General features: G+C 42.1%; 38 protein-coding genes (2 of these 38 cut by a window edge). 33 read left to right on the top strand and 5 right to left on the bottom strand.

The genetic code is table 11. The features are described 5' to 3' along the window. The 18 genes from CEF13_RS23945 to CEF13_RS23860 all read left to right on the top strand — a co-directional run. Positions 1-862 carry the 3' portion of an extracellular solute-binding protein gene (locus tag CEF13_RS23945; RefSeq protein WP_166742898.1) on the top strand. 770 nt of this gene lie to the left of the window's left edge, so 862 of the gene's 1,632 nt are visible here — the last part of the coding sequence; its start codon lies off the left edge, out of view; its stop codon occupies positions 860-862. 86 nt (positions 863-948) lie between these two features. Continuing rightward, entirely contained in the window at positions 949-1,893 is a 945-nt protein-coding gene (locus tag CEF13_RS23940) for an ABC transporter permease (RefSeq protein WP_102714661.1), read from the top strand. Between the two features lie 23 nt (positions 1,894-1,916). Then, on the top strand, positions 1,917-2,801 hold the full coding sequence (locus tag CEF13_RS23935; RefSeq protein ID WP_102714659.1) for a carbohydrate ABC transporter permease: 885 nt from the start codon (positions 1,917-1,919) through the stop codon (positions 2,799-2,801). A 40-nt stretch (positions 2,802-2,841) separates the two neighbouring features. Then, entirely contained in the window at positions 2,842-4,152 is a 1,311-nt protein-coding gene (melA, locus tag CEF13_RS23930; RefSeq protein WP_102714657.1) for an alpha-galactosidase, read from the top strand. A 46-nt stretch (positions 4,153-4,198) separates the two neighbouring features. Continuing rightward, positions 4,199-5,203 (top strand): galactitol-1-phosphate 5-dehydrogenase, encoded by a 1,005-nt coding sequence (locus tag CEF13_RS23925; protein WP_243864742.1) that lies wholly within the window; start codon positions 4,199-4,201, stop codon positions 5,201-5,203. Positions 5,204-5,232: 29 nt separating this feature from the next. Next, positions 5,233-6,099, top strand: coding sequence for a fumarylacetoacetate hydrolase family protein (locus CEF13_RS23920; RefSeq protein ID WP_102714655.1), 867 nt, complete (start codon positions 5,233-5,235; stop codon positions 6,097-6,099). 11 nt (positions 6,100-6,110) lie between these two features. Continuing rightward, positions 6,111-6,995, top strand: coding sequence for an SMP-30/gluconolactonase/LRE family protein (locus CEF13_RS23915; protein WP_102714653.1), 885 nt, complete (start codon positions 6,111-6,113; stop codon positions 6,993-6,995). Between the two features lie 125 nt (positions 6,996-7,120). Further along, positions 7,121-8,422, top strand: a complete 1,302-nt coding sequence (locus CEF13_RS23910) for a M20/M25/M40 family metallo-hydrolase (RefSeq protein ID WP_102714651.1) — start codon at positions 7,121-7,123, stop codon at positions 8,420-8,422. After that, the gene (locus CEF13_RS23905; RefSeq protein ID WP_102714649.1) at positions 8,422-8,820 is read left to right on the top strand and encodes a Rid family detoxifying hydrolase; all 399 of its coding nucleotides are present in this window, start codon (positions 8,422-8,424) and stop codon (positions 8,818-8,820) included. Before CEF13_RS23910 ends, CEF13_RS23905 begins: the two co-directional genes overlap by 1 nt. Continuing rightward, the gene (locus CEF13_RS23900) at positions 8,817-9,920 is read left to right on the top strand and encodes an alanine racemase (RefSeq protein ID WP_102714647.1); all 1,104 of its coding nucleotides are present in this window, start codon (positions 8,817-8,819) and stop codon (positions 9,918-9,920) included. Before CEF13_RS23905 ends, CEF13_RS23900 begins: the two co-directional genes overlap by 4 nt. 23 nt (positions 9,921-9,943) lie before the next feature. Further along, positions 9,944-10,837, top strand: a complete 894-nt coding sequence (locus CEF13_RS23895; protein WP_166742899.1) for a dihydrodipicolinate synthase family protein — start codon at positions 9,944-9,946, stop codon at positions 10,835-10,837. Positions 10,838-10,934: 97 nt separating this feature from the next. Then, entirely contained in the window at positions 10,935-11,687 is a 753-nt protein-coding gene (locus CEF13_RS23890; RefSeq protein WP_102714643.1) for an SDR family NAD(P)-dependent oxidoreductase, read from the top strand. 18 nt (positions 11,688-11,705) lie between these two features. Beyond that, a complete protein-coding gene (locus CEF13_RS23885; RefSeq protein ID WP_102714641.1) occupies positions 11,706-12,359 on the top strand; it encodes a cyclase family protein in 654 nt (217 codons plus the stop codon). 37 nt (positions 12,360-12,396) lie between these two features. After that, positions 12,397-12,897 carry a histidine phosphatase family protein gene (locus CEF13_RS23880; RefSeq protein WP_102714639.1) on the top strand — a complete coding sequence of 167 codons (501 nt, stop codon included), beginning with the start codon at positions 12,397-12,399 and terminating at the stop codon, positions 12,895-12,897. A gap of 136 nt (positions 12,898-13,033) precedes the next feature. After that, the gene (locus tag CEF13_RS23875; protein WP_102714637.1) at positions 13,034-14,335 is read left to right on the top strand and encodes a Gfo/Idh/MocA family oxidoreductase; all 1,302 of its coding nucleotides are present in this window, start codon (positions 13,034-13,036) and stop codon (positions 14,333-14,335) included. A 25-nt stretch (positions 14,336-14,360) separates the two neighbouring features. Next, positions 14,361-16,286 (top strand): alpha/beta hydrolase family protein, encoded by a 1,926-nt coding sequence (locus CEF13_RS23870; RefSeq protein ID WP_102714635.1) that lies wholly within the window; start codon positions 14,361-14,363, stop codon positions 16,284-16,286. Position 16,287: 1 nt separating this feature from the next. Then, positions 16,288-17,361 carry an acyltransferase domain-containing protein gene (locus CEF13_RS23865; protein ID WP_102714633.1) on the top strand — a complete coding sequence of 358 codons (1,074 nt, stop codon included), beginning with the start codon at positions 16,288-16,290 and terminating at the stop codon, positions 17,359-17,361. A gap of 239 nt (positions 17,362-17,600) precedes the next feature. Continuing rightward, entirely contained in the window at positions 17,601-18,752 is a 1,152-nt protein-coding gene (locus tag CEF13_RS23860; protein ID WP_102714631.1) for a hypothetical protein, read from the top strand. 544 nt (positions 18,753-19,296) lie between these two features. On the opposite strand, the gene CEF13_RS23855 is transcribed toward CEF13_RS23860, so the two are convergent. Beyond that, positions 19,297-20,274: a tRNA dihydrouridine synthase gene (locus CEF13_RS23855; protein WP_102714629.1), complete on the bottom strand. Its 978-nt coding sequence runs from the start codon at positions 20,272-20,274 to the stop codon at positions 19,297-19,299. A gap of 332 nt (positions 20,275-20,606) precedes the next feature. Here CEF13_RS23855 and rlmD point away from each other — a divergent pair, with 332 nt between their 5' ends. The 8 genes from rlmD to CEF13_RS23815 all read left to right on the top strand — a co-directional run bounded on the left by rlmD (position 20,607) and on the right by CEF13_RS23815 (position 35,679). Continuing rightward, on the top strand, positions 20,607-21,986 hold the full coding sequence (rlmD, locus tag CEF13_RS23850) for a 23S rRNA (uracil(1939)-C(5))-methyltransferase RlmD (protein WP_424991983.1): 1,380 nt from the start codon (positions 20,607-20,609) through the stop codon (positions 21,984-21,986). Between the two features lie 845 nt (positions 21,987-22,831). After that, entirely contained in the window at positions 22,832-23,005 is a 174-nt protein-coding gene (locus CEF13_RS28960) for a hypothetical protein (protein ID WP_166742900.1), read from the top strand. Between the two features lie 324 nt (positions 23,006-23,329). Next, positions 23,330-28,408 (top strand): endo-alpha-N-acetylgalactosaminidase family protein, encoded by a 5,079-nt coding sequence (locus CEF13_RS23840; protein WP_102714625.1) that lies wholly within the window; start codon positions 23,330-23,332, stop codon positions 28,406-28,408. 408 nt (positions 28,409-28,816) lie between these two features. Continuing rightward, entirely contained in the window at positions 28,817-29,773 is a 957-nt protein-coding gene (locus tag CEF13_RS23835) for an ABC transporter permease (protein ID WP_243864743.1), read from the top strand. After that, the gene (locus tag CEF13_RS23830; RefSeq protein ID WP_102714623.1) at positions 29,773-30,651 is read left to right on the top strand and encodes a carbohydrate ABC transporter permease; all 879 of its coding nucleotides are present in this window, start codon (positions 29,773-29,775) and stop codon (positions 30,649-30,651) included. Before CEF13_RS23835 ends, CEF13_RS23830 begins: the two co-directional genes overlap by 1 nt. Positions 30,652-30,702: 51 nt before the next feature. After that, positions 30,703-32,340, top strand: a complete 1,638-nt coding sequence (locus CEF13_RS23825) for an extracellular solute-binding protein (protein WP_166742901.1) — start codon at positions 30,703-30,705, stop codon at positions 32,338-32,340. An 83-nt stretch (positions 32,341-32,423) separates the two neighbouring features. Further along, complete coding sequence (locus CEF13_RS23820) at positions 32,424-34,301, top strand: cache domain-containing sensor histidine kinase (protein ID WP_102714619.1); 1,878 nt, start codon at positions 32,424-32,426, stop codon at positions 34,299-34,301. Continuing rightward, the gene (locus tag CEF13_RS23815; protein WP_166742902.1) at positions 34,228-35,679 is read left to right on the top strand and encodes a response regulator; all 1,452 of its coding nucleotides are present in this window, start codon (positions 34,228-34,230) and stop codon (positions 35,677-35,679) included. The genes CEF13_RS23820 and CEF13_RS23815 overlap by 74 nt, the downstream gene beginning before the upstream one ends. A gap of 951 nt (positions 35,680-36,630) precedes the next feature. On the opposite strand, the gene CEF13_RS23805 is transcribed toward CEF13_RS23815, so the two are convergent. Continuing rightward, positions 36,631-37,524 carry a helix-turn-helix transcriptional regulator gene (locus CEF13_RS23805; RefSeq protein ID WP_166742903.1) on the bottom strand — a complete coding sequence of 298 codons (894 nt, stop codon included), beginning with the start codon at positions 37,522-37,524 and terminating at the stop codon, positions 36,631-36,633. A 217-nt stretch (positions 37,525-37,741) separates the two neighbouring features. On the opposite strand from CEF13_RS23805, the gene CEF13_RS23800 reads away from it, so the two are divergent. The 3 genes from CEF13_RS23800 (at position 37,742) to CEF13_RS23790 (ending at position 42,607) form a co-directional block, all read left to right on the top strand. Beyond that, positions 37,742-38,680 carry an ROK family protein gene (locus CEF13_RS23800; RefSeq protein WP_102714612.1) on the top strand — a complete coding sequence of 313 codons (939 nt, stop codon included), beginning with the start codon at positions 37,742-37,744 and terminating at the stop codon, positions 38,678-38,680. 3 nt (positions 38,681-38,683) lie between these two features. Next, a complete protein-coding gene (locus tag CEF13_RS23795; RefSeq protein WP_208414681.1) occupies positions 38,684-40,432 on the top strand; it encodes a class I mannose-6-phosphate isomerase in 1,749 nt (582 codons plus the stop codon). A gap of 75 nt (positions 40,433-40,507) precedes the next feature. Continuing rightward, positions 40,508-42,607 carry a DUF5054 domain-containing protein gene (locus CEF13_RS23790; protein ID WP_102714610.1) on the top strand — a complete coding sequence of 700 codons (2,100 nt, stop codon included), beginning with the start codon at positions 40,508-40,510 and terminating at the stop codon, positions 42,605-42,607. Between the two features lie 190 nt (positions 42,608-42,797). Here the strand turns inward: CEF13_RS23790 and CEF13_RS23785 are convergent, their stop codons facing one another. Genes CEF13_RS23785 through CEF13_RS23775 form a run of 3 tightly spaced genes read right to left on the bottom strand, consistent with a single transcriptional unit; the run spans position 42,798 to position 46,318 of the window. Beyond that, the gene (locus tag CEF13_RS23785; protein WP_102714608.1) at positions 42,798-44,387 is read right to left on the bottom strand and encodes a DUF3502 domain-containing protein; all 1,590 of its coding nucleotides are present in this window, start codon (positions 44,385-44,387) and stop codon (positions 42,798-42,800) included. A gap of 50 nt (positions 44,388-44,437) precedes the next feature. Continuing rightward, a complete protein-coding gene (locus CEF13_RS23780; RefSeq protein ID WP_102714606.1) occupies positions 44,438-45,325 on the bottom strand; it encodes a carbohydrate ABC transporter permease in 888 nt (295 codons plus the stop codon). Positions 45,326-45,364: 39 nt separating this feature from the next. After that, a complete protein-coding gene (locus tag CEF13_RS23775) occupies positions 45,365-46,318 on the bottom strand; it encodes an ABC transporter permease (RefSeq protein WP_102714604.1) in 954 nt (317 codons plus the stop codon). 238 nt (positions 46,319-46,556) lie between these two features. Here CEF13_RS23775 and CEF13_RS23770 point away from each other — a divergent pair, with 238 nt between their 5' ends. The 4 genes from CEF13_RS23770 to CEF13_RS23750 all read left to right on the top strand — a co-directional run. Beyond that, the gene (locus CEF13_RS23770) at positions 46,557-48,941 is read left to right on the top strand and encodes an AraC family transcriptional regulator (protein WP_102714602.1); all 2,385 of its coding nucleotides are present in this window, start codon (positions 46,557-46,559) and stop codon (positions 48,939-48,941) included. 347 nt (positions 48,942-49,288) lie between these two features. After that, a complete protein-coding gene (locus CEF13_RS23765) occupies positions 49,289-54,469 on the top strand; it encodes an S-layer homology domain-containing protein (protein WP_102714600.1) in 5,181 nt (1,726 codons plus the stop codon). 296 nt (positions 54,470-54,765) lie between these two features. Beyond that, positions 54,766-56,994: a glycoside hydrolase family 2 protein gene (locus CEF13_RS23755; protein WP_102714596.1), complete on the top strand. Its 2,229-nt coding sequence runs from the start codon at positions 54,766-54,768 to the stop codon at positions 56,992-56,994. A 481-nt stretch (positions 56,995-57,475) separates the two neighbouring features. Next, a protein-coding gene (locus tag CEF13_RS23750) for a DUF5054 domain-containing protein (protein WP_244917116.1) crosses the window boundary here: on the top strand, positions 57,476-57,671 show its start. Its footprint extends 869 nt past the window's final position; 196 of the gene's 1,065 nt are visible here — the first part of the coding sequence; its start codon is at positions 57,476-57,478; its stop codon lies beyond the right edge, outside the window.

Here is a 57,671-nt window from a genome sequence, read left to right as displayed (position 1 = left end):
GCTTAAAGACGCGAATGGAAATCTAGTTAATGGCAACATACAACCAGAAGTGAAGGCGGCTTTGCAAAGTTTGCAAAATTTGAAGAAAGAAGGCCTTATCAGTAATGAGTGGACCCTCGGCGATGATGGGGAAAAGGCACGTCAGGATCTTATCAATGGCAGAGTCGGAATTCACTTTGGGCAATGGTGGGCGCCGGAATGGCCATTGCAGCTCGTTAAAGATAATGATCCGGAAGCGGAATGGAAGGCATTCAAATTCATGTCCGTTGATGGCCAACCGGCCTTGCATTTGCAAAATACAGTTTCTTTGACAGGACTATATGTTCTAAAGAAGGGGCACTCCAATCCTGAGGCATTGATCAAAATGTTGAATTTGGTTGCAGACTTTTATTGGGGAGAAAATCCACAGGCTGATCCGGATAACAGCAATCTGTGGAAACTGGCTCCTGGCGATGCTCAACCTTGGGGAAAAAATATTGTATTTATGCAATCAATTGAAAAAGCATTAAAATCAGGGGATGCTTCGAAGCTTCATCCTGGAGAGCAAGTGCTATACAATATGATCGAAGATTATAACAACGGCAATGACGAGTTTTGGGGAGTGAGTCTTGAATACGGTATTGATGGGTCACTCGGTTTATATGATAGTTTCCAATGGATCAACAACGAGTTCTTCGGTACTCCGACTGTTACGATGAATACGAAACAGGCGAATCTGAATAAGTTGTTCGAGGATGCTTTCATTAGTATCGTTAACGGGGCAGATATTAACAAATTCGATACTTTTGTTGAGCAGTGGAAGAAACAGGGCGGAGACGATATTACAAAAGAGGTCAACGATTGGTATAAATCTAGAAAATAGGAAATAACCGGGGTTTAAATATTTCAGTCTTCTACCTGCCTATGACAAAGCGGGTAGGTAGAAAACTTGGATCTCAGGGGTGGGATATGGCTGTTACTAAACTAAATCAACAAAATAATACTCGTCTGAAAGGTATTGGTTCTACACAATTTAGACGAGAGATACCTCTCTATTTTATGTTAGTTCCCGGGATCATATTGGTGCTCATTTTTTCATATGGTTCCATGTTTGGAATTATTATGGCTTTTCAGAACTTCGTTCCTTCGTCTGGTTTTTTTGATTCGAAATGGGTAGGGTTGGAACATTTCAAGTTCATGGTACAGCTTCCAGATTTCAGAAATGTTTTATGGAATACGTTTTTCATTGCAATGATGAAGATCGCGGCGGGGTTGTTACTTCCAGTTACGATAGCGATTCTCCTCAATGAAGTAATGAAGCAATGGTACAAAAGATTTATCCAAGTCGTTATTTACGCTCCCTACTTCTTATCTTGGGTTATACTGGGAGGTATTTTATTTCAATTATTGTCTATCGATGGAATTGTAAATCAGTTTTTAGGTTTGTTCGGTGTTGAACCGATCCTTTTTTTAGGCAAGCCTTCGATATTCCCGTATGTATTGGTCGCTTCTGACACTTGGAAAAACATGGGGTTCAATACGATTGTTTTTCTAGCTGCTATTACCAATGTGGATCCTACATTGCATGAGGCGGGAGCAATCGATGGGGCTAACCGATGGAAACAAATATGGAATATAACGCTCCCTGGGATGTTTCCGATCATTATCCTCGTTGCAACGTTGAGCTTGGGAGATATTTTAAATGCGGGGTTTGAGCAAGTGTTAATGCTCTACGGCCCGGCTCTTTATAAGACCGGTGATATCATCGATACGTATGTTTACAGAATCGGATTAATTAATGGTCAATACTCTTTTGCTGCAGCAGTGGGGTTATTCAAATCTATGGTGTCGTTAGTCATGGTTTCACTTTCTTATTACCTTGCCTACCGATTGGCCAATTACCGGATTTTTTAAAACTTAGGCAGGAGGATGGTACCATGGTTGCGGATAAAACGATCGGTTCGCGGATTTTTGTAATTGCAAACTACATTTTCTTGACCTTGATCACTTTGACTTGTTTGCTTCCTATATGTCATGTTCTGGCCATTTCGTTAAGCTCCAAGGCAGCTGTTGCTACTGGAAATATCAAGTTTTGGCCAGTCGATTTTACGTTCGCCTCATACCAGTTAGTCTTATCCAAGTCGCAATTTTTAACATCGATGGGTATAACGGTAAAGCGTGTTGTGCTTGGAGTTCTCATTAATATGTTGATCGTTGTGCTAACGGCATACCCGTTATCCAAAGAAGTTCGATCATTCCGTCCTCGATCAATATTTGCCTGGTTTTTCGTATTTACAATTTTTTTTAGCGGCGGATTGATTCCTGGTTACATCATTATTTACTATGTTGGAATTATAGATACGATCTGGGCGCTGGTATTGCCGGGAGCGGTACAAGTCTTCAGTGTTGTGCTATTGCTGAATTTTTTCCGTGGCATTCCGAGAGAGCTTGAAGAATCGGCTTTTATGGATGGAGCAGGTCATTTTAGTATTTTGTTCAAAATATTTCTTCCAGCGTCTCTGCCGGCCATCGCTACATTAACGCTATTTTCAATCGTCACTCATTGGAACAGTTGGTTTGATGGATTGATCTATATGAATACGCCAGAAAATTATCCTCTGCAAAGCTATATGCAAACCATTATTGTAAAGATGGATCAGCAGTTTATGAGAGGCGCAAGTAAGGACTTAATTAAATCGTTGAATGAACAAACGCTTAAATCGGCGCAGGTTTTCCTTGGAGCGCTGCCAATATTGGTAGTTTATCCGTTCTTGCAAAAGTATTTTGTCAAAGGGATTGTATTAGGAAGCGTCAAGGGTTAAAAGCTCGCAATATTAAAAACTATTTGGAGGGAAATACGTCATGTCAAAATTCACATTTATCGGGGCAGGCAGCATCGGGTTTACAAGAAAGCTAGTAACGGATATTTTATCATTTCCTTCGTTGGCAGAAAGTACGATCACGTTAATGGATATTGACGGGGATCGATTGGAAGTCGTCAAAAAAGTAGTAGAGCGGATCATCAAAGTTGGTAATTTTCCGGCTAAGGTGGAAGCAACTATGAATCGGGCTGAAGCTTTGCAGGGAGCTGATGCAGTTATTTGTACGATTTTAGTAGGTGGTGTGCAAACGTTCAGACATGATATAGAAATTCCAAAAAAATATGGTGTTGATATTAATGTAGGTGATACTAGAGGACCCGCAGGTATATTCCGAGCATTGAGAACGATTCCTGTCATGGTCGATATCGCAAAAGATATTGAGAAGCATTGTCCTAATGCGATCTTTCTCAATTACACCAACCCGATGACGATGCTCTGCAAGGCAGTGGAGGATTCTACAAATGTGAACATTGTAGGATTGTGCCATAGCGTACAGCATACAGCAGAAATGCTTGCACGCTGGCTTGAAGCTCCAATTGACGAAATTTCGTATACATGCTTTGGAATTAATCACTTGGCATTTTATACGGAATTCAAATGGAACGGCAATGATGCTTATCCGCAGCTTAGAAAGCTAATGGAAAATCCGGTGGTTTATAATGAAGAGCTGGTCCGTAACGAAATGTTTCTTCATTTAGATTATTATGTTACCGAGTCTAGCGGACATAATTCCGAATATAACGCCTGGTTTAGAAAAAGACCTGATTTAATAGAGAAATATTGTACTCATGGAACAGGCTGGAATCCGGGGGAGCATGCTTATATTTTACATGAATATTTAGCCCAAGAGGAAACATGGAAAGATGAACTGAAAGCCAATTTAGAGGATCCTATCGATTTGACAAGAAGCACGGAATACGCCTCGTATATTTTGAATGCCATACTGGGAGATGGAACGCTCTTCACATTTAACGGAAATATAGAAAACCGCGGATATATTGATAATTTACCGAATGGAAGTAATGTAGAAGTACCTATTCTGGCTTCAAAACACGGATTCGATCCAATAAAGGTCGGAAATATGCCGGAGCATTTGGCCATTCTTGCCAACACCCATGCTCGCAGTGAATCGTTAGCTGTGGAAGCATCGCTTACCGGTGATAAGCGTAAAGTGTTCCAAGCCATTTGCATGGACCCATTAACCTCAGCGGTTTTAAGTTTAGCGGAAATTCACGCGATGGTCGATGAACTATTCGAGGCTAATAAAGCATGGCTTCCGAACTTCCAATAAAGATCGATATGTAAGCAATTTGACTCTTCATGAGAGGGGGAGCAGTATGAGCGGGAAACGGATGAAAGCGCTGGTCTATGAAGGGCCAAAGCTGATGAACATAAGGGAATTGTCTATACCGGATGTAAGATCGGATGAGGTGCTTATCCGAGTAGAACGTGTTGGAATTTGCGGATCAGAGTTAAGCGGTTATCTCGGTCATAATTCCTTACGCAAACCGCCTCTTGTTATGGGCCATGAGTTTTCTGGCATTATTGCCTCGACAGGAAGCGATGTTAGAAGATTCAAGTCGGATGATCGGGTAACGGTGAATCCGTTGCTTTCTTGCGGACAATGTCGTTATTGTACGACGGGATCAGCGCAGCTATGTGCTGAGCGAAGTTTGTTGGGAGCGCATCGGTCTGGGGCATTCGCGGAATATATTGCCGTTCCAGAGAGCAATGTTTACTTACTTGAAGACCATGTTAGCTTTGATAATGGCGCTCTAGCTGAGCCATTTGCCGTAGCCGTTCACGTATGCCGTTTACTCAAGCTTGATCCGACAGATCAGCTACTGATTATTGGCGCCGGGCCCATCGGACTGTTTATTCTGCAGGCTGCCCAAGTTTATGGCTTGAGAAATATTACTATTGTAGATATTAGTCCGGAACGCTTAGAAATCGTGAAGGAATTGGGAGGCACGGCAATTACGAGCTTAGAGAATGTGAAGGCAGGATCCTTTGATGCGGCAGTGGATGCGGTCGGCATGGAAGTTACACGTGTTCAGTGCATGGATTACGTTAGACCAGGTGGAAGTGTAGTATTCTCCGGTCTCCACCAGAATGAGTCGAAGCTTCCAGTGAATGTGGCCATTCGCAACGAGATTAAGATGTATGGTGCTTTTTCCAATACTCCTATCGATTTTGAAACGGCGTTGCAATGGATTACCGAAAACAGAATTAATCTACTGCCATGGACAATACATGCACCCATCGAAGAAGGAGCAGCATGTTTCGATAAACTTATATCCGGACCCGGCAAGGTCGCCAAAATTATGCTCACATTACGTTAGATTAATAATATGGGGAGGCGCTATCAGATATGAAACTAATACAATTTATAGATAAGCAGGATACGTCAAACAAATTAAGGGTTGGTGCAGTAGTTGGGGAAGCCTATTGCGTAGAACTGCAGACGGCAGGGTCGATGCGCGATTTTATTCGCAGAATTGGAAGTTCTGAAGATGAGCGGAGAAATGTTGAGAAACTGCTCTACGCTGCCGAAAAAACATATGATATGGATCAAATCAAGTTGCTTTCTCCTTTGAGCGATCCAGAAAAATTCATTTGCATCGGATTAAACTACCATGATCATGCGCGAGAGTCTAATATGGCCGTCCCGAAGGTTCCAATTTTATTTCCTAAATTTAATAACTGCATTATTGCCAATGAAGAGGAAGTTGTTATTCCTCAAGAAGTAAAGCAATGTGATTATGAAGTCGAACTGGCATTTATTGTTGGGAAGACCGCAAAAAACATAAGCGAGCATGAAGCCGCTGACTATATATTCGGATATACCATCGTCAATGATGTAAGCGCACGTGATATACAGCTAGGCGAAGGCCAATGGACGCGCGGCAAAACAATCGATACATTCGCACCTGTCGGCCCTTGGATCGTGACGGCTGATGAGATAGCAGATCCGCAAAATTTGAACGTCTCCCTTACGCTTAACGGTGAAGTGATGCAAAGCTCAAACACAAAGGAATTGATTTTTAAAATTCCGTTTCTTCTTTCTTTCCTGTCCAAAACAATCACTTTGCAGCCGGGCGACATTATTAGTACCGGAACTCCACACGGTGTTGGAATGGGAAGAAATCCTCAGGTTTGGTTGAAAGAGGGAGATGTCACGGAGGCGTCTGTTGATGGAATCGGAACGCTGAGAAATGTATTCGTTGCTGGCAACTAGGAGGTATATCGATGTACGATTGCAAACTGGTTATTGATGCCAGAGCTGAGCTGGGAGAAGGTCCAATTTGGGATGCAGAGCAGCAGGTTCTATATTGGGTCGATATTCTTGGAGAAAACCTTCATATCTACGATCCTGCTCGTAAGCAAGATCAGGTAATTCCAATAGGCCAGCAAATTTCCACGGTCGTACCTTATTTCATGGGCCGCGTGGCATTAACTACGGAGAATGGCTTTTTCTCTTTGGAACTGGATAACGGAAAACTTACACCTATTGCCGATCCCGAGCGGGATCGGCCAAATAATCGTTTTAACGATGGTAAATGTGATGCTGCGGGCCGGTTTTGGGCAGGTACGATGAGTATGGATGGTTCTGGACGGAGCGGTTCCTTGTATTGCCTGGATTTGAACGGAAACGTCAAAACAGTTTTAGGTGATATCGCTTGTTCCAATGGAATCGCCTGGAGTTTGGATAACAAAAAGATGTATTATATCGATTCCGGGTCAAAGCAAGTGGTCGCTTTCGATTATGATATTGAATTGGCGGATATTTCGAATCGCAGCATAATCGTCGACTTATCGAATGAAAATGTTTATCCCGACGGTATGACCATAGATGCGGAGGGGATGATTTGGGTAGCACTTTGGGATGGATATCGGGTTAACCGCTGGAATCCCGCTACAGGAGAGCTGCTGGATACCATATCGGTTCCGACAGGGAAAGTGTCGGCCTGCGCTTTCGGTGGTCCTAATTTGGATGAGCTGTACATTACGACCGCACGTGAGAACATGAGTGCTGAGCAGTTGGAGAATGAACCAATTGCCGGCGGATTGTTTTGTGTGAAAACTGCGGTAAAGGGAGTTCCATCACACGCGTTACGTCAAAAACGAATATGAGTCATTGACGTTTCGGAATTACGATGGTATATTCAGATTAGTTCTATATACAGAATAATAATTCTTTATTTAGAACTTGAATATGAATGAGACTCTGCCAATAAAATGGATAGGAGGTTTTCAAGTTGAACGAACTTAAGCTGTCCATTCAATCATGGGTTGAAAATAACGAAAGCCGCATTCTAAAGCTGGTTCAAGATCTTGTTTCCTTTAATACTGTAAACCATATTATGACGGGTACAGAGAAAGAAGCACAATTGTTTCTATCACAAGTACTAAAGGATATGGAGCTGGACGTTGATGTATTCACGCCGGAGGAAGTGCTTGGGTTGAAGGAACATCCGGGCTACTTCCCAGGAAAGGATTATTCGGATCGGCCGAATGTTGTGGCAACTTTGAAAGGATCTGGCGGGGGGAAATCGCTTATTTTCTCCAGTCACATGGATACAACGGTTGCGGCCTCCGGTTGGGAAAAAAATCCGTGGGAATCGGTCATCGAGGAAGGAAAGCTTTATGGATTAGGCACTTTCGATATGAAGGGCGGACTAGTTGCTTCCATTATGGCGATTCGCTGCATTCAAGAACTGAGCTTTGAGCTAAAGGGGGACGTACTGGTCGAGTCAGTCGTCGATGAGGAATTCGGTGGGGCGAACGGAACGTTAGCAAGCCGAATAAGAGGTTATAATCCTGATGCAGCTATCGTACCTGAGCCTACCAATATGGCGATATGTCCAGGGACTCACGGCGGAGCACTATGGCGGGTAACGTTTACAGGTGATACCGGAATGTCCTTCAGCGGTGAGAAGATAATAAATCCAACAACTATTTTGGCAAAGTTTATCGTATATTTGGAAGAATTCGAAGCAGAGCGTCAGCAGATGAGCGGACCTGCACCTTATTTTGAGAATGATCGTATTCTTCCGGTTATTGTTACCCGATTGGAAGCAGGGGATATGACCGCGCCTCTATGTGATACTGGACCATCCGAATGTCATGTAGATATATGGGTGGAATGCCATCCGGGCGTAACTGAGGACGATCTGCAGAAGGAAATTATAGATGGTTTCCGCGCCAAGTACAAAGAAGAGTATCCGAAATGGAATGAACCGAAGTTTAATAAAGTAATCCGATTTCTGCCAGGTGCCCAGATCGATCCAAGCTTCCCGTTAATCGGGATGCTGTCCGATATTACTAGGGAAGTGACTACTCACACATATGGTGAGATTTCAGGCGCTCCGTTTGCATGCGACTCCTTTATGTTTAATTTGTATACGGACACACCCGCCATTATTTTGGGACCGGTTGGTGCCAATGCGCATGCACCGGATGAATACATTGCAATCCCTGAGTTTTTAAAACTTGTTCAGGTATATTCACTAACGATTTTGCATTGGTGCGGTTATCTGGAGAACGGAGGAAATTCTTAATGAGAATTGCAATTCGAACATCTAATGCATCATCCGGTAACGGACCCTATTCACAGGGGATTATCGCTGGGGATTTCGTCTACGTCTCCGGTCAAGGGCCGCTTGATCCGGAAACGGGTCAAATCATCGGAGAAACCATTGAGGAACAGACGGAACTGACGATGTCAAATATTAAAAATATTATAGAAGCAGCCGGATGTACGATGGACAATGTCGTGAAAGTGACTGTATTCCTTGCTGACCTGGATCATTTTGATCGTTTCAATAGCGTGTATACTTCATTTTTCAACCAGCCGATGCCGGCAAGAACATGCGTAGAAGTGGGACTTGGCAACATTTTGGTAGAAATCGATGCCATTGCTTTACTGCCTAGCAAAGTGCAAGAAGGCCGATTATGAAGAAGGAAGAATTAGACACACCATATGTCGTCATTGATATGAACAAAGTCGAACGAAATATAGAGATGATGCAAAAAACGGCCAATGAGGCGGGAATTGGATTAAGGCCTCATGCGAAAACGCATAAGCTTCCTATTTTGGCTTATAAACAAATCGCTGCTGGAGCGATTGGAATTACGGTAGCAAAGCTGGGCGAAGCGGAAGTGATGGCAGCATCCGGAATTTCCGATATACTGATCGCTTATCCAATCGTAGGTCGGCAAAAGATCGATAGACTTTTCAGAATTGCCAAACAAGTGAAGGTGACTGTAGCTGTCGACTGTTATGAGACGGCCTTGGCGATATCGAATCGATTCAGCGAGGATCAGGAAGTGTCGATAGGAATGATTGTAGAAATGGACTCCGGATTTAAGCGGGTCGGCGTTCCGCCCAGAGAAGCGGTATTGGAGTTAGCAGAGAAAATTGCCGTCTTGCCGGGCATTCAATTTCGCGGTCTTATGACATTCGCCGGACACTCCTATGACGCTGTTGATATCGATGGTATTCGGCAAGTGGCAAGCGAGGAAGGAACTGCAGCTGTTCAAACAGCGGAATTGCTGCGAGCGCGCGGTTTGAATGTAGATATGGTGAGCGTAGGATCTACGCCAACATCTCGATTCGTATCCAACGTCCCTGGAATAACAGAAATAAGACCTGGCACTTATATTTTTGGAGATTTAATGCAAGTTAGCATGGGTGTTCATGAGCTTCAAGACTGTGCCTTAACCGTGAAAGTAACGATTGTAAGTCGACCATCTCGGGATCGCGCGGTGATCGATGCAGGAACAAAGGTTTTTACGATGGACGGCTCCGATTCTCCTCTAGGCACAGGAAGAGGATATGTCGTGAATCATCCCGGCATTCAGGTCTCCTGGTTTACGGAAGAACACGGAATGTTGTGTCTCCCAGTGGAGGAACAGCATCTGACTGTTGGCGATACGCTTGAAATTATCCCGATACATTGCTGTGCGGTTGTCAATATGTTTGATGAGGTTGCAGCGGTAAGGAATGATGAGGTTATAGCGATCTGGCCAGTGTTAGGAAGAGGAAAAGTAAGATAACAAGCGACATGGAGGGATTGACAATGGCTTTAATCGGTAACATTCCAGTTATTCCAACGCCATTTTTAAATGGCAAATTGCATCTTAGTGATTTTGATAAACTGATTGAAAGGACAATCGATAGCCTGGAAGGATACGTTGTTTGTGGAAGCACAGGGGAAGCGCCTGCGATGTCAAAAGAGGAACGAATTGAAACGGTTGACTATCTTTCCAAGAAAATGCCAAAGGGAAAAGAATTAGTAGTCGGCCTTGGACATACGAATGCTGAGGAATCAATCGAGATCGGACTGCGTGCAGCGGCTGTTGGTGTCACATCGGCATTAATTCCGAGTCCATACTATTTCCCTAACTCTCTGAATATGGTAGTCGAATATGTTGGTGAAATTGCTGAGAAAACCGGTTTGGATATCGTTTTTTATGACAACCCTGTGACGACCAATACACGATTTACTGCGAAAGAATTAATTCAATTGGCTGACTCGGTACCAGGAATCAAAGCGATTAAAATGACCGACCATTCTGTTTCAAAAATTCGCGCATTAAAGCAAGAAACGGATTTAATTGTATTTGGCGGGGACGACATTGTTTGTTTCCGTAACTTTGAAGCAGGCATTGACGGCAATATGATTATTGCCCCATGTGTGATGCCTAAGGAATTCAAAGCATCCTGGGATGCCTACAACAGTGGAGATCGCGAAACAAGCTATCAAATTTTTTCTAAGTCTATTCTTCCATTTATTCATATGTTTGGCCCTGGGGATGAAATCCCGACGACGAAACAATTATTCTATCATCTTGGAATATTTACGAGCAGCGAAACAAGACTACCGCTGCTTCCTGCGGATGGACAAAGAATAAAAGAACTTATGTTGGGCTACCAAATAGCAACAAAGGAAAGTGATGCAATTGCAAATTAATATGGATGAGTAACTAATCTAATTCTAATAAGGATAATCGCGTCTGCCGGATTGTCCTTATTTTTTTCTTAATTAGTAAGCAGAAGGGGTGAAGGTAATGAGACGATTTACAAACAAGGTTGCTTTCGTCACAGGGGCGAGCCGTGGAATCGGAAATTCGATTGCTGAACGTTTCGCTTCAGAAGGGGCGAAAGTAGCCCTGGTCTCCAACAATGAAGAAGAGCTGGATCAAGCGGAGCAACGTTGCAATGAGCTGGGTTACGAGGTTCTGCCCCTTGTAGTCGATGTTTCCAATGCGGATCAGGTTGAACATGCTGTTGAACGCACCGTCGCGGAGTGGGGCCGGGTGGATATTTTGGCTAACAATGCGGGTATTGCTTGGGAAGAGGACTTTCTTGAATTAAAGGATGATAATTGGCGCAAAATGCTAGACGTTAATTTAAATGGTATGTTTTATACCGCCCAACGGATATCACGCCAAATGGTCAAGCAGGGCGGAGGAGTCATCATCAATATGGCATCAACCAACGGAATTGTTGGAGAGGCCAAATACGCACATTACAATGCATCTAAGGGCGGCATTGTTTTATTGACGAAAACGATGGCATTAGAACTTGGGAAATACAATATAAGGGTAAACTCGGTTTGTCCGGGTTATATTCAGACTCCAATGTCCGAAGCAATCGATGATCCCGAATTTGTTGAACAATATATTCGCATGAAGATTCCTCTTGGAAAAGTAGGAAAGCCCAGTGATGTAGCCGGAGTATTTGCTTTTCTAGCATCAGGAGATGCGGCATTTATTACGGGTACAGAGATTATAGTTGACGGCGGTCAACTTGCATTTTAAATAGGGAGGGCGATTGCAATGAAAGTTTATGATTTAACAGGACCGATTGAATGTGGCATGTGGGGCTATGGAGAACCGTTTCCTAAGGTTGCCATTGATCCTATTGCAACTGTGGACAAGGATGGCTTCAGCTCCCATCGTTTTCTGTTTCATTCGCTGGCTGGCACTTATATTGAAAATCGCAATCATTTGTTTGCCGGGACTGAAACAATCGATCAATTGCCGGTGGATCGCTTTATTAAAAAAGCTTGGGTAGCCCAATTGGAAGAGAAGGAGCCTTTGGAATCCGTTAGCGCTGCTGAGCTTGAAGCGGCAATCGGAAGTGTGCTTGAATCAGGAGATGCATTGCTAGTCAGCACAGGTTGGGATAAAAATTGGAACAAGCCTGGCTATGTTGAACAGAATCCGTACTTCCTTCCCGATGCGATGGATTGGATAGTTCAGCGCAAAGTGAGCATATTGGGCACCGATCTTACTCATATTCAGGATCCTCGAAATGACGATGGCTCGCTACTGCGGCATTTCTACGAGCACGATGGGCTATTGATAGCCCCGGTGGTCAATTTACGCAAAGTGGCAGGGAAGGGTCCGTTTACGTTAATTTCACTGCCTTTGCTAATACCCGGGGTAAACAGTACTCCTAGCAGAGCCGTTCTGATTGAGAATATGTAAGGATGAGGTCATTCGCAGAAAATGGGGGACATCATTCATGGTAGATAAAATATTTATTTTGCGGCATGGAATCCGTCTAGATATTGACGACAAAACGTATTGGAGACATTATCTCAAACGGAGGGATGATGTTCCTTTGTCCCATCGAGGGATCACTCAGGCGCAGGAGACAGGTGAATTTTTGAAAAATGAAAATGTCTCGCATATTTTTTGTTCTCCGTTTTTTCGAACCCTGCAGACAGCTCATATTGTAGCAGAAAAGCTAGATTTACCTATTCATATCGAATACGGATTTATAGAGATGCTAAATCCGGACTGGTTTGCTACTTCACCTGAACTAGTTTCGTTAGAGGAAGCGAGTGAGATCTTTCCACGCGTCAATTCGGAATACCGCTCATACGTTCAACCGCAATACCCTGAAACGGATTATGAAGGCGCAGTTTTGCATCGTGTGAAAGAAGCATTGGATCAAATTATCGAACGCTATGACGGTACAATTCTAATTGTAGGACATGGGGCATCTACCGAATCCGCTTGAAGGCTTTGACGGAAAAATGTGTGCATTGAACAAGTATGAGCTGGAGAGCGGGCAATGGAAATTTGTTTACGGCTCAACAAAGCATTTAAGTTCTGAATCGATCTTAAATTAATGATTAAATAGGGGTTGAATGTGTATGTCAAAGAAAAGATACGCTTTAGTAGGAGCGGGCGGGAGAGCGAACCTATTTTATTCAGCCATAGCGGAAAGTTTTAATGAAACTGCAGAGTTGGTCGCTTTTTGTGATATCAATCAAACTCGCATGGATTATGCCAACCGGATGCTGGCACAAAATTATGACTACTCCGAAGTGCCGACGTACAAATCGAATGAATTTGAACAAATGATTCGCGAACGGAAACCCGATTGTGTGATCGTAACAACCATTGATCGCACGCATCACGATTATATTATTCGGGCCATGGAACTGGGATGCGATATCATTACAGAGAAACCGATGACGGTTGACGCAGAGAAATGCCAAGAAATTTTAGATGCTGTCAATCGAACCGGTCGCAGTATTAGAGTAACTTTCAATTACCGTTATGCTCCCCATAATATGAAAATTAAAGAGCTGCTTATGGACGGTGTCATTGGCGAAGTATTCTCTGTAAATTTTGAATGGCTGTTGAATACAAGCCACGGTGCGGACTATTTCCGCAGATGGCATAGAGATAAACGAAATAGCGGAGGACTACTCGTTCATAAGTCTACACATCACTTTGATCTTGTTAACTTTTGGCTGGGAACGTCGCCGCAAACCGTATATGCATTAGGTGATCTAAGATTTTATGGTCGGGAAAATGCGGAGAAAAGAGGAGTTACTCAGTTTTATCAACGGAGTTATGGCAGTGAGGCAGCTAAGCAGGATCCGTTTGCCCTACATATGTCGGAGAATGTGTATTTGAAAGAGATGTATTTGGAAGCGGAGCATGAGGATGGGTATCAGCGGGATCAAAGTGTTTTTGGCGATGGAATCAGCATCGAGGATACGATGGGTGTAATGGTGAAATACAACAACAAAGCTATATTAAATTATTCATTAAATGCTTATATGCCTTGGGAAGGCTATATTGTAGTATTTAATGGCAGCAAAGGGCGATTGGAAGTCAAAATTACGGAACAATCCTATATTAACTCTGGCGGGGACAAGGAAGATGAAGGCGCTTTAATCGGAAAAAGGATTATGGTTCATCCGATGTTCGATGCCCCATATGAAGTGGAAGTGGCTGAAGGTCATGGAGGACATGGCGGCGGAGATGAGCTGTTATTGTATGATATTTTCAATGAACAAACTGAGGATCGTTTCGGTCGTGCTGCCTCCCATATTGATGGGGCAATGTCGATTCTAACCGGAATCGCAGCCAATAAATCAATAAACACTGGATTGCCTGTCCATGTTGCAGATTTAGTAAAGTTCTGGGATGAAAAAAAATGATATTTTTCACGGAGGGGTCGAAATCTTGAGAACCGAGCTTAGATATATGGAAACTGTTAACAGGCTAAAGTCCTATGACCAGTTGGAGCATTGGGAAGCAAGACGCAGCGAATTGCAAGAGCGAATTTTAGTAAGTGCCGGTCTTTGGCCGCTTCCGCATAAATGCAATTTGAACGCAAAAATATTCGATAAAATTACCTATGATGATTTTACGATCGAAAAGGTCGTGTTTGAAAGCTATCCAGGATATTATGTTACCGGCAACCTGTACCGTCCGTTGAACAAATCCGGTCTACTGCCAGGCATATTGAATCCGCATGGGCATTGGAGTCACGGTCGTCTCGAAATGGTTGAAGACGGCACAAGTGAACAGCCTGTAGAAATTCCAACAAGATGCGCAAACTTTGCCAAAATGGGAATGGCTGCGTTCTCCTATGATATGGTCGGCTATTTGGACAGCAAGCAGGTCGGGCATGCCTATGATGGCGAGGAGCAGCAAATATGGGGTATCGGCTTATTAGGACTTCAACTATGGAACAGTATTCGGTCCCTCGACTTTTTGTTGAATTTGCCTGAAATTGATGCGCAAAACATCGGTTGTACGGGTGCTTCTGGCGGGGCGACGCAAGCCTTTTTGCTTGGAGCTGTCGACGAACGTCTGAAAGCAAGCGTCCCGGTTAATATGGTCTCGGCACATTTTCAAGGCGGCTGCCGCTGTGAGAATGCACCCCATTTGCGGATTGACGCCAATAACGTAGAGTTCACTGCGATGTTCGCACCGCGGCCTTTGCTCGTTGTCGGTTGTACAGGAGATTGGTCGAGAAATGTGCCTACCGTAGAATATCCCGCCTTAAGAGAAATATATAAGTTGTATGGCGCCGAAGATAAAGTTGACTATTTCTATGATGACGCAAATCACAATTACAATAAGAATACAAGGGAAGCGGTCTATCGCTGGTTTGGAAAACAATTGGCGGGGAGAGACGAGCCATGGAAGGAACAGAAGGTAAACTTCGGAGATTTAGAGAGATTCCGTATTTTCTCTGACGGTTTTCCCTCTAGGGGCGTCTCGTCCAAAGCCGAATTGTTTGCGTTGCAGAAACGTGAAAAGCAGGAAACCTTACAACAACTTTGGAATAGTAAAGAACCGGAGGATAAACAGATTTTGCTTACGGCTATGCAGCACTCGCTTTGTGTTCCGCAGCTAAGTGACGCCTTTGACGTGCAAGAAATTCAAACTAATGCTTTGAATGATGATGAAAGAGATTTTGCCGAGCCCATCGATGTTCGCCGGATGAGCATCAGCAATGAAAGTGAAGGTACACCTATTTCATTGCTGCTTGCAAGAAATAAATCAATCGAACACAATGGGAAAACAGTATTTATGGTTCATCCCGGAGGAAAAAAAGGGTTGTTAAGGGATGAAAAATGGAAGCCGATGCTCGAAAGCTATTTGGATGAAGGATATGCGATTGCAACTGCAACTATTCATTTAACCGAAGGTTTTGGAACAGCAAGAGATTGCATATGTATGGAAAATATAACAACCTATAATTTAACCGATACAACGCTGCGTGTACATGATATTATATCGGTCTTTAAGTTCCTCCAATCTGAGAGCAATGGTGAGCTGAACGTGGTCGGAATAGGGGAAGCAGGAGGCTGGACGCTTGCCGCATTGCCGTATCTTCATGGCGTGAATACTGCTGCAATTGAAATGAATGAATATATGATGGACGTTGAAGATGATGCGCATTTTGCAACACGTTTTTTTGTGCCGCATTTCCGCTCGGCAGGGAGCTTTGTCACTTCCGTAATCCATGCAGCAGCAAAGAAATTGGTGTTGTTTAACATGGGTGAAAATAACTTTGCGCAAGTGCTGCGATCTGCCTTACCTAAAGGTGAGAAGGAATTGGTATTATTGAAACATTTTCCGGAAGAGATTCAGTAGTATGAGCATTGAGCGGCAGTTGTATTTTTTAACTGATGAATACATCGCAGGCGCCAATCAATATTTTAAGCTAAGTGAAGAGAAATTAAGTGCATTGAATAATGCACTGGAGATGATCAGGGAAAGTGAGGAACTGACATCTCTTGCGATATTCTGGAAAAGTCTGATTTATGAACATAATAACCTGGATGAATATAATGTGGGGAATTGCCCAGCACCGGAGAGGGAGATGGGACCTGCAGCGGGAATGTTTCCGCTCATTGTTGCGATTTCGAACCTGCCATGGTTAATAGAATACTATACTATGCATCAACTTTCAGAAGTAGTTCTTTATGATACTTTAAGCGACATCGGTATCGTTATGGAAGAGTCGAGGAACCGAACAGGCAACTGGGGCATCGAAGCATTCCTTCTTGACTGGCTGATCAATCACTTCCAAGGCAGGCTATTCAGGATAGGCCGACTACAGTATATTCCTATAAAGAATAATGTTCCAGTACGTGTTTATCGTCACTGCAATAGCGGCAAAGTTGTTGCAATAAATGGTGACGGATATCCGATAACACCTTATGGCACTGCTCTGTCGCGGCCTGTAAGGCTATGTGTTGACGAATGGGAATTGATGCTAGACGAGGGGGATTGGCTGCTGGATGTCCATATTCCTCGCGGAGAGAAACTAGACTATGAGCTGCTGGAAGAGTCATACCAGAGAGCGATAGAACAATTTTCAAGGCTGCTTCCAGAGCATAGCTTTAAAGGCTTCATTTGCGATACTTGGATGTTCGATCCGCAGCTACAGGAGATTTTGCCTAAAACCTCGAATTTGGTGAAGTTTCAGGCGGACTATTATTTATATCAAGTTGTTGACAGTGATTCCATTTATGAAACTGTGTTTGTAAAGAAGCCAAAGGACTTGCATACATTGCCGGAAGCAACTACATTGCAGAGAGCCGTCAAAAGACATATTTTGTCAGGTAAGTCCATGCGCTCAGCTGCAGGATTTCTATTAATTGACGATCTCAGAAGGGGCCCGGCTTATTACCAGAAGAAGCAAGGAGCAATCCAGTTGACATAGGAGGCTTTCGAATGGAAGTTCGGTGGGAATGGATGTTCATTGATCAATTGGAACAGAGGTTTCAGGAATGTCCATTAGCCTATTTACCTTACGAAGGACCTATAAATTTGAATATGTAACGAGTGCAGGATTTGTTTAAAGGATGGGACCAAGATCCGGTACCTGAGCATTCACGCTGGTACGGAAATTGGAGAATACCAAAAAAGTGTGAATAGCTGATCAAGGAAGGAGTGACAGAAATGAATAGAATAAGTATCCCTCTTGCTGTCCAGATCGTCATTGATGATGTAGGCTGGTGGACGGGGAAGAGCAGTATCAACGAGAACGGACCGTGGAGATCAGACATTGATCGAGACCATCATCCGATGGACTATGAAGCGATTGCGGAATTGGGCAAGCAGCTTGGCATGCGTCCACAGGCTTCATTCATTTTGAGCGAGTGGGATCAAACCGACAGATTGAAAATGCTCCCAGATTCAACACACATGGGTGAACGATGGAGCAACCCATGGAAATCATCTCCTTTGTTAAAAGAAGCTGCAGCCATCATAAGAAACGAGAACCGTTTTATTGAAGTGGGATTGCATGGAATTGGCCATGAATATTGGGGTAATGGCGGCGTCCTGGAGAGAGCGGAATGGCATGATAAAGTCGGAAACATGAGACCAAGGGAAAGCGTGCTTGGACATTTACGAGCATTTGCAGCGATACTTGAGGAAAATGATCTCGGACCTTTTCCCGAATCGTTCGTAGCTACTGCGCATCAACATCATTATGGGGCTGGGGAAGCAGGACTTGCCTTTATTCTTGAACAATTCGGCGTAAAGTATCATTCCCTTCCGTTCGAGGGGATGCCGATGACAAAGCAGCCGGAATCGGAGCTTTTTGGATTTGATGGACCTTTGATTGCCGTTAACCGCGGTAAGGACCTCTATCAATGGAACGTGCTGGATCCGGATGTAAGCGGGAAGATCAATGGTCCGATCTGTGGCATGCACTGGCCCAATTTACTTCATCCTAACCCAGAACTCAATGGAGAAGTGGTTAGTCGTTGGGTGAAATTTCTTGAACCATACCAGTGGCGGTTTGATACGATGTTGGCTGCAAACACCGCAGAAGGCTTTAGTCAATTGGTTTACCGCTGGGGAGTAACGTTGCAGTCTAAGCCAACAGGCTGCTTGTTGGATTTCTCCAGGCTTTCTGGTTATAAGCTGCCTGGACTGCTTAATTATTTTACAATCAAGGTCAAAAAGAATGTGCGTATCCTTTCTTCTTCTGCTGAAATTACCCTCTTTGAAAATACGCTACAATCCACATCGGACTACGTTACAGTAGTTGTGAGAAGACAGAGTAATGCAAAGTCGGCATTTATCCATTGGACCGAAGATTGAACTTCGAAACCATGCCGAACAAACTAAAGATGAAATCGTGCTATTCCGGAGGATATGGGATCATGATAAACACAGAATTGCTCATCGGAAACTCTCCATGAGAAAATAATTTACTAGTGACGCTTTGTAGTATGGGCGGCATGATGTAATAAGGGGCTTGAGTCCTTACGTAGCAAGGGTTTGTCCTTGGAATTACGTCGTTTGACCACATAGTGCAAAAATGAGAGACCTTTCATGAGTTCATTGAACTCTTGGGAGGTCTCTCATTATTTTTGATGTAGTCGTATTGATATCGCAAACATTTCTGCGTAAGATCTAAATACTTATAAAATATGGCAGTTATAAAATCGATTTATATGGAAACAGCATTAGAGCGAATTAAATTTGAGTAAGGTACATACGAAGGGTACTTTTTTAAAGAGTACAATCTAACAACAGCAGACATTATAGCTATTCGAGAGTTCTATTTAGAATAAAACTATAATTCCTTAAAAAGACTTGTTTCAACAGCAAGTCTTTTTAATCATTCACAAGTGGGTATGCTTCAATCTAATTCTTGATCTAAAACAGGTTTTACTAAACGACGTACTTCATCTGTTGACGTGGTATCCATTAATTGGTTTCTTAGTTCGCCTGCGCCTCTAAATCCACGAACATAGATTTTGAAAAAGCGAAGAAGTGGTTTAAATGGACGTGGTTCGTTTTCTTTTGAATATTTATCGTGAAGATCCAACTGTAAAAGAAGTAAATTGAGAAAATCCTTCGCGCTATGTTCTTTAGGTTCTTTTTCAAAAGCATAAGGATTGGTGAAAATGCCGCGGCCAATCATGACACCATCAACGCCGTATTGTTCCACTAATTTTAATCCTGTTGCGCGGTCAGGAATATCTCCATTAATTGTTAACAACGTATTTGGTGCAATTTCATCGCGTAATTTTTTTATTTCAGGAATTAGCTCCCAGTGCGCCTCTACTTTACTCATCTCTTTCTTTGTACGAAGGTGAATGGAAAGATTCGCAATATCTTGTTTCAATATATGCCCTAACCAATCGCGCCACTCGTCAACTTCAAAGTACCCCAATCTTGTTTTAACACTAACCGGCAATCCACCTGCTTTTGCTGCTTGAATAATTTCGGCAGCAACTTCAGGATGTTGTATTAATCCAGAACCCTTTCCATTGGATGCGACGTTTTGGACTGGGCATCCCATGTTTAAATCGATACCACGAAAGCCTAGTTTTTTCATATCAATACTCATCTGTTCAAAAAATGCAGGTTTATTGCCCCAAATATGAGCGACGATCGGTTGCTCATCTTCTGTAAACGTTAACCGACCACGAGTACTGGCTCTTCCTGCAGGATTACAATAACTATCTGTACTTGTGAATTCTGTGAAAAATACGTCGGGTTTTGCAGCTGTACTAACGACGTGACGAAATACAACATCTGTGACATCTTCCATTGGTGCTAATATAAAAAACGGCTTTGGTAAATCAAGCCAAAAATTTTGTTCGTTACTCATATTACTTCCTCCTGTTGCAACATATAAAAACGAGATAAGCTATAGCGAAGTCCTTTACCCATCATACATAGTATCATTTTTTTTCGTTTGATGCACAGAATTGATTGTGTGAGCGACAGACACATATTTGGTGTCTGTCACCCATCACACATCACAAATCAAACTTGATGTTGTTGAATTTGTAAGATCTGCATGTTCACTCAGACCCATTTTCGTTATAATGACAAGGTATGTCTGTTTTGAAGAGGTACAAAAGCATTGTGAAAATAATACTTCCATAAATGAATTGACGTTGAAAGGGGAATTATTCCTTGACTATTATAAAAGAAGAAATGCTCGTTGCGGAAATTGACCATTTAGATGAAAAAGGCAATGGACAAGCTGTGATTTTGCGTGAGAGTAAAGGTTCCAATCCTAGAAAGCTGAGGCTGACGATTCCGCAGACGCTCATAGGGGAGTCCGTGCAGGTCGTCGTCGATGATCCCGATAAGAAAAGAAAAAAGGTAATGCCTGAAGAGATTTTATTAGCAAGCCCCGAACGGACGGATGCACCTTGTCCTCATTTTGAGCTTTGCGGAGGTTGTGTATGGCAACACTGGACGTATGAAGGCCAATTAAAGCATAAGACTAACCATGTGAAGAACGCATTGAAACGTGTAGGATTAGATTCAGAACTGGTACTGGATACGATCGGCATGGACGACCCTTGGCATTATCGTAATAAGATGGAGTTCACGTTTTCCCCTGAAGGGGATATTGGAATGCATGAACAAGGGAATTTTCGCAAGATCATCCCACTGGAAACCTGTCTGATTGCAGGTCGGAATATGGTCGATGGCATGCTGGAAGTCGGCGAATGGGTAAAAGAGTTCGGCCTTAAAGGTTATGACAAAGATACACATGAGGGGCTTCTTCGTCATTTGATGGTGCGGGAATCGTTTGCGACCGGCGAAATGATGTTGGCATTGTTTGCTACGAAAACGCCTGATGGTGAATTGGCGTCTGCAGCCCGAAATCTTGTCGAGCGGATCACGAAGAAGTTCCCGAATGTGAAAAGCTTGCTTTGGCTTGTGAACACAGACTGGGCGGATCGCACACAATCCGAGGATACGCATCTGTTAGCGGGGCGTGATTTCATTTATGATGAAATGGCAGGCTATCGCTATCGTCTTTGGTTCGATACATTTTTCCAGACGAACCCTTTACAGGCCAAAAAGCTTGTGGACCTTGCGCTTGAGATGGGGAAACCAAAGGAAGATGAGAAAATGATCGACCTGTTTTGTGGTGTCGGCACGTTCTCATTACCGTTCGCTGCACGTGTGAAGGAATTGGCGGGAATCGAGATTGTCGAGACATCGATTGAATCCGCAAAACGGAATGCCATCGATAATGATTTGCATAACACGACATTCCTTGCCCGTGATGCACGCAGGGGACTAGATGAGATGCATGATCATTTCGGATTCGCAGATATTCTGTTGATAGACCCACCACGTAGCGGAGCTGGCGGGAAAGTGATGCGCCGCATTGGACGCTCCAAACCAAAACGGATCGTCTATGTATCATGCAATCCTGACACATTCGCAACGGACGTAACTGAATTGCTGCCATTCGGCTACACGCTTAAAACCGTGCAACCTGTCGACCTGTTCCCGCATACCGTGCATGTGGAATGTGTGGCAAGACTTGAAAGAAAAGACACAGTCGATTAGACAGTATCTTAGTTCTGTGTAAGAGGGTTGGAAAGGTTATAGTGAATTTTAATCTTTTCGCCCTCGAATACTTCAATTTTGTATATTAACCTTTTTAGAACGTGTTTCATGACCTGTACATCGTCAATGTCGAGGGTAGAGAACCGTTCTATTTCATTTTTAAAAACTAGTAATTGCTCGGTGAGTTCTTGCCGCGCTTCAAACAATACGATTAGTTCCGCTTTTCTATTGGCTAATTGTTGCTGTACGATTCGTTCGTTATGTTGCTTGAAATGGCAAGTATGAATCAGGCATGGTCCTCGCACCAGGCGGCGTATCCGAATCCGAATACGACTGTCAATGCTGGTGGAACAAGCGGTAGTACGTCAAGATTCAATTAACATGCACGAATAATTTAAGTTTAGCTGAGGTCCAAGTATTGAAGTATTGATATATATGAATGTATGAAGTCGAAACGAAGGAAGCCTGCTGCTGCAGGACTTATTTCTTTGTATAAGACTTGTAAAGTTCAAAAAAATAGACATACGCCACACAAAGTCCTGCCATATGGGGAACGTTTCAGTGGCCTTATAATTAATGTGTAAGCGATTACAATTAACTGAATGAGGGTCATTAAAGGGGAAAAGGAGAACCGCAATGGCAATGAATTCACTCTCAGGAGGAACGACAGAATCCCCTCAGTCTTACACTCGCACGCGACCAATGAGAAAGCTACTGGAAGCACATTTGGCAAGCTAGATATTTGTAACTACTGGATCTACAGCTACCGATTCGAGATCGAATGTACCTTTCGAGAATTGAAGCAGGTCATAGGCGGGATCAGCTACCGCTTCGGGAGTAAATCCATGCCCAAGCTGAAGCGATATCTTATGAAAGTGGAGATTCATCCGATAGAGGAGGTGGTCTGCGAAAAAGAGAAGGAGAACATCCAGCTCACCGTTAAAGCCATAAAGGGCTTGTTATGTGCAATTGTATCGCCATGGGCTGTTGCAATTGGTCGCAATACGCTTCTCAGGTAGGATTCCCGCCCTCTATTTCCACTACATTGAATTCGAAGCATGCTTTTGCTAATGAAATTATCAACCAATTAACCCCACTTTTATCAGTCCCTTCAAGAAAATATTTTGATCTGAATGTATTGACCTACTCTTGCATTGGTGAGCGTTTCCCATATTTGGGGTAGAGCTAATGAAATTCTGGGAAAGGAGGTAGTGAGTATAAAGTCCAGAAAAGTGATTTCGCAATGATGCAATGACATTTTCCTTGTGAATAATTTAGTCATAATGGCGCTTATATTTCAATGTATTCCATTTGAATAAATTTTAAGAAGAAGGTGAGATCTTATGAAAAAACACCGCATTAGTCTGAAAAGAAGTTCGGTATTATTTTTAACAGGTGCACTTCTATTTTCTCAATTAGTTGGAACTTATGGTTCTAATTCAGTGAATGCAGCTACATTTACATCTACATCTATTCCTTTTGAATATAAAAATGACTTTACTAGTGGTATTACTGATATTAATAAGATTTCAGGTAGCGGAACTGTCTCAGCAGAAAACAATAGCTTACGTATAACAGGGAAGACACAAGTCTTAGTTGGTAATGCACCCATTATTGATAATGGTGAAGTAGAGTTTACCCTAGAACCTATGAATGGTAATGGCGGGTTCGGTCTAGTATTTCGGGGTGACCAGGCAAACAACTGGTCTGCGCTTGAGTGTGTTACCGTGCGAAGTGAATGGAATTTTGCTTTATGGAAAATAAAAAACAGTACCGGACTTGATAAATATGTTGTTGCGGATACGACAACAGAGCTTCCCTCACGCCAATATAAAATTAAAGTTCGTTATGTAGGCAAAGTTATCACACTTTGGATTGACGGACAAGAAGTGACGAATTTTGAAACTACTCAATTGAATACGAATGCAGGTCAAATCGGCTTTATTACAGAAGACTATGCAGACGTAAAGATCGATAACATTGTATATCGCAATGTGGATTCATTGAAGCCGACCGTGTCGACCGTTGAGAATGTAACTCTCGTGTCAGATCAAATGAGTGTAGATTTGGATGGCGCTTTCCCTCGCGTAATTGAATATGATTACAACGGAAAGAAAATGTACGGCCAGCTTACGCCCAATTATTATGCGATGGTAAATAGCACAAACTACAACGCAAGCGCAACTGTAACGAATGCAACAAACACTAGTGTGACTTATCGTGTAGTGGTGCCAGATATAACAGCGTTTGATACGATCTATACACTCAATGGAAATGCTTTAACAATGGAAATTTCAAACATTGACGAATCTCAAACTACAATTTACAGCCTTGGATTCCCTGAAAACAGTATGGTTTCAGTAAAGAGTAGTCAAACGGGAGCAACATTGAATGCAGCAGTTCCGTCTAGACCTCCCGGCGGAGATGGAAGCCAGGATGACATTAAAGATGTGGTTTACAATTTGAGTACGCCTATTCCAGGTAGTACCTATCAATACGCCAATATTCCCATTTTCAACACATCCGAACTTGCAGCGGCGATCAACAACAATGTTCTCTATAATTTACACGAATTTGCCTACCAGAGTTTTCCAGTTGGAAACGAATATTATACGGGTGCGTGGAGTACGGAGTTTGTTTGGCGTCCTTGGGGTTATGACAACAAAACGACCGTCAAACCCGAGACCACCGTTGTAATTACAGATGACGCCAATGCAGATGGTTTAGTAGATTGGCAGGACGGAGCTTTGGCATTAAATGATGTTCGCGGTCTTCTGCCAGGCTCAGAAAAACTTTCAAATAGTTTTACGCACATTGCTATGAACTTTGGTTCTGGTGCCCAGAACCCCTTCCTGCGTATATTGGATAACTTGAAAAAGTTTTATCTGTATTCGGACGGTTTTGAGCAGATGCTCGAGATCAAGGGCTATAATAGCGAAGGCCATGACAGCGGTCATCCAGTATCCGACGATGTCAATACGGGTGCAGGCGGAGCAGAAGATTTCGAGACGCTCAGCAAAGAAGCGCTAAAAATCGGTGCTGATGTAGGCGCTCATGTTAACAATTCAAATATATACCCGGAGGCTGAAACCTTCCGTGAGGAATTTGTATCGCCGAATGGCTGGGATAGCACTCGTGATTACGGATATGATTTAAAGCGCGAAAACTATATTACGGCTGGCGAGATGGATAAACGTTTTAATAACTTGAAAAATCTCGTTCCGAATATGAAATTCGTCTATTTAGATACGTATTTTGACGACCGTTATAACGCTTTTAGAATTGGTTCAAATTTCAAACAAAATAATTGGCATGTGTGGACAGAAAATAAAGCTCAATTAGATAAATATTCCACTTGGGTACACTATCCCGGTATTAACAGCACAATCCATCGTTTTGTCCATCATCAAGATAAAGACGTCTACGGCTACAGCGCTTTGCTGCGCGGAGGCTACAACCGTGGTTCTGACAATTTTATGGGATGGGGCGGCAGCACCATTACAAATAGCATTAAACAGTTGTTTTCGGAACAGCTTCCTTATCGTTATTTAATGCACAATGAGCTTTTGAAAATGACGTCGACCGTAGCAACCTTTGCAAACGGTGTAACTTCAAAATTAGAAAATGGAAAAAGCAATATTTATAAGGATGGTAAATTAGTCGCGTCGGATAAACTTGTATTTATTCCATGGAGTCCGGAAAATGAGGATAAAATTTATCACTGGAATCCAACTACCACCAAAACTTCTACATGGGATCTGCCGAACAGCTGGGCTGGTCAGACTAGTGTGAAACTTTATCGCTTAACTTCCACAGGTAAGCAAAATGAGGTCATTGTGCCTGTGCAAAATGGAAAAATCACAATCAGTACAGAACAGAATACGCCTTATGTTGTGTATAAAGGTAACAACACAGCAGCTCCGGTCCAAGTCGAGGAGTGGAGCACGGGTAGTCCGGTGAAAGACGCTTCTTTTATCAGCCACAACTTTAATAACTGGACGAAAGTTTCTGATAAACCGGAAAATATCAGCATTAAGGATACGTCTATTGAAAAGACCTATTTGGAAATCAATGGAGCTGAGGATGGAGCGGTTACGCAGACGATGACTGGTCTTGTAGGCGGACAAAAATATGTTGCTTCCGTCTGGGCTGAAGTAGCGGAAAACAAAATTGCAACAATTTCAGTCAAAACGACGGATGGTAAAGAAGAAAGCAACTACATGAGCAGTTCGCCGATAAAGATGAATATGGATAATTCTGATAAAACCGGCAGTAAGTTTATGATCATGAGTGTGGAATTTACGGTTCCACAAGATCAGACCACCGCAATATTAACACTTAAAGGAACCGGAGGAACGGCGACTAGTTTAGCTAAATTTACAGACGTCAGAGTCACCAAAACCGACAAACCCGATCGGAGTGGCTATGTTGCTTACGAGGACTTTGAAAACGTTCCCGAGGGGTATGGTATTTTCATCCGGACTACAGTATCTCCAAATAATATTCATTTGTCGGAAACCAACAAGCCCTACACAATGGATACGCTAGACGGTAAATTTTCCTTGAAAACATTGGGCAACGATGTTAGAACTATGCCGTATACGCTGCGTCTTTTACCAAATAAAACATACTTTCTAAGGTTTTTATCCAGCGCTGGTGGAACTGTCAAGGTGCTATCTGATAAGAATACTAGCGAAGTTATTATGAATAACACCATCAAGTCTGGCCAAAATGCTTTTACATTTATAACAGGAAATGCAGATGATTATTATGTGTTGCTTGCCGGAACGCAAGTTATTGACAATTTTACTGTAATCACCAATGACCAACCTATGAACATTTCAGGCATTACAACACTTGCACCGATAGCGGGAGTTGCTATGAAATCGGCCAAGACCGCGGCTGCACTTGGACTGCCTGGACAAATAGCGTTGGAAACCGATTTGGGGAGTATCGGTGCAAATGTGACATGGGATTTAAGCACTGCAGATTACGATCCGAATGCCTCTAAGGCGCAAACCTTCATGGTAAAAGGGACAGTAATTTTGCCAAATAATGTTTTAAACCCAAACAACATTCCTTTGACAACAAGCATAACCGTCAGTGTAAATAAGATTCCACAGTCACAAATGACGGCAACAGCGACGAGCCAGGAAACAAGTGGTGAAAATAATAGTGCGTCTATGGCGATTGACGGGAAACCAAATACGATATGGCATACCAAATGGGATAAATCCGATCCTCTTCCGCAATCCATTACCTTAAAACTTGGAGGAAGCTACAAGATTAATCAAGTTACGTATCTTCCAAGACCAGGAGGCGGAAACGGAACGATTACTGCCTATAATATCTATGTAAGTTCGGATGGGGTGACCTTTACCAAGGTTGCGAGCGGAAATTGGGCAAATGACAGCAAGGAGAAAAACGCAACGTTTACTGCGACAACTGGATCGTACGTTAAGCTCGAAGCGACGGCGGGCCAAAATGGTTGGGCATCAGCCGCGGAGATTAATGTACTTCTAAATCCAACGACGGATACACACCTCCTAAGTATAACAGCACCTGTAGCAATCACAGACTTGGCGAACGGCAGGGAAAAGACGGCAGAAGCGCTTGGATTGCCAGCCACTGTAGAACTGATTACGGATGCAGGAAGCATGAATACAAATGTGGCATGGAATGTCGAGGCTTCAAGCTATGATCCAACTGTTAAGGCAGAACAGACCTTTACGGTCGATGGAAGCGTAACCTTGCCGGAAGGGGTGGACAATCCGAACAACGTACCTTTGACAACAAACATCCAAGTGACTGTGGTTCAAGGCGATCAAGAAGCGCCAATGACAACAGACAATGCGCCGACCAACTGGGTGAATGAAGATGTTACAGTACTTCTGGACGCAACCGATAGCGGAACCGGAGTGGCAAGCACCCATTACATCGTGAACGATGGTGAGGAGCAAACGGGCAATTCGGTTGTCTTCACGGAAGAAGGCGTTCATATATTGCAATACTGGAGCGTAGACAAGGTAGGAAATGTCGAGGAGCGGCATACCGCAACCGTGAAGATCGACAAGACGGGACCAAATCTCAAGATTGAGCTTGATCCTACAACACTCTGGCCAGCCAATCACAAAATGCTGAAAGTAAATGCTACGCTGGATTCGAGTGATGCTTTGTCAGGAATCAAATCCATTTTGTTAACCTCCATTACCAGCAACGAACCGGAAAGTGATGAAGGTGACATCCAAGCGAATTTGGGCTCAGAAGATACGTCGTTCAGCTTGCGTGCAACAAGAGCTGGTAAAGGAACAGGTCGCGTTTATACAATTACTTACACGATTACCGACCATGCAGGTAATCAAACAGTTGCAACTGCAACTGTAACTGTCCCGCACGATCAGTCTGGAAAGCCTGGAAAATAAAATACCATCATGAGTTAAAATAAACTGTGACCCACAAGAAGGACACTTTGAAAAAAAGTGCACCCTTGTGGGCCTTTCTTGTTTTTAATCAGGTAATAGACACTGATCCAATCTACTTATCAAATCAAAATCTTGAAGTCAAAACGACGTATCCACAGGTTCGAATTATCCACATTCCGAATTCATGTTGAAGTATTGATATATATGAATGTATGAAGTAGAAACGAAGGGGCCTTGCTGCTGCAGGGATTTTTTTCTTAGTATAAGACTTGTAAAGTTCAAAAAAATAGACATACGCGACACAAAGTCTTGCCATATGGGGAATGTTTCAGTGGCCGTATAATTAGAAATGTAAACGGTTACGGATAAATCGAATAAGGATTATTAAAGGGGAAAAGGAGGACTGCAATGGCCATGAATTCCCTCTCAGGAGGAACGACAGTATCTACGCGACCAATGAGAAAGCTGCTGGAGCGCATGTGGCAAGCTAGATATTTGTATCTACTGGTCTTACCGCTGCTAGCCTATTATGTAATTTTTCAATATCTCCCCATGTATGGGGTGATCATCGCATTCAAATCCTATAATTTCGCCAAAGGGATCATCGGAAGCCCGTGGAACGATTTTGAGCATTTCAGGTACATGTTTCAATTACCGCAATTCTGGCATGTATTAAAAAATACGTTGGTCATTGCCTTTGGCAGACTAATTATCGAGTTCCCATTCCCTATCGTGTTTGCCTTGCTGCTTCACGAAATTCGCTCCGCACGGTGGAAGCGATTCTATCAAACGGTGTTCACATTTCCGCATTTCCTATCGTGGATCATCGTGTCAGGCATCCTGAGCAATTTTTTGTACGATATGGGGATGCTCAATCAGATTCTGCAATACTTAGGCTTTCAGAAGGTGAGTCTACTCACGGACCCTTCTAGTTTCGTAGGCATGCTTTTCACTACGAATATTTGGAAGGAAATGGGTTGGGGGACGATCATTTACTTAGCTGCCATGGCTGGTATTGATCCAACCTTATATGAGGCAGCTAGTATTGATGGTGCAGGTCGATTGCAGAAAATGAGGATGATTACTTGGCCTGGCATTAAAAGTACCGTCGTCGTACTCTTCATTCTTGCTGTAGGGAATACGATGGGCGGCGCTGGTTTCGACCAAATATTTAATCTATACAATCCGGGAGTGTATAGCGTGGCAGACATTTTAGATACGTTTATTTATCGCTTAACTTTCTACGAAGGCAGTGATTTCGGGTTTACGACGGCTGTAGGTTTGTTTAAATCCATCGTCAATTGCTTGTTATTATTCTCGGCGAATCTTCTGGCGAAGCGAATGGGCGAAAGGGGGATCTTCTAATGAAGCTGTCTCGCGTAAGCGCTGCTGATGTATGCATTCATATCTTCCTGATGATCGTTGTTCTGATCATGTTGTTGCCGTTGTATAACGTGCTGCTCATCTCCTTTGCCACACCTGCCAAGATAGCCAAGCAAATTGTTTATCTGTGGCCAACATCTTTTGATATTACAGCGTATAGCTATATCTTCTCTGACTCACAAATATGGAAATCGCTGAACGTTTCGCTCTTCGTTACAGTCGTTGGGACACTGATTAACATTGTTGCTACAACGTTTGGCGCGTATGCCCTCACCAAGAAACAGATGCCGGGCAGAAATATCTTTCTCGTACTCATTTTAATATCCATGCTCTTCAATGGCGGAATGATCCCTACTTATTTGCTCATCAAAAACATGCATCTCATGAATAATTTGTTCTCCATGATCTTACCGCTTGCTGTGAATACGTTCTATCTAATTATTATGATGAATTTCTTTCGTACCGTTCCTGATGCACTCGAGGAGTCGGCCAAAATCGATGGCGCTAATGATATTCAAATTTTACTCCGAATCATCCTTCCGATTTCCATGCCCACTGTGGCAGCGATCACGCTCTTTTACGCTGTAGATCGATGGAACGAATGGTGGAGCGCGTTCCTTTACCTGCAAGACACCACCAAGTTTCCGATGCAGCTATACTTAAGGGAAATGCTCGTGGATGTGAATAAAATCATGAACAGCAGCTTTGCTTCCTCCTTTGTCTCGAGGAAAAGTGATTTGTATCCGCAAGGCGTCAAGATGGCAACGGTTATCGTCACGATCCTGCCAGTGATGTTAGTGTATCCCTTTCTACAGCGGCATTTCTCTTCAGGAGTCATGATCGGAGCAGTGAAAGAATGAGGATGGTAGTACAGTAATTTTCTTGATATGCTAAAATTTAGGAGGGTTTATATGTTTACACAAAAGAGAAAAAGTTTGGTAATCGCTTCCTTGTTGACAATGTCACTGGTTGCGACAGCATGCGGAAGTTCGGGCCCTGCTACAAGCAGTAATACGCCTACAGCCAGTCCTAGTGCAACGGCAACGGCAGCGACAACGAAAGCAGCCAGTGAGGAGAATCTTGAAGTCTCTGTTGGCTTCTGGGATGTCGACAAGGCTTTGGCCAATCGTGGCTCGGATGATATGCTCACGAAGATGGAGAAAGATTTCAATATTACATTCAAACCATATACGTATAGCTGGTCCGACTACTCTGAGAAGCTAAAGTTATGGGGTGCTTCAGGCGAACTTCCAGACATTTTCAGTACAGATATGGTTGGATCCTCGACATATAACCAATGGATTGAGCAGGAACTGATCCGACCACTTCCAGATGATCTAAGTGCTTACCCGAATGTTCAGAAACTGATGCAGCGTCCCGACGTTAAAGCACTGCAAAAAAATGGTAGTTTCTATATGTTACCTCGCTCTTCCGGGCCTTCCACGGATGCTTGGTTGTTTGATCGCGCTATCTTGGTTCGTAAAGATTGGATGGATAAATTAGGAATTAAGGAGCCTAAGTCATTCCAAGAGTATGAAGCGATGTTTAAAAGTTTTGCAGAAAAAGACCCAGATGGAAATGGTAAAAAAGATACGGTCGGCTTGACCGTCAAGCTGCCTGGCTTTATCGATACGCTTTTCCTTGGTAGTAATCCAGCCTACATGAACGGAGCATGGGTCAATGAAGATGGGAAATGGCTACCTTCCGTAGCTTCGAAAACTATGATTGACGGCGTAAGCCAATTGAAGCAGCTCTATGTGGATGGTGCATTAGATCCTGATTTTTCAATCTTGAAAAATCTCGATGGCTGGGAGAAATTCGCTCAAGGTAAAGCGGGTGCGATCGCTTCACAAGTAACTCCTAACGCGTTGAACGATATCAAAAAACTATGGGAGAAATATGAACATGACAAATCATTTGAAGATTCGATTGCCATATTACCTGTTTGGACCGATAAAGATGGCAATGCATACCGATTTACAGGTGCAGCCTTCTGGTCAGAGAGTTATTTCAGTGCGAAAGTCGATGATGCTAAGATGGATCGCATCTTGAAGCTGTATGACTACTTGCTATCGGATGACGGCAGGAAGTTAGTAGACTACGGATTTGAAGGCAAGGATTTCAAAATGGATGGAACGAACCTGGTTGTCACACTTGGCAAAGATGAGAAGACGGGTGGAAATAAAGCATTAGGGGATATTTATCCATCTACTGGTCTGTTCGGGTCCCTTGCTTCTTGGTATGATTCATTTAATGCGCCACTTAGTGTCCAGATAGAACAATTCGGTGAGAAAATCGTAATGATTTCGAATGAGAAGAAGGATGAGTGGTTGAAGAGCCTTAAACCGATTCCTACTAACTATGATGTTATGTTCCTATCTACACCTGCGAAAGATAAAATTAGTGCGATTCCTTTCAACGATGATATCATTAAAGTGATCCTGTCCAAAGGTGATGTTCAAGTGGACTGGAATAAAGTGATTGAAGATTATAATAGCAAAGGGCTACAAACAGCCATTGATGAAGTAAATGCGCAAATGAATAAGTAACTGGTGTGTTGGAAGTCCCCCGTTCATTTGACGGGGGCATTCCTTGTTTTTTTGCCATTTGAAGAAGAATTGGAGGGGAATTCATGTCAAGTTATTTGCGTAAACGGCCCATTAACTGGCAGTTCATGATTGTTTTTCTTGTCTTTCTTTTCTTGATGGCATTCATTATGGTACTGACATATTTGCAAGCCAAAAGTACGATCTATCAAAAGAACCGTGATTATTCCATCGAGCTGCTGGATAAGATTCAGCAATATATTGAAATGCGTGTTGAACTAACGGATGGTTTTGTGCAAGCTATTGCCTATAGTGTATCCGTGCAGCAGTATTTGAAAGAAACGGATCCCCCTAAGAAATTTGAACTTTTTCAAAATGTCGATTCCTATATTACAAGTTTGAGTTTGCCGAGCAAAGGAATCCTAGATATATCTATCCTTGGCAAGAATGGAAATAATCACAATCTCATGGAGAATCTGAATAAGAAACAAGCCGTTATGGAAACGGTTGCAGATATCTCTGGAGCTAACTATCACGGTTCTAAGCCATATTATGCGGGATTGAAGCAGGTTGGCAGTAATAATTACAAAGAGACATTCTTCACACTCGGAACGACCATTAATAATGTTTTACCAGAGACGGCCTTTGGAGCCAATCTGGGCTATCTTGTTGTCTTGGTCGATGTCAATACGTTTGTGCCGAAGTTTGAACTCGGTGCAGGCAGTGTGTTCGGGGAATTTTATTTGCTGGATCGCAATGGCATTGTCTCGGCAAGTAATGACACTACTGCCATTGGTCAGAAATTGGACGTTTTGGATAAGGTACGACAGGATGAAAAGACATTTCGCGATGATCACGGCGAGATGTACATTGTACACCAGAAAGAATTGCCTGGGCTTCATGGACAAATCGTGAATGTCTATTCCGAGAAAGAGCTTTATCGTGGGTTAGAAAAAACACGCCAAGTGTACCTAATGATTATTGCCATTTTCATTCCTATTTTGCTGCTCCTGCTAAGGTTAATTAGTCGGAATATCATTGGTCCTATTCGTACGTTCATGAGGTATCTTCCGAATTTAAAGGGAGATCGCATGACAAGAAATCGGCAACGTCTTCAGCTAGAGGGCTACCAGGAGATTATGTTGATGGCCGACAGATTTAATGAATTGCTGGATGAAATTCATCAATTGAATGAAGAAGTTGTTGATAGTAAGACCCGTATTTACTCACTCGAATTGATGAAAAAGCAGGCTGAATTTGCCTATTTAAAGCATCAAGTTAACCCGCACTTCCTCTATAACATGTTTGAAACAATGAAAGGCATGGCTGGAGAGATTGGTGCTACGGAGCTACGTGAAATGTTGGCTGCTTTGGGTAAAATTTTACGCTACAGCATTAAAGGACAAGAAGAAGTTCGCTTACAGGATGAGCTCGAAGTGGCAAAATCGTATCTAACCATTCAAAAATTCCGCTTTGAGGGCAGATTTGAGATTTTCTATGATTTCCCGGAGGAGATTCTCTTGTGTAAGGTCATTAAGATGATTCTGCAACCGCTTCTTGAGAATGCCATTAGCCATGGACTGGAATACAAAATGGAGAAAGGTCATTTACACTTACACGGGCAAATGACGTCGAATGGTGATCTACTCATCTCCATCAAAGATGATGGTGAAGGGATTCCGGCGGAGAAGTTGAACATTATTCACAGTGAGCTTGAGGGAATTGATCTGCTCGATAGCATGAGGAATAATGAGCATTTGGGTATCATGAACGTTCATCATCGTATTAGGACGACATATGGCGAGCCCTACGGATTGTGGATCGAAAGTCGATCTGGCGATGGAACCGAGGTAACCATTAAACTACCTGGCAGAAGGGATGATACGGCTTATGTACAAAGTCATACTGATCGACGACGAGAAATGGGTATTGAAAAGCTTGAAAGCGACTGTCGACTGGCATAGTCTTGGTTTCGAGATCGTTGGGGAAGCTTTTAATGGGTATGAAGGATTGGTTAAAATCAAAGAGCTGCAGCCAGATCTCGTTTTCACCGACATTCGGATGCCTGGGTTGGACGGATTAGCGCTCATAGAACATGCTAAAAGCTTGGAGCTGCAAACTCAATTTATTATAGCCACGGGATATTCTGATTTTGAGTATGCCAAAAGAGCCATTCATTACGGCGTTTTGGATTATTGCTTAAAGCCATTTGACGAGAAAGAAATAATTGAAATGTTAATGACATACAAGAAGAAAAAACTTAGCGAAGCTTCTCATTTACATACGGAATTACTCTATAGCTTACAGGAGAAAGACCCGAAGGAACTACACAAGGCCCATGAATTCATGAGACAACTAGGTATTCAATGGGATACGCGAACTGGTGTGACGATGGTTATGGCTGCAGGTAAAGGACAGTTGAGCTTTCCAGCTCATCTACCGTATATTGCGTTGAAAATGGGTGTTAGCAGAACGCTATATTTGGTGCAGGGAGATTGCTCAGAGCACCTCCTAAAGGTGTGGTCGGATGAACCGTTCGCTGAACATGTGCAAGGCATTGGCCTCAGTCATCACATGACGGATCTTACTCAGATATTGAAAACAATAGAGCAGCTTGAGATAGCAGCCTTTCATTCTTTTATTGAAGGGCATCCCAGTGTTTGGCGTGTTCGACAAGATAAGGGGATATTTCCCGACAACCTTGTACGAGCTCTAGAACAATTAAACCAAACCAGAAATCCCGATCATTTAACTGTGGTTTTTCGGGAAATGGAGCAATTGATTCGAGCGGGTACATTCCAAATGGATCATGCTGTGAGCTTTTATAATCGCGCTATCCATATCATTTATTACATCCAAGAGGAAATCTATTCGATTGAGCAACTGACGCGGAAATTCAGTAGTATCTATGACATGATGGACCATTTGAAAAGCTTATTTATGAAGCATTATACAGGCAGCTTAGAGGATTCTAGCAAGTCAAATGGCAATGTTTCTTTCCAAATGATCGTCGCTTATGTGGAGGAACATTTCAAAGAGGATATTTCTTTACAAAGTCTATCAGAGAAGTTCAACCTAAACTTTACGTATATTAGTCATCTTTTTCGCAAAGAACGTCAGGATAATTTCCTGAAATTTTTAACTAAGCGAAGAATGGAGCAAGCAACGGTGCTGCTTCGACATACCCAGTTGTCCATCCAAGAGGTATCAGAAGACTCTGGATTCCGAGACTATTTTCATTTTGCTAAAACGTTTAAAAAGAATTTCGGCCAAACACCAACGCAGTATAGGGAGAGTAACCAACATGCAGGAAAATCAGAAACTGTAGAACGGAACGCATGATTTAAGGTTTGATCAAGTCATTAAAGGCTGGGATGAAGCCCGTAAGGGGACAAGAACATATACCTAATCAAATCCGCGCAGGACGCGGATTTTTTATGTTATGGGTACAACGCATTGATCTCAGAACAATACGGCGGGCGGTCCAATAAAACCATACGTCAGTTCATCATCCAGTATTTGATTACATAGAGACTCAAGATCCTCAGCATGGGCCAGATGTATACAATAGGTTTGTTTATGGAATGTGGCAAGGAATGAGAAAGGGAACCTTCGTCCTGCTGTATATCCTGATGCGTAATGTAGATGATATTACACATCGGCAGGAAGCATACATCCGACAACTCAATAGTACGACCTTACCGATCTAAATAAAATATTTGTCGCTATACATACTCAACTGACGATGCATAGCTTGAAGTGATGATTGGATGGATTAAACAATAAAGCCTGACTATCAACTTTGATTGATGTAGTCAGTCTTTTATTGTAGGGGCATATCGTATAAGATTTGTTCACACTGAACACTCGAAACATGTTGAGTGTGTGGCTTGGTTGGAGCTGGAAATGTAGATCTACAATATAGTCGTTTGAATAACTTGAGTTACTCAAACTCTAGGTTTATTAAAGAAAACACTTTGCACCGCAATAATTTTTATTGATAATTAGTAAAGACTACTTCCTAAAAACAGGAGGTAGTCTTTTTTAGGTTGTTGAAATTTGCTTATCAGGATTTTCTCGATGATAGACGGTTCAAGAAAACAACAGAGAAGAACATTAGGAACTATCAAACCATGCGTGGAAAGCTTATAGCGTATTGTAGCAAGCACGAGGTAGTAAGTATGAAAGATATAACATATAACCATGTACGTCAGCAGCTAATGGAATGTCAGGAGCGGGGGAATAAAGCAGGTCCTATGCGCGCCACGAATGGCGATATCTCTACAACAGGTTTTATATCAGCGTTTGTTGGTGAAACTTTCGCTTGAATTCACCAGGTGGCATGCCCATTTCTGCCGAAAAAACGGTAGTAAAATAGTGCACGGTTTTAAAGCCTAGGAGTTCCGAAATTTCTTTAAGAGTGAGGTCGGTATCTGATAGAAGGATACCGGCTTTTCTCATTCTCTCTTTTTTAATATAATTTGCAAACGATTGGCCTAATTCATTCTGGAAAATGCGAGATAAATGTCTTTTTGAAATATGAATATAATTGGCTACATCGCTCATTTGTAAAGATTGAGATAGATTATCATGAATATATAGCTTAGCTTGATAGACTAAAGACGAATAAAGACGAATGTCTTTATTTTTTTGTTGTTTTGTCTGTTGATCATGAAATAATCCAACAATACTTGAATAAAACGAAGAGCATAGTCCTTGAAAGCTATCATTAAACATGAGATGCGGGTTACAGGCTATAACGAGAATCGAAGTCCACAGATTTACAACTGGAGTTTGGTCAGCATCGTTAATAAAAAAAATTTCTGTTCTTTCTAATGTCTTAAACAGTTCTACTAATTTTTTAGTAGAGTCTTTTTGTATAATTTCAAAGCCAACATAAATAATTTTCAATCCATTTTCGCTTAAAATTTGATGTATAACAAAGGGGCGAGAAAGGAACAGCGAACCGCTTGTTAACTGGAATGAATGTGCATTATCAATATACATGCCTTTACCGTCAATAATATAGCATAGTTCAAAAAAAGAATGTTGATGTGGCTTGTTATTATAATGGTCAGGCTGAGCGCCCCAATAGTGGATTAAAATGGAGGCATCGCTTCCGTTAACTTGAAAGGCTTCTTGATTAAGCGTAACGGCGCCCTCTGTAAACAAATGATTCCATTCCATAACAAATTTCTCCCTCATTAACATAATGAACGACAGTAATGATTTCGCTATCATAGTACCATATATTTTCTTACGCGTATAACGTATGTCTCGATTTTATAAAAAGATGACCACTTTCTAAAAAGATTAAGAGGTTAATATCCCCTATACTGAAATTAACTAAAGATGACTTACACAAAAAAATGGACTTTTTCAGAATGGGATGTGAAGCAATTACATGAATAAATATTCTATCGCTTTTGATGTTGGAGGCTTATTTATAAAATCAGCAGTATTAAACGAGGGAGGGGAAATAGTACCTAACTCATATGCGATCTTTCCCTCGAAATCAAAAGAGACTAAAGAAGGTATTATTGAACATTTGGTGTTTATTATTAAGCAGCAAACCAATGGGATTTTGGATAAGGAATTTGAAATAAATGGAGTTGGTTACGCATTTCCGGGCCCATTTGATTACGACAGAGGGATAAGCTACATCAAAGGGATAGATAAATTTGAAGCAATATATGGTGTAAACCTGTATGAGCTATTACTGGATCGCCTTCAACGAGAAAGCTCTTTTCATGCAAAGACAAGTAATGCGTTTCAAATTGTTTTTGATAATGACGCTAGCTTATTTGCTTTAGGTGAATATGTATCTGGTAAGGCAGGATGCTATAACAAATCTATTTTCTTGACGATGGGTACTGGAGCAGGATCAGCGTTTATGGAAAATGGAAAGCTGGTCAAAGATAGACAAGATGTGCCGGAGCATGGCTGGATCTATAATCAACCGTTCAAGGAATCGATTATCGATGATTATATTTCGAAAAGGGGTATTCTACGACTGGCCAATGAATTAGGTCTTAGCACAGTAGACAACGAAGTAGAAACATTAGCCGTTATGGCTAGAAACGAAGACCCAAGAGCGAAAATGTTATTCCAAAGGCTCGGTAACGACATCGGAAAAGCTTTAAATCCCTTTATTGAAAAATTCAAGCCAGATGCGATCATTTTAGGTGGTCAAATTACCAAGAGTAAAGATTTGTTTATGAATGGGATATATGAAACGCTTGAGGAAAAATCGATAAGTATTGAATGCTCCGAAGAAACTTCACTAAGCACATTCAAAGGTGTAGCAAATCTATTAAAACAATGTACTAGAGAGAAGGAATAACAATTGGCTAATTTTAATATGTACCCAGAGGTACTTGTATCGAAATCCAATGAGCATGCTTGGCAAGATTACGAAAACATTAAGAGTGAGCTTAAAAGTGCAATAAACAGATTAGGTAAGCAAAAAACAATCGTTACAATCGATTGCTATCCTGGCGTGCAGCTGGAAGAACTACGAGCTAATCTAGTATCAGTGATGGAGTCTTCCCACACATTGTTTACAGATGATCTATATTATTCTAGTGAAAAAGTAACGGACATGATTCAATTTAATTTAACAGATGACAGAGTATTTGGGAAAATGTCGCTTCACAATTTCGCGGATTTTTTAGATGTTGAACGGTTAGAAGCAGCTAGAAGTGATGTTAGCAATATCGATAACGGATTAATTATTATTTACGGTACAGGTGCTACTCTTGTATATGAACCTGATATTCTTGTCTATGCTGATCTAGCAAGATGGGAAATTCAAAGAAGATATAGTCATAATGAAATTTCCAATTGGAAAGCAAACAATCGTAATGAGGATGCTGTTAGAAAGATTAAAAGAGGTTATTTCTTTGAATGGCAGGTTGCAGACAGACATAAAAGAAAGCTCTTTGAAAAAATAGATTATTTATTAGATACGAACACTAATAATGAACCAAAGCTAGTGGAGGGGGCAACTTATTTAGCTGGATTAATGCAAACAGTTAATCAGCCCTTTAGTGTCGTTCCTTACTTTGCCCCTGGAGTATGGGGTGGACAATGGATGAAAGAAAAGCTTGGTCTTGATCCGTCAGTGGAAAACTATGCTTGGAGCTTTAATGGCGTCCCAGAGGAAAATAGTCTTTTTCTAAGATTCGGAGACGTGAAGGTTGAAGTTCCAGCTATTAATGCCGTGCTTAGACATCCAGTTGAACTTTTAGGTGAAAAGGTATATGGACGTTTTGGAGCAGATTTCCCAATTCGATTTAACTTTTTGGATACTTTTGAAGGAGGAAATCTTAGCTTACAGGTTCATCCATTGGTTGAGTATGTACAACAAACGTTTGGCGTGCATTATACGCAAGACGAAAGCTATTATATTGTTGATGCAGAAGAAGACGCTATCGTTTATTTGGGGGTCAAAGATGGAATTGATTCCAATGAAATGATTGGTGATTTACAACGATCATATGAAGAAGGTTGTAAATTTGATGATGAGAAGTATATTAATCAATTTCCAGCCCAAAAGCATGATCATTTCTTAATTCCAGCAGGCACTATTCATTCACAGGGGAAAGATAGCTTAGTGCTAGAAATAAGTGCAACACCCAATTACTTCACATTCAAATTATGGGATTGGGAACGATTGGGAATGGATGGCTTGCCGCGACCGGTTCATCTTGAACATGGAATAGCTAATATTCAGTGGGAAAGAGATGAGACATGGGCTCGTGAAAACATTATTAATAGAATAGAAAAAGTCGATGAAGGCGCTGGATGGATCGAAGAAAAAACAGGTCTACACGAAAGAGAGTTTATTGAAACGAGAAGACATTGGTTTACTGAACCAGTCATTCACAACACCAATGGGGGTGTTAATGTTCTCAATCTAATCGAGGGCGAAGAAGCTATAGTTGAAAGCCCGACAGCGGCCTTTGAGCCATTTGTAGTTCACTATGCTGAGACATTTATTATACCTGCAGTAGTTGGCAGCTATTCTATCCGTCCTTATGGCAGCAGTGTAGGAAAAGAAATTGGAACCATTAAAGCGTATGTTAGAACATAAAATGCAAATGGTTGAAAATGAGCAAAATTGAAAACGGTAGGTATAATTTTGAATATTCTAGTGAGGGGTTATTATATGAGCTCTTATAAAAAAATTCATGTTATTTTCAAAACTCATTTGGATATTGGGTTCACCGATTTGGCGAAGAATGTAAAGGAAAAGTATTTTAAACACTATATTCCGCAAGCGATACAATTGGCAAAACAGTTAAGGCAGCAAGGTGGGACAGCGCAATTCGTCTGGACAACGGGATCGTGGTTAATTGATGAGTATCTCAAGCAAGCTTCCGAGGCAGAGCAGCAAGAAATGGAGGAAGCTATTAATAATGGAATCATGACATGGCATGGACTACCTTTTACTACTCATACGGAGCTTATGGATTCAGCTTTATTGGAATATGGATTGTCGATTAGTAAAAAGCTAAATGCTCAATATGGGAAAAACATTATTACTGCCAAAATGACCGATGTCCCAGGGCATACGATCGCCATGATTCCTAATTTAGCAAAGTTTGGTATTCAATACTTACATTTAGGTGTGAATCCATCATCCAAAGTGCCCAATGTGCCCGATATTTTTATTTGGAGAAATAAAGATGGATCAGAAGTTATCGTTAATTATGCGAAAAATTATGGGAATGTTGTGGAAATTGAGGGAATGGAAGAAGCAATGGTGTTTGCTCATACAGGCGATAATTTGGGACCGCCTTCCGCCGCCGAAATTGAAGCAGAGTTTATGCGACTTGCCAAGCAATTTCCCGGAGCGACGATAGTGGCTTCCACAATGGATGAGTTTGCTGAGAAGCTGATCACTTTGAAAGAGAAATTGCCTGTCGTTCACGAAGAGATAGGTGATACTTGGATTCATGGTGCAGCTACAGATCCTGTGAAAATGTCACAATACCGAGAATTGTTAAGACTTCGAGATAAATGGATAGCAGAAGGAAGATTTAATCCGGAAAATGTAGAATATGCTGAATTTTGCAGTCAACTCATTTTAGTTCCGGAGCATACATGGGGGTTGGATGAAAAGACATTTTTGGCCGATTACAAAAATTACTCGATTAAGGATTTCCAAGCAGCAAGACGGGAAGACAGCGTTTCACAAGAGGCTATTTATGACAATTATCGTTACTTGCGACCGTTCGTAATGAATGGTACTTCTTTGGAGTTACTTGAATCGTCTGATGTGAAGAGAACCTACAGTCATTTCGAAAGCTCATGGAAAGAACAACGAGAATATATCCATCAAGCTGTTCGTTGTTTAACCCAAGACAAGCAGCAGGAAGTTGCGGAAGCATTTGCAGTATTAGTTCCGAAACAAGAAACGCTTCAAGAAGGGTTGGAGCTTAGCGCTCATCGCATTAATAAGCTAGGGCTATTTCAGGTTGAGTTTGATAATGAAGGCTCAATTTGCAGGCTAATTGATAGTAAAGGAAAGGTTTGGGCAGATAAAAATCATCGTTTAGGATGTTTTCAATATGAAACGTTTGGTCATCAAAATTACAATGAGTGGTTCCAAGCTTATGTAGTCAATTTGCGAGAAACCTATCACTGGGCGGATGCAGATTGGGGCAAGCCAGGAATGGAATTTGCGGATCCGAGACCTGAACATAGAAGATACTCTCCGAATTTGATCTGCATCAGCAATCAAGCCAAGGAGCTTTACGACCAGGTGCAGGTGCAGCTCGTCATGCCTTCTGAATGCGTTCAAGTAAATGGATCGCCTCAACATATTCAAATTGACTACAAATTTTATAAAAACGAACAGAAAATCGATGTCGATATAAGCTGGTTCAATAAACAAGCAAACCGACTGCCAGAAGCAAGCTGGTTTTCATTTGGCTTAAAAGTCGATAATCCGAACTTATGGAAGATGGATAAGCTAGGGCAGCTGGTGTCTCCGCTTAAGGTTGTAAAGAACGGAAATCGTAATTTACACGCGGTCAATTCAGGTGTTTACTATGATGGAAGTGATGGGAAAGTTCAATTGGAAACATTGGATGCTCTTGTAGTGTCGCCTGGTGAGAAGAGGTTATTACAATTCGATCATAGCTTTGCTTCTTTGGACGGCGGCATGCACTTTAATTTGCACAATAATATTTGGGGTACCAACTTCCCAATGTGGTTTGAAGAAAACGCCAAATTTAGATTTTCGATTAAAATAAATCAATAAAGGGGAAAGGTATCAACAAGAACTTACTAGTGCAGTCGATGCCTGTGGAGAATGTAACAGTCATGCCAGAACACAAGTTTACAAAAGGAAGACTAGAATGAAGAAAGTATAATGAAAAATTGGTTCATTAAAATAAAAACCCAGTGCTCGATATTAATCGATACACCGGGTTTTGCTAAGGATTGTGAGTTTATTTGTTTCTCCAAGCATCATATTGAGCTTGTTTTTCTTTGATGATGTCATCTACGCCAGCATTTTTCAAACGCTCAAGTAATTTAGATACAGCTGTAGTTGGATCAATTGAACCAGAACTGATTGCCGGAATCATCTCAGTAGTAACAGAAGAAACGTTGGCGATTTGCGTTTTTACAGGAGTCGGGTCAAATACAAAGCCTGACAATGGCGAAACATCTGCTGTTTTATCATTTTCATAAACGATGGACATAGCTTCTTTACCCTTTTCACCAGCTGCATTTTTGCTATATTCAGCACGGTTGAATGTTGGGCTATAAGATTGACCGATTTGCCAGTCATTCCAGTTGAAGTTATATTTGCCTTCAATATTAGTGAAGTTACCAGCTTCGTCGAATGTGTAGTCAACGTCTTTTTCACCTAATGTAATTAGTTTGTATAGATCATCGTCAGTGTTTAGTAGCTCAATTAACTGTACAGCTTTTTCAATATGTTTTGAACCTGAATTGACAGCAACTGCTGCATTGGAGCCAGCTCCTGCAGAAATAAGTGTACGAGTAGTTGATACGGATACCGCAGGGGCATTTTTGTGTTCCGTCATGGACATGCCCATCTCTTGACCAGGAAGATCGATGCTGTCAGGCCAGCCATAACCTGCCGCAAAAATAATTTTTCCAGCTTTACGATCAGGAGTCGTATCTTTTACCGTTGCACCATCTTTACGAACATAGCCCTTATTATACCAGTCGCGCATAATTTCTGCGTATTGAACGAATTCAGGAGTTTCAAATTGGTTAATAACTTTGTCTGGAGTATTAAGATTGATCCAGCCAGGAGTTGTCATATCACCTACAGGCTCCATATCCCAGTAAAGTGGCTCATTGGCAAAGAAACTATAATTAGAGCTAGTTTCCCATCCGATCATATCAGGATGCTTAGCTAATGCATCGCCAAGGAATGGTCCAACCATTTGTAGAGCTTCAATTGTTGGCTTGCCTTTTACAGCTTTCCAATCAAATCCTACTTCATTAGCAATATCTTCGCGGAAGTAGAATCCGTTGCGCTTTGCAACGCCCCATTGCTGATAATTGACAGATGCGTAAATTTTACCGTCTACTTTCACACCATCCCATAGACCTTGAGGGACACGAGCATACGTTTCAGGCGCAAGTTTAGGAAGAAGGTCAGTTAAGTCTGCATATGCACCTTTAGCAGCGTTTTCGAAAAAGTTAATTCCACCCCAGAATGCAGTGAAAGCAAGATCCCAGTCGTCGCCAGAATTGATCATCAGATTCATTTTATCTGCATAAGTACCGCCGTCTACATTAATAAAATTCAATTTGGCATTGATTTTTTCACCAATAATTTCGTTAGCTTTTTTCATAATACGGTCAGACTCATTCACTGGTCCGTTCATCATGTAGAAGTTAAGTTCAACTAGTTTTTCTTTTTCTTTTTCTGGAGTCTTTGTTTCAGTTGGTGTAGCCGTAGGATCGCCGTTAGCGTTTGGTGTAGCCTTCGAGCAGCCAGACAGTATCATCGTGAGAAGCAGAGTTAAGTTGATCAACATCATAGAAAATTTTCTCATTGTTATCCCCCTAAAATTTTATTAGTATTCTCAACTGGATGTCTGTAAAACTATTCTTTTACAGCACCTATTGTTAAGCCTTTTTCAAAATACTTTTGTAGGAATGGATACAGTAATATAATCGGACCGATGGCAAGTACACAGGTAGCCATCCGTGCTCCTTCGCTAGGAAGCATGCCGATAGCGGCTTCGATAGATTTAGAGGCTGCTGCATTGGCTTGCAAATAACCAATATTGTTCATTAAAGATTGCAGTAAATATTGCAAGGTGTACAGCTTCGGCGTTTCGATATACAATGCAGTGGTCATCCAGTCATTCCAGTAGGATATCGCTGTGAACAGACCGATAGTCGCCAGTGAAGGTTTAGAAAGCGGAAGTGCAATACTGAAAAAAGTACGAATTTCACCTGAACCGTCTATGCGTGCAGACTCGAACAAGGAATTAGAAATCGATTTGAAAAAATTTTTCATAATCAGCACGTTAATCGCTGACACAAGGTAGACGACAATGAGTACCCAGATCGTATTTTTAAGATGCAAATAACGTGTAATTAAAATGTATGATGGAACAAGTCCGCCATTGAACAGCACTGGAAAGTATACGAATAAAGTGAGTGCATTGCGAAATGTAACTTCAGGGCGCGTCAACGAATACGACAGCATTGAAGTAACAAACAAATGCAACAGTGTACCGACAGCCGTTACAAAGATCGTAACGCCGTATGCATTGGTAATCGAGCCTGCTCCGCTAAATACATAGCGATAAGATGAAAAATCGAACACTTCGGGAATTAAATGATATCCGTCAACCATAAGCGACTTTTCAGATGTAAACGATATCGATACAACTAATAGCAGCGGAACGATACAGGCTAAAGCAGATATAATGAAAATGAGATGAATCATAACTTTTGAAAGATGAAACTTGTTTACTACCATGGAACTCCCTTCCTTCCTTTCTTTCTCTACGCTGATCGATTAAAATAAGGCGCTGTCGGGGTCTGTTTTTTTAATAATATAGTTAGAAATCAGGACAAGAACGAAGCCAACTACTGCCTGATATAAACCAATTGCAGACGACATACCATAGTCGTTCAGCTTTTTCAGAGAGCGGAATACAAGGGTATCGATAACATCCGTTGCACCATATAGTGCTCCTGAATCATTGGAAAGGGTATAGAATCCATTCCAGTCGCCTAATCCGCCATTGAACAACTTACCAACCCATAGCAGACAAAGGACGATAATAATCGGTTTCAGCAGCGGCAGTGTAACATATTTGACTTGCTGCCACTTCGAAGCACCATCCAATTGCGCAGCTTCATAGTAATCAGTACTAATCCCTGCGATCGCTGCTACATACAATACGGAGTAGTAGCCGATATTTTTCCACAGATAGGCAAAGGGAAGGATATAGCGCCAATACGAAGGATCACTGTACCAGTGAATTGCTTCTCCACCATTTGACGTAATGATATTGTTGACAATGCCTCGGTCTACACTAAGCATACCGAACACAATATACTGGACTACAATCCATGATAGGAAGACTGGGAGCAATATCGAACCTTTATAGGTGGCTGAGAGAAATTTATTTTTTACTTCGCTCAATAGAATGGCCAATACTAGAGCACCGAGAGTAACGGTAACCATTTCTACTATATTGTAGAAAAGTGTATTGAACGTAACAATTTTTGCTGTTTCAGATTTAAAGAAAAATTCGAAATTTTTGAACAGCGGATCCATCCATGCGCTTCCCCATATACCATCGCGAGCTTTATAATCTTTGAAGGCGATAAGAACACCGCCCATTGGGATATAACACATGACGGCAATAAATAATAAACCAGGCGACATCATAAGATAGAAAGGAAATTGATTGCGTGCGCTGCGCAATGTTCTGTTATAAATTGGTTTTGCAATTAGTTTCATTTAGTTCACCCCCGTCCTTGCATTGCATTTCTGTCTTCCTTTATCTTATTTGGAGGTTTTTTTTTCCTCAACAAACAAAAATATCATTCTCTTAGTTTTTCTACACAAGACAACTCTAAAAAATAATAAAATCTCCGAAGAATCATTAATGGTTGCGACTTTATATGAAAGCTTGTACTATTGTCGTAATAATTATAAATACATAGAAAATCGAAGTCGTATTAACTAGGGGGTCACAATGAAGCAAACGAGTATAATAAAAAGAAGCAGTACGAGCTTCCTACGTAAATCGTTTTTCTCTTTTCTGATTATTACGATTCTTATCACTGCGTTGCTTACTGTATTTTTGACCATCAATTATTTGCGCACTAGTATTTCAATGATAAACCGTTTTAATCATGAGCTGATTGAACATTACAATTACAGTATTACCTACCTAGATGAGACTGTAAAAAAATTGGGGAATACGCTATACAGCGATAAAGATATTCTCCAATTTATTAATATGAAGAAAAATGATGAGCTCGTGGCGATTGTGGCAAGTAAGGTCATTGATAGGCACTTCCTAACACTAAAAGATATCGAGAGCGTGTATCTTTACAATACGGGGTTGGATGTTATTTATTCATCAAGGACCGGCGAACGCCAATCAGTCTCTACATTTTCAGATCAGGCGATTGTGGCACTGCTAACCGAAAAAAAATTTGTAGCTGAGTATAGTGGCCGGCCTATTGTGACATCTGTAGAAGAAGCAACGCAATCGGCTGATACATGCTCCTATATATTATTTGAACCGGGAGTGACCTCGTCAGGCTTGAAAAATGCTATTGTCGTCAACATCAGAACGAAAGCGCTTACGGATTCAATTCAAGCGATAAATGGCAATGACCCTGAAACGAAATCGTCCTTTTTAGTAGTTGATACGAACGGGTCTATTCTAAGTAAGACGTTCACACCAGAGTTTGAAAAAAATATGAGTGAAGTACGCGCATTAAGCCAGGAAGCACATGAACTTGAAAGAAGCAATAATCAGATAAGAAAAATTGGCGGAATCAGCTACCTTGTATCAAGCAGCAAAAGTAATGCAAATAACTGGTACATCATGGGGCTAACTCCTGTTAAAGAAACGTTTAAAGAGGTAATTAAGTCGTCATTTATGTCTGTAGGTATCGTAGTTGTTATATTCATAATTTGTGCAGTAATTTGTCTCTATTTGGCTCGCAGACTGAACTATCCGATTCAAACGATTACGAAAATTATAAACGGCGAAGCTCCCGAAAAAAATGATGCAGTTGTTTCGGGAATGGAGGAATTTAACTATATTTTGTCTGTGTTCGAATCGATGAAAGAGAAAAATCAACAGCTTGACAAAATAATTCATGAAGCAGGTTATGCTGTCAAAGAAGATTTTCTCAATGCATTATTAAGTGATAGTACCACACACACCAAAGACAAAGTGCTGGAGAAGCTGCATGACATCAATTTGGATTATATCGCCACCAGTCAGCTTTGTATGTGTCTCATTAAAATCGATAATTACAGCCAATTTGTATCTGTGAATAGCCAGAAGGAACGATGGGCACTACGCTATGCTATTGTGAATATTGCAACAGAACTGGCAGGGGACTATGGTGTGTGTGAAATCTTCAGCAGTGAACCCGATAAATTCGTAGTGCTTATGGATTGTTTCACAGTAACCCAATATAAAGTGCTGCAGGAGAAAGTAGAGCGTTATTTGCGTGAGGTGCAGAGTAATACACTTAAGTATCTCCGTATTTCTTTATCAATGGCGTATAGCACGATGTTTCAGGGGCTCGAGCATTTGCCTAGCATGTATAATAATATGAAGGGCTCCATTCTCTTGAAGATGCGCTATGGACATGGCTCTATTATTACTCCTTACATGATGGATGAAATCAACACAGATAATTTCCACATCTCCATCAAGAAAGAGGAGCAGTTGGTTGAGAAGGTGCTCGAGGGCAATTATGAATCTGCTGCTGCAATCTATCAAACGATAAGTCCGATGCTATATCAATACATGTACGACGAAATCGTGTATTGCATTGTCCATTTGATTTACAGCATTTACTCCAATGTGTTAAGTAAGATGCCTGCTGTAAAGGATAGCCAGGATTTAACGCTACAGCAGTTTTTGCGCGGGATCCAAAATGCAGAGGTGAGTACAGATATAGACAGCGTGATGGATGCGTTTTTACAGAAGCTAAGTTATAAGGTAGGAGCTATCAGAAATACATCTAATAGTAATGACCATTTGATACTACGCATTATCGGAATTGTCAATCAAGAATATTCCAACACAGAATTATGCCTTAGCTTTATCGCCGAAAAACTACGGCTATCATCGAACTATATAGGCCAAATTTTCAAAACAGCACATGGACAGTCTATAGCGCAGTATATTTTCGATACGCGAATGCAAAAGCTGGATGAATATATGCGTAATACGCAACTGCCTTTAACGTCTGTTATCGACAAGGTGGGACTAGAGAAGAATAATTATTTTTATACGCGCTTTAAAAAGCATTTTGGCATGTCCCTGAGTGAATACAGACTGCAGCTGGGGCAAGAAATAGATAATGAAAATGATATGACAGTTTAATATTAGATTTGCTGCAGAAGAGCCTAATTCCATTGCGGAATTGGGCTTTTTTTTTGTTAGCTTGAAAGGCATCGGCTATAACGAGCTTTCGGATCTGCTGTTCTTCTGTAATAAATACGGAAATTGTTTGAGACTATTAAAAAATAGTGAAATTCAATCTTTTTGAAGAACTTTAGCCGAGAAATATTGAAGGAAAGCATAATTTTTCGTGTATTCAGACTTTTTAGTATTAGTTACTATCAGATTACAATTCAAATATTGAGCAAAGGAGCAGAGGGGTTATTTTGGGAATTAATAGATAATTCAATATAGCAAAATACACGTAAAAAAGACTGGAGGAACATAAAATGTTAAAAAAGAAATTAAGCTTTTTAATTGTCATGAGTATGCTAATCACGACATTGCTAGGCTCGGGAATGAGTGTACAAGCTTCAAGCATGACGGGTGGCAAAATACAAGCACAATTTTTCGTTGCACCAACAGGTAACGATACCAATGACGGGTCTTACGACCATCCATTCGCTACGATGCAAGCGGCTAGGGATGCCGTTCGCTTAATTAACGAAGAAATGACTGGAGATATTTACGTATTTATTGCTCCGGGTAATTATTATGTAAACGAGCCGATTACTTTTGATAAGAGTGATTCGGGAACAAATGGATTTGATGTGATCTATCGGACATTGGGCGCGCCAGGCAGCGTATCATTTATTGGAGGCATGAATACAACCTCCGCTTGGTCGGAAGTGCAGGCATCAGCCGATCCGGATAACCCTGATTCGGATATGCAGCAAAGCATGGTCGGCAAAGTGTATAAGACAAATTTGCAGTCGCAATTGAATACTATTTATCCGAATGGGCTCCCTGCTACTTCAGGTCCGCTGCCGAATAATGCAAACGGAGCCTTTCATGTGAACACCCTTTATGTCAACGACACGAGAGTGACACAGGCAAGAACGCTTAACTCTAATAAATATCCAGGATTTCCGTCATCGTTTTTTGACAATCCGCTTTATTCTGCCGGCGGATCTTATATCAGTATGACTTACAAGGCTGCCGATGCCTCGAATATATTTGAAAGTAAGCTTATTAATGCGCAAGCACGGGGCGATTTAACGGTACAGATTGTCGCTAACGATATTGGTGGAGATCATTCTTGGAATTCCGATACTTTGCCTGTAACCAATATAAACCCCTCTTCGAAAGTGCTTACTTTCAACCCGAACAATGTTGCAGATTTTGCTTCACTTTACTGGATTGGAGGCACTTCCAGGTATTATTTGCAAGGAAATCTAGCTTATTTGGATACCCCTGGTGAGTTTTACTTTAACCCGGTATCATACGACCTTTACTATTATCCACAAGATGATGAAGTAGATTTGGAGCAGCAGAATATTGTTGTTCCGACGACGGAACAGATTATTAACATTACCGGCGAGAGAACCGGTACATGGGATGACACCGTCATTACCCCTGTTCATAATATCGTTTTCGATGGACTTGGGTTTAAAGACACAAGCTCTCCTAGTTATTACTCAAGTGGTTTTCCATGGCTTGAGTATGGTAATGGCGTAAAGCATTATCCATTCCCGGATTATGCGAAAAATTCGTCTAACCCTACATATGCAGGCCAGAGCGAACGTCCGCAGTTTATGAGTGGAGTGCTAACATTGAATTATGCGAGTCATCTTACCATTACGAACTCACATATTAAAAATGCGGGATTGATGGGTGTAGAACTTGGAGTTGGCACCAGCAATGTTACCGTCAGCAATTCGCTTATTGAATATACCGGTCATGGCGGCGTCGATATTCAGGGCGGTTTTCCAGGTGTGGACGGAAACTCACAGGCAGAAAGCTTTACCAATCATAATCTTATCGACAACTTAGTTATCCATGACGTAGGGCAGCTTACCTTGCTGTCATACGCGGTTGGGATAAGCAATGCAACATACAATACGGTATCGCATATTGAAATGTATAATTCTCCGCGCCGTGCGATTATACTGCAAAGTTCAAATGTTCAAGGCTGGGATAACGGCTGGTTAGGTGATGGATATACGAATCCAGATTTTCCATACGACCTAAAACGCGACCAGTATGCCCACCACAATACGCTTTCAAATATTTATATCCACAATGTTCAGCAGGACGGTGGCGATGACGGTGCAATCATGACCGCATTTCTATACTATCCGCGCGACAACTATTCACAGCCCAATTATTTTAATCAGATCATAGTGGATAAAGTTGCCGCAATTCCGACGATGAATGACATTGCGCCAAACAACATCAATTTTGATATGGGTTGGGTTGGGATTCATACTTCAAATATTAAGACCGTAAATGCGCACCAATATAACATTGAAAATGACAATCTTCAAAACGGCCAGGTTGTCGTTGACAACACAACGTTCAACTTTAGGGGACCTCAAGACGGACTTGAAAACTTTGATGATTCAAAAATGGATTATGCGAATATCGGCGTTCAAACTTGGCGTTACCCGGCAGAGTTTGCGGGCGCCATTACGAATACGGCAATAACGCCTCCGCAAGATTTATATTTTTCGGATAATTTTGAGGAAAAGTTGGATTTGACGAAATGGTCATACAGCGGAGTTCAACCAACGATTACGAAAGAATACATGTCGGAGGATATTGTCGGTAAAGGTGCCCTAGACTTAAACAACCTTGGAGCAACAAAGTCCATGCTTTACCGCAATTTTGCAGACAATCTTAACAAAGTGGTCACCGTTGATTTCTTTGACAGGGCTCCATCACGTCTTGTAACCTATGGCGTGGGACATCCGTTATACGTGACAACGAACATTTATGCACGAGTAGACGATGGAACAACTGAAGGTATTGTTGCAATGGGCGTTAATTCAGGTATTAACGGTAGCAATTATGTAGTGAATGTTGGCAATACAATAACGGCAACGAGTCTTCGCCGAACTACAGGCTGGCACACGCTTAAGTTCGACTATTCAACGCCAGGGACAATCGTCCTTTCTATTGACGGAGAAGTGGTGAAGACGCTCAATAGCGAAACATGGGAAAACACACCAGATTCTTTCAACTATGTATCGCTTGGTTCACCTAATGGTACCGGTCATAATTACTTTGATCAGTTCAATATCTATGGTGGAAATCAAGCACCGGATCCTGGCTTTATTCCTTTCCAAGCCCCGCCGGATTATGATAGTTCGAATGACAATATTGAACAGTTAGATTGGGATTTTGAAGACAGCGTTACGCCTAGCGATTTTACGAATTACTATAGTGGCACATTGAGCGTGGTTGACAACCCCGAGTCATCGGGCAGCAACATAAGTAGCAAAGTGCTCTATCAGAGTGGTGGTGTTTCCCAATATACTAACCAGACGTGGAGCAACTACATGCTTAAATTCAAGTGGAAATTAGGGGAATGGAACAATGCTTCGGATAATGTGCATCAGTATGACGGCTTTACTATATTCGTTGATGCGCAAGGTAATCCTACTGCTAACCCATCGGCTTACCAAGTTATTTTCAGAAGAAACATGAAAGGGGGCATACCTGGCGGCGGTCAGTATCCGGCTGGCACACCGTTCTTTTCAATCAATCAACACAATCCCGGGGATACGACATTGGCAACCGCGCCTGCGCCCGAAGGGTTTGATCCCTCGGAGTGGCATGATTTTCAAATTCAAGTGTTCGGCGGTAAAATTGGACTTGTCGTTGATGGGCAAAAGATAATCTCTCATGAAAGCAACGCCTATACGAGCGGTAGCTTCGGTTTCGGTACTTATAACAGTGATCAGTACTTTGATGATATTCAAATCATATCGAATCCGCGGTATGTCAATTATGCGTCTAATTTGAACCTTGGTAATGCAGCATTAAACGGCGATTTTAACCCGGGCTACGACACTTATATGGCAACTGTAATAGATGATATACAGCCTGTGACACTAATCAAACCTAAAGTTGTACTAGATAATACAAGCATTGCCATTAAGCTGAACGATACAGATATTACAAGCAGATTTGCAGATGATGTTACGCCGGTTTCTTTAGATCTGAATAAAGGCAGAAACGTCCTGGTTCTGAACCAAACAACGTTGGCAGGAAGCCAAAACTATACGGTTTATGTTGACAAGCCTTATACGATCGAATCGGTAGATGAGATTGCACCTATCACTGCGCAGGTCGGCATTGCTCCGACATTGCCTGCTGCGACCAACGTGACGTTCACGGATGGAACGAGCCAAATAGCCAATATCCAATGGGATCTCGTGGATCCATCTCAGTATAAACAGACAGGTACGTTTACGTTAAGCGGCCAACTGGTCGGATTAAACGGTACGATCAGCATAACAGTCAGCGTCGAAGGACTTGAGTCGCTGGGGCAACTTGAAGATGTCACAACCGTTGCGGGGACGGAGCCGGAATTGCCGTCAACGATTAGCGCTCAGTTTACTAATGAAAATAGAGATTTAGCGTTAACGTTTGCTGAATTCGATCTTGCCATGTATGCAAATGCAGGTACAATCATTGCGGTTGCAAAAATTGACCAGTATGAGGGTGATGTTTTGCAAAAAGTGATCGTGGAAGCGGCACCTATAACATTAGACGACTTAACAGCACCAACTTGGCCGGTGAATACGGCAGCAGCAGCTACGAAAATCACGAAGAATAGCTTGACCTTGAGCTGGACTCCTGCACTCGATGCTGTTGGTGTTACCGAGTATAAAATAACTTGGGAAGACGGCAATAAAAGCGTCACAGTTGATGCAACTGTGAATTCCGTTGATATTACGGGATTGAATGCTGGAACGAAGTATGTGTTCACAATCGAAGCGAGTGATGCAGCGGGGAATTGGAGTACTACTGGTCCAATCGTAAGCGTGAATACGCAGTCGGGCAATAGCGGCGGAGTCGGTACGGGTACACCGGGAGATGGAGGTAACACTCCAGATCCAGGAGATACAAGTGGCAATGGCGGGAATCCGATCGTATTCACGGATATTTCTGGTCACTGGGCGAAAGTGTCTATCCAAGAAGCGATTAAGCTTGGATTCATTGCAGGCTATACAGACGGTACGTTCCGACCTAATGCACAAACGTCACGTAGCGAATTTGCGGCAATGTTGAGTCGTACGTTGAAGCTAGAAGGAGAGGGTGAGGAATTAGCCTTTGCCGATCTTGAGCAGATACCAGCATGGGCTAGACCTTTCATTGCTCGAACGACAGCGGCAGGAATATTACAAGGCTATAGCGATCATACATTCCGACCGGATCGAAACATTACCCGAGCTGAAATGGCTGTCATGATCGTTCGTGCATTGGGACTCAAGGTTGATTCGAATGCGAAGACAACGTTTGCCGATGCCAACACCATTCCTGCGTGGGCAAAACCTTATGTAGCTGCTGCTAATGAAGCAGGTCTCATTAAGGGTCGAGGAAATAACCTCTTTGCACCGAATGAGAACGCGACAAGGGCGGAAGCGGTGATCATGATCTTGGCGTTGTTGAATTACGAATAGATTGTATGTAAAAGCCAAACAACGTACATCGGATCAGTTGATCCGATGCACGTTGTTTATTCGGGTATAGATTCAGTGAGAACTGCGCTTGATCGATTAGATCTAGGCGCTCGTATTGCCGGGGCCGTACCGGTTTTCAACGTAAATCTGATTATGAATTTTTTTGGGAATTTGCCAAAAGAACTTGAAGGGGCAGCGATTGTCGACGGCTCGGGTCGCTTTAACACAATTTTGCGTATATTTATTCCGGTTGATTTTCGGTTCTTATCAAAATGATATTAATTTGGAGGCAAAATATGAGACGAATTATTTCCTTGAACAAAACCTGGCGATATAGCGAAGCTTTCGACGATAAGTTCATTAACGAAAATTTTGATGACAGCCAATTCCAAGTCGTTCATCTCCCTCATACGAACAAGGATGTTCCGTATAGCTATTTCGATGAGAAAATATCCCAGTTAATTTCCTGTTATCGTAAGAAAATTAACATTCCGGAGGAATTCGGTGGCAGAAGAATCTATCTTGACTTCGAAGGCGTCATGTGCTATGTGAAGGTTTACTTGAATTCGGCCTATGTAGGTGAGCATAAAGGAGGCTACACTCCTTTTTCCATCGATATCACGGATCACGTGCGCTTCGGGTCATCGAACCATCTCGTAGTGATGGTGGATTCGACGGAAAGAAAAGACGTTCCGCCATTCGGCAATGTCATCGATTATTTGGTGTACGGGGGAATTTACCGGGAAGTCTCATTAAGAATCGTGGATTCGGTTTTCATTGAGAACGTCCGGCTGGAGTCTGTCGACGTTTTATCGAATGCGAAGAAACTGAAAGCGGAGGTTTATCTAGAGAACCGTACAAATGCCGAAAAATCCGTAGTATTATCACTAAAACTGAAGGATGGTGATAGGGTGATTAGCCAGGCGACGAGAAGCGTCGTCATTCCCCAGCAGATCGGAGACACCGTTCAATTGACGCTCGATATCGATGAAGGGATTGAATTGTGGGATATCGATGCTCCCCGGCTATACGATGTAGAAATCTATTTGGAGGGTGAAGGGTTCTCTGATACGTTTGAAAGAAAATTCGGATTTAGGGAAGCACTTTTCAACACCGACGGATTTTATCTGAACGGAAAGAGAGTGAAATTGAGAGGGTTAAACCGGCATCAATCGTTCCCCTATGTCGGCTATGCCATGCCTGCTAGAGTACAGAGAAAAGACGCCGACATCTTGAAGCACGAGCTCGGTCTGAATATGGTCAGAACTTCCCACTATCCCCAGTCCAAACATTTTCTCGATCGTTGCGACGAAATCGGATTGTTGGTCTTCGAGGAGATCCCAGGTTGGCAATATATTGGTGACGATGAGTGGAAGGAAGTTTCGAAGGCGAACGTCGTCGAGATGATCCGAAGGGACTGGAATCGCCCTTCTATCGTTCTATGGGGCGTGCGGATTAACGAATCGCAGGACGATCATGACTTTTACGCTGAGACGAACGCTTTAGCGCGGAGGACGGATCCATCCAGGCAAACCGGAGGCGTCAGATGCCTGAACGGCAGCGAGCTGCTGGAAGACGTGTATACGATGAACGATTTCATTCATGAAGGCGGAGATGTCGTCTTGAGAGATCAGAAAGAGATTACGTCCCTGGATCGCAATGTCCCGTATTTGGTCACAGAGTACAATGGTCATATGTATCCGACCAAAAGATTCGACAACGAAGAACGGCAGATGGAGCATTGCTTGCGGCACTTGAAAGTTATTAATGCGGCTGCCTTGGACGACGGGATTAGTGGAGCTATTGGCTGGTGCGCCTTCGACTATAATACCCACAAAGACTTTGGAGCGGGGGACCGCATTTGCCATCACGGTGTCATGGACATGTTCAGAATTCCTAAATTCGCCGCGTACGCGTATAAGAGTCAGATGGATCCGAGTCGAGGGGTTGTGCTTGAACCCACGACCGTTTTCGCCAGAGGCGAAAGGTGCATCGGAGGGGTAACGCCGCTTCTGGTGATGACCAATTGCGATTACGTCGATTTTTATTACGGCGGCGTGAAAGTCGGCAGATACTATCCCGTCAAGGATCGCTTTCCGGGACTCGACCATCCGCCTATCCTGATCGAGGAAATGACAGGCGAATGGGGGATGGCCTGGCAGCAAGGAGAACTGGTCGGGTTCGTGGACGGAAGGGAAGCAGTCCGTAAAACCTATAGCGCGGAGCCTGTCGTATCAAGGCTTATCGCTGAGATTGACGATCTTGTTCTTTCCTCTGAGGAGATCGACGCGACGCGTATCGTCTTCAAGCTCGTCGATCAGGAAGGTCATCTAATTCCTTACATCAACGAGTCGATAAAGATAAGCATTAACGGCCATGGAGAGTTGGTAGGACCCGATCTTGTCAGCCTCGTCGGAGGATGCATCGGGACATGGGTCAAAACGAAAGGACAAAAAGGCGAAATCGTCGTTTCGGCATCCTGCTCCCGCTTTCGCACGGACGAAATTGTCATTCAGGTGGAATGACAATTTCACACGGTGCGGCTCTATTCTGTTTTTTATCAAATAGTTAACAACATAAAAGCATTCGAATTGAAGCGATGAAACTAGTAATCAAATGGATTTTAATAGTGTAACGAATCCCCCACAGCCTGCTGCGGGGGGATTCAAGGTTGGGGTAAATGCCAGTCGTATCAACATTTCAGTTTAAAATATAGAAAGAGGTTAAAAAGGTAGTAGATTTTCTTTACTTTTTGGAGAAATGTTATCTTTTTATTGTTTTCAAGGTGATTGAATCTAGTTAAGCTGACAATATCGAAAAGAGAGGGAACAACGACTATGTGTGTGCAGAATTCGAATTCGCGGGGATTGCCCTCATTGTAATGAAACTATGGAATTGAAAACGGTCGGTGTAAATTAGAATCATCTTGAGAGGTGTTATTATATAAGCTCTTATAAAAAAATCCATGTTATTTTCAAAACTCATTTGGATATTGGGTTCACCGATTTGGCGAAGATTGGAGAGGAAAAGTATTTTAAACACTATATTCCGCAAGCGATTCAATTGGCAAAACAGTTAAGGCAGCAAGGTGGGACAGCGCAATTCGTCTGGACAACGGGATCGTGGTTAATTGATGAGTATCTCAAGCAAGCTTCCGAGACAGAGAAGCAAGAAATGGAGGAAGCCATTGATAATGGAAGCA

The sequence above is a fragment of the Paenibacillus castaneae genome, assembly GCF_002884445.1.
Lineage (GTDB): Bacteria > Bacillota > Bacilli > Paenibacillales > Paenibacillaceae > Pristimantibacillus > Pristimantibacillus castaneae.
This window is presented reverse-complemented; position numbering and strand designations above follow the sequence as displayed.

What these genes read in the sequence shown, in the direction of transcription:
- CEF13_RS23860 (WP_102714631.1), top strand. Translation starts at nt 17,601, where the DNA reads ATGAATAGAATAAGTATCCCTCTTGCTGTCCAGATCGTCATTGATGAT.
- CEF13_RS23925 (WP_243864742.1), top strand. Translation starts at nt 4,199, where the DNA reads ATGAGCGGGAAACGGATGAAAGCGCTGGTCTATGAAGGGCCAAAGCTG.
- CEF13_RS23895 (WP_166742899.1), top strand. Translation starts at nt 9,944, where the DNA reads ATGGCTTTAATCGGTAACATTCCAGTTATTCCAACGCCATTTTTAAAT.
- rlmD (WP_424991983.1), top strand. Translation starts at nt 20,607, where the DNA reads ATGCTCGTTGCGGAAATTGACCATTTAGATGAAAAAGGCAATGGACAA.
- CEF13_RS23835 (WP_243864743.1), top strand. Translation starts at nt 28,817, where the DNA reads ATGGCCATGAATTCCCTCTCAGGAGGAACGACAGTATCTACGCGACCA.
- CEF13_RS23770 (WP_102714602.1), top strand. Translation starts at nt 46,557, where the DNA reads ATGAAGCAAACGAGTATAATAAAAAGAAGCAGTACGAGCTTCCTACGT.
- CEF13_RS23785 (WP_102714608.1), bottom strand. Translation starts at nt 44,387, where the DNA reads ATGAGAAAATTTTCTATGATGTTGATCAACTTAACTCTGCTTCTCACG.
- CEF13_RS23755 (WP_102714596.1), top strand. Translation starts at nt 54,766, where the DNA reads ATGAGACGAATTATTTCCTTGAACAAAACCTGGCGATATAGCGAAGCT.
- CEF13_RS23805 (WP_166742903.1), bottom strand. Translation starts at nt 37,524, where the DNA reads ATGGAATGGAATCATTTGTTTACAGAGGGCGCCGTTACGCTTAATCAA.
- CEF13_RS23915 (WP_102714653.1), top strand. Translation starts at nt 6,111, where the DNA reads ATGTACGATTGCAAACTGGTTATTGATGCCAGAGCTGAGCTGGGAGAA.
- CEF13_RS23830 (WP_102714623.1), top strand. Translation starts at nt 29,773, where the DNA reads ATGAAGCTGTCTCGCGTAAGCGCTGCTGATGTATGCATTCATATCTTC.
- CEF13_RS23880 (WP_102714639.1), top strand. Translation starts at nt 12,397, where the DNA reads ATGGTAGATAAAATATTTATTTTGCGGCATGGAATCCGTCTAGATATT.
- CEF13_RS23935 (WP_102714659.1), top strand. Translation starts at nt 1,917, where the DNA reads ATGGTTGCGGATAAAACGATCGGTTCGCGGATTTTTGTAATTGCAAAC.
- CEF13_RS23820 (WP_102714619.1), top strand. Translation starts at nt 32,424, where the DNA reads ATGTCAAGTTATTTGCGTAAACGGCCCATTAACTGGCAGTTCATGATT.
- CEF13_RS23900 (WP_102714647.1), top strand. Translation starts at nt 8,817, where the DNA reads ATGAAGAAGGAAGAATTAGACACACCATATGTCGTCATTGATATGAAC.
- CEF13_RS23840 (WP_102714625.1), top strand. Translation starts at nt 23,330, where the DNA reads ATGAAAAAACACCGCATTAGTCTGAAAAGAAGTTCGGTATTATTTTTA.
- CEF13_RS23905 (WP_102714649.1), top strand. Translation starts at nt 8,422, where the DNA reads ATGAGAATTGCAATTCGAACATCTAATGCATCATCCGGTAACGGACCC.
- melA (WP_102714657.1), top strand. Translation starts at nt 2,842, where the DNA reads ATGTCAAAATTCACATTTATCGGGGCAGGCAGCATCGGGTTTACAAGA.
- CEF13_RS23790 (WP_102714610.1), top strand. Translation starts at nt 40,508, where the DNA reads ATGAGCTCTTATAAAAAAATTCATGTTATTTTCAAAACTCATTTGGAT.
- CEF13_RS23800 (WP_102714612.1), top strand. Translation starts at nt 37,742, where the DNA reads ATGAATAAATATTCTATCGCTTTTGATGTTGGAGGCTTATTTATAAAA.
- CEF13_RS23920 (WP_102714655.1), top strand. Translation starts at nt 5,233, where the DNA reads ATGAAACTAATACAATTTATAGATAAGCAGGATACGTCAAACAAATTA.
- CEF13_RS23825 (WP_166742901.1), top strand. Translation starts at nt 30,703, where the DNA reads ATGTTTACACAAAAGAGAAAAAGTTTGGTAATCGCTTCCTTGTTGACA.
- CEF13_RS28960 (WP_166742900.1), top strand. Translation starts at nt 22,832, where the DNA reads ATGCCCAAGCTGAAGCGATATCTTATGAAAGTGGAGATTCATCCGATA.
- CEF13_RS23765 (WP_102714600.1), top strand. Translation starts at nt 49,289, where the DNA reads ATGTTAAAAAAGAAATTAAGCTTTTTAATTGTCATGAGTATGCTAATC.
- CEF13_RS23875 (WP_102714637.1), top strand. Translation starts at nt 13,034, where the DNA reads ATGTCAAAGAAAAGATACGCTTTAGTAGGAGCGGGCGGGAGAGCGAAC.
- CEF13_RS23815 (WP_166742902.1), top strand. Translation starts at nt 34,228, where the DNA reads ATGTACAAAGTCATACTGATCGACGACGAGAAATGGGTATTGAAAAGC.
- CEF13_RS23890 (WP_102714643.1), top strand. Translation starts at nt 10,935, where the DNA reads ATGAGACGATTTACAAACAAGGTTGCTTTCGTCACAGGGGCGAGCCGT.
- CEF13_RS23885 (WP_102714641.1), top strand. Translation starts at nt 11,706, where the DNA reads ATGAAAGTTTATGATTTAACAGGACCGATTGAATGTGGCATGTGGGGC.
- CEF13_RS23865 (WP_102714633.1), top strand. Translation starts at nt 16,288, where the DNA reads ATGAGCATTGAGCGGCAGTTGTATTTTTTAACTGATGAATACATCGCA.
- CEF13_RS23940 (WP_102714661.1), top strand. Translation starts at nt 949, where the DNA reads ATGGCTGTTACTAAACTAAATCAACAAAATAATACTCGTCTGAAAGGT.
- CEF13_RS23775 (WP_102714604.1), bottom strand. Translation starts at nt 46,318, where the DNA reads ATGAAACTAATTGCAAAACCAATTTATAACAGAACATTGCGCAGCGCA.
- CEF13_RS23780 (WP_102714606.1), bottom strand. Translation starts at nt 45,325, where the DNA reads ATGGTAGTAAACAAGTTTCATCTTTCAAAAGTTATGATTCATCTCATT.
- CEF13_RS23855 (WP_102714629.1), bottom strand. Translation starts at nt 20,274, where the DNA reads ATGAGTAACGAACAAAATTTTTGGCTTGATTTACCAAAGCCGTTTTTT.